52 protein-coding genes and 1 pseudogene are annotated in these 46,417 nt (G+C 42.7%); 33 read left to right on the top strand and 20 right to left on the bottom strand.

Annotation, left to right across the window (positions count from 1 at the left end; all coding sequences use genetic code 11):
* Positions 1–657 precede the first annotated feature (657 nt).
* The 11 genes from LC608_RS30370 (at position 658) to LC608_RS30325 (ending at position 6,016) form a co-directional block, all read left to right on the top strand.
* A complete protein-coding gene (locus tag LC608_RS30370) occupies positions 658–843 on the top strand; it encodes a hypothetical protein (RefSeq protein ID WP_229557119.1) in 186 nt (61 codons plus the stop codon).
* A gap of 21 nt (positions 844–864) precedes the next feature.
* Positions 865–1,155, top strand: a complete 291-nt coding sequence (locus tag LC608_RS30365; protein ID WP_229557118.1) for a hypothetical protein — start codon at positions 865–867, stop codon at positions 1,153–1,155.
* Between the two features lie 55 nt (positions 1,156–1,210).
* Positions 1,211–1,705 carry a hypothetical protein gene (locus LC608_RS30360; RefSeq protein WP_229557117.1) on the top strand — a complete coding sequence of 165 codons (495 nt, stop codon included), beginning with the start codon at positions 1,211–1,213 and terminating at the stop codon, positions 1,703–1,705.
* 11 nt (positions 1,706–1,716) lie between these two features.
* Positions 1,717–2,439: a hypothetical protein gene (locus tag LC608_RS30355; RefSeq protein ID WP_229557116.1), complete on the top strand. Its 723-nt coding sequence runs from the start codon at positions 1,717–1,719 to the stop codon at positions 2,437–2,439.
* Between the two features lie 70 nt (positions 2,440–2,509).
* Positions 2,510–4,039, top strand: a complete 1,530-nt coding sequence (locus LC608_RS30350; RefSeq protein ID WP_229557115.1) for a hypothetical protein — start codon at positions 2,510–2,512, stop codon at positions 4,037–4,039.
* Complete coding sequence (locus LC608_RS37020; protein ID WP_267871265.1) at positions 4,036–4,170, top strand: hypothetical protein; 135 nt, start codon at positions 4,036–4,038, stop codon at positions 4,168–4,170. Before LC608_RS30350 ends, LC608_RS37020 begins: the two co-directional genes overlap by 4 nt.
* Before the next feature lie 78 nt (positions 4,171–4,248).
* Positions 4,249–4,425: a hypothetical protein gene (locus tag LC608_RS30345; RefSeq protein ID WP_229557114.1), complete on the top strand. Its 177-nt coding sequence runs from the start codon at positions 4,249–4,251 to the stop codon at positions 4,423–4,425.
* A gap of 143 nt (positions 4,426–4,568) precedes the next feature.
* Positions 4,569–4,958 carry a hypothetical protein gene (locus LC608_RS30340; RefSeq protein WP_229557113.1) on the top strand — a complete coding sequence of 130 codons (390 nt, stop codon included), beginning with the start codon at positions 4,569–4,571 and terminating at the stop codon, positions 4,956–4,958.
* A 55-nt stretch (positions 4,959–5,013) separates the two neighbouring features.
* Positions 5,014–5,214: a hypothetical protein gene (locus LC608_RS30335; RefSeq protein WP_229557112.1), complete on the top strand. Its 201-nt coding sequence runs from the start codon at positions 5,014–5,016 to the stop codon at positions 5,212–5,214.
* A 157-nt stretch (positions 5,215–5,371) separates the two neighbouring features.
* The gene (locus tag LC608_RS30330; RefSeq protein ID WP_229557111.1) at positions 5,372–5,518 is read left to right on the top strand and encodes a hypothetical protein; all 147 of its coding nucleotides are present in this window, start codon (positions 5,372–5,374) and stop codon (positions 5,516–5,518) included.
* A 189-nt stretch (positions 5,519–5,707) separates the two neighbouring features.
* The gene (locus LC608_RS30325; RefSeq protein WP_229557110.1) at positions 5,708–6,016 is read left to right on the top strand and encodes a hypothetical protein; all 309 of its coding nucleotides are present in this window, start codon (positions 5,708–5,710) and stop codon (positions 6,014–6,016) included.
* Between the two features lie 13 nt (positions 6,017–6,029).
* On the opposite strand, the gene LC608_RS30320 is transcribed toward LC608_RS30325, so the two are convergent.
* Positions 6,030–6,713 (bottom strand): hypothetical protein, encoded by a 684-nt coding sequence (locus LC608_RS30320; protein ID WP_229557109.1) that lies wholly within the window; start codon positions 6,711–6,713, stop codon positions 6,030–6,032.
* A 250-nt stretch (positions 6,714–6,963) separates the two neighbouring features.
* On the opposite strand from LC608_RS30320, the gene LC608_RS30315 reads away from it, so the two are divergent.
* Positions 6,964–7,113, top strand: a complete 150-nt coding sequence (locus LC608_RS30315; RefSeq protein ID WP_229557108.1) for a hypothetical protein — start codon at positions 6,964–6,966, stop codon at positions 7,111–7,113.
* 106 nt (positions 7,114–7,219) lie between these two features.
* Here the strand turns inward: LC608_RS30315 and LC608_RS30310 are convergent, their stop codons facing one another.
* Entirely contained in the window at positions 7,220–7,519 is a 300-nt protein-coding gene (locus LC608_RS30310; protein ID WP_229557107.1) for an HNH endonuclease, read from the bottom strand.
* A gap of 176 nt (positions 7,520–7,695) precedes the next feature.
* Here LC608_RS30310 and LC608_RS30305 point away from each other — a divergent pair, with 176 nt between their 5' ends.
* On the top strand, positions 7,696–8,103 hold the full coding sequence (locus tag LC608_RS30305) for a hypothetical protein (protein ID WP_308189949.1): 408 nt from the start codon (positions 7,696–7,698) through the stop codon (positions 8,101–8,103).
* Positions 8,104–8,181: 78 nt separating this feature from the next.
* On the opposite strand, the gene LC608_RS30300 is transcribed toward LC608_RS30305, so the two are convergent.
* From LC608_RS30300 to LC608_RS30285, 4 genes are all read right to left on the bottom strand, one after another.
* Positions 8,182–8,625 (bottom strand): hypothetical protein, encoded by a 444-nt coding sequence (locus LC608_RS30300; RefSeq protein ID WP_229557106.1) that lies wholly within the window; start codon positions 8,623–8,625, stop codon positions 8,182–8,184.
* 262 nt (positions 8,626–8,887) lie between these two features.
* Positions 8,888–9,202 (bottom strand): hypothetical protein, encoded by a 315-nt coding sequence (locus LC608_RS30295; RefSeq protein WP_228038648.1) that lies wholly within the window; start codon positions 9,200–9,202, stop codon positions 8,888–8,890.
* A gap of 209 nt (positions 9,203–9,411) precedes the next feature.
* The gene (locus LC608_RS30290; RefSeq protein WP_229557105.1) at positions 9,412–9,816 is read right to left on the bottom strand and encodes a hypothetical protein; all 405 of its coding nucleotides are present in this window, start codon (positions 9,814–9,816) and stop codon (positions 9,412–9,414) included.
* A gap of 291 nt (positions 9,817–10,107) precedes the next feature.
* Positions 10,108–10,365, bottom strand: a complete 258-nt coding sequence (locus tag LC608_RS30285) for a hypothetical protein (protein ID WP_229557104.1) — start codon at positions 10,363–10,365, stop codon at positions 10,108–10,110.
* A gap of 763 nt (positions 10,366–11,128) precedes the next feature.
* On the opposite strand from LC608_RS30285, the gene LC608_RS30280 reads away from it, so the two are divergent.
* Positions 11,129–12,121, top strand: a complete 993-nt coding sequence (locus LC608_RS30280; protein WP_229557103.1) for a tyrosine-type recombinase/integrase — start codon at positions 11,129–11,131, stop codon at positions 12,119–12,121.
* A 48-nt stretch (positions 12,122–12,169) separates the two neighbouring features.
* Here the strand turns inward: LC608_RS30280 and LC608_RS30275 are convergent, their stop codons facing one another.
* A complete protein-coding gene (locus LC608_RS30275) occupies positions 12,170–12,874 on the bottom strand; it encodes a hypothetical protein (protein ID WP_229557102.1) in 705 nt (234 codons plus the stop codon).
* 195 nt (positions 12,875–13,069) lie between these two features.
* On the opposite strand from LC608_RS30275, the gene LC608_RS30270 reads away from it, so the two are divergent.
* The gene (locus LC608_RS30270; protein WP_229557101.1) at positions 13,070–13,414 is read left to right on the top strand and encodes a hypothetical protein; all 345 of its coding nucleotides are present in this window, start codon (positions 13,070–13,072) and stop codon (positions 13,412–13,414) included.
* Between the two features lie 196 nt (positions 13,415–13,610).
* Here the strand turns inward: LC608_RS30270 and LC608_RS30265 are convergent, their stop codons facing one another.
* From LC608_RS30265 to LC608_RS30245, 5 genes are all read right to left on the bottom strand, one after another.
* The gene (locus tag LC608_RS30265; RefSeq protein WP_229557100.1) at positions 13,611–13,922 is read right to left on the bottom strand and encodes an addiction module antidote protein; all 312 of its coding nucleotides are present in this window, start codon (positions 13,920–13,922) and stop codon (positions 13,611–13,613) included.
* Positions 13,897–14,259 (bottom strand): type II toxin-antitoxin system RelE/ParE family toxin, encoded by a 363-nt coding sequence (locus tag LC608_RS30260; RefSeq protein WP_229557099.1) that lies wholly within the window; start codon positions 14,257–14,259, stop codon positions 13,897–13,899. The genes LC608_RS30265 and LC608_RS30260 overlap by 26 nt, the downstream gene beginning before the upstream one ends.
* A 91-nt stretch (positions 14,260–14,350) precedes the next feature.
* Positions 14,351–15,391, bottom strand: coding sequence for a hypothetical protein (locus LC608_RS30255; protein WP_229557098.1), 1,041 nt, complete (start codon positions 15,389–15,391; stop codon positions 14,351–14,353).
* 19 nt (positions 15,392–15,410) lie between these two features.
* The gene (locus tag LC608_RS30250; RefSeq protein WP_229557097.1) at positions 15,411–17,120 is read right to left on the bottom strand and encodes a DEAD/DEAH box helicase; all 1,710 of its coding nucleotides are present in this window, start codon (positions 17,118–17,120) and stop codon (positions 15,411–15,413) included.
* Between the two features lie 62 nt (positions 17,121–17,182).
* Positions 17,183–17,398, bottom strand: a complete 216-nt coding sequence (locus LC608_RS30245) for a hypothetical protein (RefSeq protein ID WP_229557096.1) — start codon at positions 17,396–17,398, stop codon at positions 17,183–17,185.
* A 12-nt stretch (positions 17,399–17,410) separates the two neighbouring features.
* Between LC608_RS30245 and LC608_RS30240 the strand changes: the two genes are divergently transcribed.
* Entirely contained in the window at positions 17,411–17,659 is a 249-nt protein-coding gene (locus tag LC608_RS30240) for a ParA family protein (RefSeq protein ID WP_229557095.1), read from the top strand.
* A 21-nt stretch (positions 17,660–17,680) separates the two neighbouring features.
* Here LC608_RS30240 and LC608_RS30235 read toward each other — a convergent pair whose 3' ends face one another.
* The 3 genes from LC608_RS30235 to LC608_RS30225 form a co-directional block, all read right to left on the bottom strand.
* Positions 17,681–20,551 (bottom strand): ATP-binding protein, encoded by a 2,871-nt coding sequence (locus LC608_RS30235; protein ID WP_229557094.1) that lies wholly within the window; start codon positions 20,549–20,551, stop codon positions 17,681–17,683.
* 88 nt (positions 20,552–20,639) lie between these two features.
* Entirely contained in the window at positions 20,640–21,749 is a 1,110-nt protein-coding gene (locus LC608_RS30230; RefSeq protein ID WP_229557093.1) for a ParB/RepB/Spo0J family partition protein, read from the bottom strand.
* Positions 21,746–22,501 carry a ParA family protein gene (locus tag LC608_RS30225; RefSeq protein ID WP_196523997.1) on the bottom strand — a complete coding sequence of 252 codons (756 nt, stop codon included), beginning with the start codon at positions 22,499–22,501 and terminating at the stop codon, positions 21,746–21,748. Before LC608_RS30225 ends, LC608_RS30230 begins: the two co-directional genes overlap by 4 nt.
* A 213-nt stretch (positions 22,502–22,714) precedes the next feature.
* On the opposite strand from LC608_RS30225, the gene LC608_RS30220 reads away from it, so the two are divergent.
* Entirely contained in the window at positions 22,715–24,565 is a 1,851-nt protein-coding gene (locus tag LC608_RS30220) for an ABC transporter substrate-binding protein (protein ID WP_229557092.1), read from the top strand.
* Between the two features lie 161 nt (positions 24,566–24,726).
* Here LC608_RS30220 and LC608_RS30215 read toward each other — a convergent pair whose 3' ends face one another.
* Both LC608_RS30215 and LC608_RS30210 read right to left on the bottom strand, forming a co-directional pair.
* A complete protein-coding gene (locus LC608_RS30215) occupies positions 24,727–26,259 on the bottom strand; it encodes a relaxase/mobilization nuclease domain-containing protein (RefSeq protein WP_229557091.1) in 1,533 nt (510 codons plus the stop codon).
* Positions 26,240–26,680: a plasmid mobilization relaxosome protein MobC gene (locus LC608_RS30210; protein WP_229557090.1), complete on the bottom strand. Its 441-nt coding sequence runs from the start codon at positions 26,678–26,680 to the stop codon at positions 26,240–26,242. The genes LC608_RS30215 and LC608_RS30210 overlap by 20 nt, the downstream gene beginning before the upstream one ends.
* Positions 26,681–26,784: 104 nt before the next feature.
* Here LC608_RS30210 and LC608_RS37015 point away from each other — a divergent pair, with 104 nt between their 5' ends.
* The 4 genes from LC608_RS37015 to LC608_RS30190 all read left to right on the top strand — a co-directional run bounded on the left by LC608_RS37015 (position 26,785) and on the right by LC608_RS30190 (position 28,997).
* A complete protein-coding gene (locus LC608_RS37015; protein WP_267871264.1) occupies positions 26,785–26,913 on the top strand; it encodes a hypothetical protein in 129 nt (42 codons plus the stop codon).
* 395 nt (positions 26,914–27,308) lie between these two features.
* Positions 27,309–27,743: a hypothetical protein gene (locus tag LC608_RS30205; RefSeq protein WP_229557089.1), complete on the top strand. Its 435-nt coding sequence runs from the start codon at positions 27,309–27,311 to the stop codon at positions 27,741–27,743.
* Between the two features lie 63 nt (positions 27,744–27,806).
* Positions 27,807–28,235: a hypothetical protein gene (locus LC608_RS30200; RefSeq protein ID WP_229557088.1), complete on the top strand. Its 429-nt coding sequence runs from the start codon at positions 27,807–27,809 to the stop codon at positions 28,233–28,235.
* A gap of 519 nt (positions 28,236–28,754) precedes the next feature.
* Positions 28,755–28,997 carry a hypothetical protein gene (locus tag LC608_RS30190; RefSeq protein WP_229557087.1) on the top strand — a complete coding sequence of 81 codons (243 nt, stop codon included), beginning with the start codon at positions 28,755–28,757 and terminating at the stop codon, positions 28,995–28,997.
* Here the strand turns inward: LC608_RS30190 and LC608_RS30185 are convergent.
* The 3 genes from LC608_RS30185 to LC608_RS30175 form a co-directional block, all read right to left on the bottom strand.
* Positions 28,937–32,485, bottom strand: a complete 3,549-nt coding sequence (locus LC608_RS30185) for a PriCT-2 domain-containing protein (RefSeq protein ID WP_229557086.1) — start codon at positions 32,483–32,485, stop codon at positions 28,937–28,939. The genes LC608_RS30190 and LC608_RS30185 overlap by 61 nt on opposite strands.
* Before the next feature lie 271 nt (positions 32,486–32,756).
* On the bottom strand, positions 32,757–33,482 hold the full coding sequence (locus LC608_RS30180; RefSeq protein ID WP_229557085.1) for a hypothetical protein: 726 nt from the start codon (positions 33,480–33,482) through the stop codon (positions 32,757–32,759).
* Between the two features lie 39 nt (positions 33,483–33,521).
* Positions 33,522–33,689 carry a hypothetical protein gene (locus LC608_RS30175; protein ID WP_163929116.1) on the bottom strand — a complete coding sequence of 56 codons (168 nt, stop codon included), beginning with the start codon at positions 33,687–33,689 and terminating at the stop codon, positions 33,522–33,524.
* A 374-nt stretch (positions 33,690–34,063) separates the two neighbouring features.
* On the opposite strand from LC608_RS30175, the gene LC608_RS30170 reads away from it, so the two are divergent.
* From LC608_RS30170 to LC608_RS30115, 12 genes and pseudogenes are all read left to right on the top strand, one after another.
* A complete protein-coding gene (locus LC608_RS30170; protein WP_229557084.1) occupies positions 34,064–34,579 on the top strand; it encodes a hypothetical protein in 516 nt (171 codons plus the stop codon).
* Positions 34,566–34,838: a hypothetical protein gene (locus LC608_RS30165; protein ID WP_229557083.1), complete on the top strand. Its 273-nt coding sequence runs from the start codon at positions 34,566–34,568 to the stop codon at positions 34,836–34,838. The genes LC608_RS30170 and LC608_RS30165 overlap by 14 nt, the downstream gene beginning before the upstream one ends.
* Before the next feature lie 327 nt (positions 34,839–35,165).
* Positions 35,166–35,678 (top strand): hypothetical protein, encoded by a 513-nt coding sequence (locus tag LC608_RS30160; protein ID WP_229557082.1) that lies wholly within the window; start codon positions 35,166–35,168, stop codon positions 35,676–35,678.
* A gap of 12 nt (positions 35,679–35,690) precedes the next feature.
* Complete coding sequence (locus LC608_RS30155) at positions 35,691–36,359, top strand: hypothetical protein (protein ID WP_229557081.1); 669 nt, start codon at positions 35,691–35,693, stop codon at positions 36,357–36,359.
* Positions 36,360–36,607: 248 nt separating this feature from the next.
* Positions 36,608–37,261, top strand: coding sequence for a hypothetical protein (locus LC608_RS30150; RefSeq protein WP_229557080.1), 654 nt, complete (start codon positions 36,608–36,610; stop codon positions 37,259–37,261).
* Positions 37,262–37,324: 63 nt separating this feature from the next.
* Entirely contained in the window at positions 37,325–37,894 is a 570-nt protein-coding gene (locus tag LC608_RS30145) for a hypothetical protein (protein WP_229557079.1), read from the top strand.
* The gene (locus LC608_RS30140) at positions 37,891–39,351 is read left to right on the top strand and encodes a hypothetical protein (RefSeq protein ID WP_229557078.1); all 1,461 of its coding nucleotides are present in this window, start codon (positions 37,891–37,893) and stop codon (positions 39,349–39,351) included. The genes LC608_RS30145 and LC608_RS30140 overlap by 4 nt, the downstream gene beginning before the upstream one ends.
* Before the next feature lie 351 nt (positions 39,352–39,702).
* On the top strand, positions 39,703–40,374 hold the full coding sequence (locus LC608_RS30135; RefSeq protein ID WP_229557077.1) for a response regulator transcription factor: 672 nt from the start codon (positions 39,703–39,705) through the stop codon (positions 40,372–40,374).
* Between the two features lie 150 nt (positions 40,375–40,524).
* Positions 40,525–42,678: a pentapeptide repeat-containing protein gene (locus tag LC608_RS30130; protein ID WP_229557076.1), complete on the top strand. Its 2,154-nt coding sequence runs from the start codon at positions 40,525–40,527 to the stop codon at positions 42,676–42,678.
* A 9-nt stretch (positions 42,679–42,687) separates the two neighbouring features.
* Positions 42,688–45,075 carry a WD40 repeat domain-containing protein gene (locus LC608_RS30125; protein ID WP_229557075.1) on the top strand — a complete coding sequence of 796 codons (2,388 nt, stop codon included), beginning with the start codon at positions 42,688–42,690 and terminating at the stop codon, positions 45,073–45,075.
* A gap of 113 nt (positions 45,076–45,188) precedes the next feature.
* Positions 45,189–45,272: pseudogene (locus tag LC608_RS30120) on the top strand (DUF2887 domain-containing protein); the annotation flags it as partial.
* A 308-nt stretch (positions 45,273–45,580) separates the two neighbouring features.
* Positions 45,581–46,150, top strand: coding sequence for a site-specific integrase (locus LC608_RS30115; RefSeq protein ID WP_229557074.1), 570 nt, complete (start codon positions 45,581–45,583; stop codon positions 46,148–46,150).
* The last annotated feature ends 267 nt before the right edge of the window (positions 46,151–46,417 follow it).

Raw genomic sequence — 46,417 nt, 5'->3', positions numbered from 1 at the left:
ATTAAATTTTTCGAGAGTGCCTTCAGGTACAAGCAACCTTTTTAGTTGTTTTTGTTCTCGTAGATTACACGCGAACAAATTATGATTTATTCCGTTATCTATTTTCCCTTAACCGAGCAGTATTGGGGTGGACTTGTACGATAGCCTCAAAGAGAAAAAGTAAGTCGAATTATCTCATTTGTTATCGTAAAACATACGCGAACAAATTTTTCTTTGTTTTACCCTTCATTTTCCTTAACCGAGCAGTATTGAGAAAGGAACTAGCTCTCATCATCAGTAGTTCGGGCAAGAGTATTGTATAGAAAATAGGAGGAATTATGTCACAGTCCGGGTTTGAGGCGCTTAAAGAAATGATTTCTAGAAACCTCGATAAATGACAGCCTTACAGCGTAACCAACTGTACCAATTCCGTGGTCAACAACTCCGCTACAGCCATCGGTCTAATTCTCTTGTCAATGCACCTTTCATTTTCAATGACTCGAAAGGCAGGCGAAGAGAATTAAGCCAAAACCAAGTGCAGAGGGAGGTTTTTGAACTTGTTGAGTTTTGTGAGAACTGACTCTGGTGCGATTGCACCGACGACCAATCATTGCAATCGCCCCACTAAGCAGATGTATCTCGATACGCAAAACGATTTGTACTTAAGGATTCTAACAAATGGCAGCACTTCACTACACAAATCCTAACGATTGGGGACGCTCACGGATAACTGACAATGCTCTCCGATTACAGCGATTGCAAGCAGAAATTGATGCGGATAAAGAAGCGAACGCACAATCTCTTAAGCAAAGCGATGTCCCCGTATCACCGAATGAATCTATTGCTCATAATAAGCACAACTAAGCACAACTCAGAATTTTAATCATGACTAAACCAATAGGATATTTTTGCTCAGGCACAATGCCCGGAGATACAGGTTTGCTTGCAGATATGCAGGAATCTTGGGGCAGCACATTTGAAGCTCTCAACAATGCCCAACGTCTTTGGATGATTCAGAAAGTTAGCTGGTCGTTGTTTCAGGATGATCCAGATTCACATCTAGACTCCCCTCGTGATGCTGAAACGGAAGAAGTAGTACAAAGACTTGATGAGTTATCGCGTGGTCAATTATTGGGCTTGCTAGATGCTCTCGTCGCCCAGGTAAAAGGTAATTAATTATTCGCTATGGGGTGGTTTGTCTGCCCCAAAAAAATACTTGAGGAATAAGGCATTGAACACTAATCGAATTTGGCGAAAACACGGCAGCAAGATTGTTTTTGGATCACTCATCGTTGGGAGCTTAATGCTCAGTTCTAAGGACATTAGTGCCAATATGCAATCCCTATCTATTGCGCGAACAACCATTGCATTTAATGGTCAACAGCAAATGCTATTAGAGCAGCAATTGAGTTATGAACAGGCAGCGTCAAAAGTAGCGGAAGCGAGATATAAATCTGGCTGCACTATCGTAGTAGCCGCAAAAGCAGCACGGAATTTAGCAACCTTGGTTGAAGGTGAAACTGTACTAGATCGCACTACTAAAAAGTCACTCCCAATCAACACAGTTGTATGCGACGGCAATGGCAATACTGGCGTTTTAATTGCTGATAAAGATGGTGTTCCGGTCGTGGGGAAGATGGCATTTACAGGCAATCGGGAGCTAGCCATTAATCAAATCAAAAAGATTCGCGGCGCAAAGGTTTATTATTACACACCTGAAAAATAAGGACAAATAACATGGCTTTAGGTTCAAAAAGTTCAAACCCAGGCGCTTCTGCATGGCAGTCTGGTGGCAGTCACAATAAGAGTAAAAAAATCCCCCAGCAGTGGCTAAGAATCCTTTATTGGGGGCTGGTGCTAACTGCGGTTTACTTTGCTTATCTGAACATCCAACCTTATGAAATGGCAGTGCGCTTTTTGAGTGGTCAAGCAATAAACCAAGCATTCTTTTATCTAATTTCGGTGATTCCCATCGTCAATGGAATTGCTAATTTTTTAGGGCAGGGCATCACCTGGATACTGGGTACAATGCTTTGGGGAGTGATTCAAATTATCGAAGTTCTACCGCTTATCCTCTATAACCATGAGGGATTTATGCAGCAGGTAATTAGTAATGTAGATAGCCGCAGCAGGTATGAAATCAAGCAGACTGATGACCCCACTTTGGCAATGCTCAAACGCACTTATAATGCTTTGCCTATTTCGGTTGTAAGTAATTTGGAGCGCCTTAAAATTGTGACTTACACTGTCGATTTTTTGATCTGTATAACTGTATATAGTCCAGTACATAGCGGCAAGTTCTCAGACTTTTTTTGGTATTTAGGAACCGGACAGTGGAACAAGTTTGACTACGCTAATTTAAGTTTGGCGTTGATTACACTATTTGCCATCGAAGTTATTGTCAGTTTGATTATTTGGGTAGGCAAGCTCTCCTACGCAATCAAAGAAACCAACCATTAGTTTAGTAAAGATAACGCAGTCCGCGTAATTCGGTACTGCGTTTACCTATTCCAAATAAATACTTCTATATATGACACGATTCAATCCTGAGAAAAATAATAAAACTCCCGAAGAATGGAGCGAGGTTGCACTTCGCGCTACTCAAGAAAATCATTTACAGTGGAATGTCATCGGCGGCATTGTTTTGGGTGTATTAGCGTCCAGCGCTGCTAGCCCGATAACGGGAGGATTGGTAGTCGCTTATTTTCTTTGGGATAGTTGGAGAAAGGCTGGGCAGATTCAAAGAAATCAAGCTGCGATCGCTGAGTTGGGTTGCGTGGCTCAAGTGCTAGACGGCGATAATTTTGCAGATTATACCCGTCAAGTGGGTAAAGAAGTAGTAATTAATGAATTGAACTTTGCTAATGAACGCGGACTAGCTTTGAGTGATGCGGCGGCAGACTTTTACGAGGATAATCAGCCAAGTATAACTTCTAATTCCACGCCGTTGCTGACTGCTGCTAAAACACTTTTAGAGAAACCTTTTTGTCAGATCCCAGTACAGACACAGGTTGATAACTATAACCCCGCAGCCGCCACAGAGATTGATATTGTTGGACAGATGAGTGCTAACATCGAAAATCTTTTTATAGTGGGTTTGGGAAGGAGCGGGAAAGGAATACTTTTATCCAATGTTATTCGTCAAGTCAAACGCCACGACCCAAGTAAAAAAATCTTTCTGATCAATGGTAAAGATGACTGGAAGGAGTACGGCTATTTTGATGGCATTGTTGATGTAGAAAAGCGTCTGCATTGTGAAACTGCAAAGCCGCAAACCGTAGCTGCATGGTTCGAGGCTGCGATCGCAGAATATGATCAATATGCTCTTGTGAACGATGGAGCGCTTCTGATAATTGATGAAGGAACGATCATCGGTGCGAGGCTAAAAGTAGCCAAGTGTACTCTGCTCTCCGACAAGCTTATTGGTATCGCATCATGTGGTAGCAGTGCTGGGAAGAACATCTGGTTTATTGCTCAAACGCCCTTTGTTGGTGCTAACGGCAGTGACCTTTCAGGCATTAGCCAGTTAACACCGATTGCATTGGTTCATGAAAGCAATTTAGCCGTTCTTGACACTTGGAAAACTGCACGACTTTTCAAAAAGTTTGATACCGATAAAATAGCAGAGCTAATCAATAACTCAGAGTGCAGTCGGGCTATCTACTATGGTAAGACGACTCAGTGGTACTCAATGCCTGTACTTGAAAATCATTCTGCTTTTAACCGAGATCAGCGCGAATTCTTGCCAGGGTTTGAACCCAGTGACGACAGTATATGCAACAACCAGGGAGCTATAAGTCGGTTAAATGAAACTCTAGATATCGGCGAACAGCCAACGACTATTCAAAATCATTTGGGATTGTCAGACCTTGCCAAACGCTTATTATCTTTTTTTGATAACGCGAAAAACAAGGAGCCTAAGACACTTGCCGATATCAAAAAGAAAGATGAACTCAGAGAGCAGGGTGACATTAAATTAATTACTGCTTTGAATGAATTAGTCAATGCTGGACAACTCATTTTTGATGGCGAAGATAGCTGGTCTAAGTTTGACTGGTGAATCACCACACCACAGTAAAAAGTACCCAAAAAGCGGTGTGGCGAACTGTGGCACTGTGGCGTGGCGGTGTGGCAATAATCTGTGGGATGCTTTGCCCAGCAAGCGCCACAGCCGCACCACAGCACAAATGAAGTGATTTATCTGTGGCGGAGGTGTGGGGATGGCTACAGGCATATTAATCATCTTTTGTTTAGGAGCATTAGAAGTCAATGAATACCTTTTTTCGCTTTATTTTTCATTTATTACCTGATTCGTTTATTGAGCAAGTTAACGAAACGAGCCTGAATGAATTGGATAATCGTGGGCTAATTGTTTGGGAGCAGGATGTTGAAAGTGGTGCTGTTATTTGGAGCGAGGATTTAGATAACAATGAATTACTCAACTAAGCTTTCTCCTTCGATGAGAGAGCAGACAGCATTAATATTTTCCCGTTAACGGGAATAATTGATCAACCATCTTGGGTAATCCTGGGATAAATCATGCTAAAAATTGTAATTATCGAAAGAGAATAAGCTTATGGGTGTTCACCATGATTGATTTACTGTCTAAGGATTTAAAGCACTCCGAGAAATATTTTGGCTGTAGTATTGATGTTTGGCGTGATGATAGGCGCGGCTGCTACTTGGCTGAATTATATGCCCCGGTTCGCAACAGAATGTTGATGCAACAAAGGCAAGCATTCTCAGATATTCAATCGGCTGTAGCTTATATGAAGGAACAGATCGATAAATACTATTCGCAAGGTTGGTATAAAGGCTGCATTATTGACGTGTGGTTTGATCTACGCCTTGGCTGCTACTTGGCTGAATTATATGTACCCATGCATGAAGAAATGGTGCTACAAGAAAGCCTACCATTCCCAGATATTCAATCGGCTCTAGCCTCTATGAGGGAGCAGATCGATAAGTTATCCTTTTAATGTCCGTGTGCAAAGTTTGGAGGAATGCCCATGCTCCACAAAGTTTTCATGCCTAATGGAAAACAGGAACGCCAGTCACGACGCTTGGATGATGATGCATCCGGCAATGGATGCTGATTGTCAATTTTCAGTGGGTGATTTGGAAGAAGGAGAAGAAGGGATTTTTGTTCTTAATGAAGATATTAACCCAATGGAATTAGCAACCGACAAGCAGATTCAACAGGCTCTATTGCAACCAAGTAGTTCAGATTTGTAATCTGATACGTTGAGTTACCAACCAAATAAAAAGACTAAAACTTGTTAGTTGTATGAAATTCTCAGATTTACAGCGCGGTGATTTATTTTGTTTTCCGAACGGCGAAGACACCTACAAAAAAGTAGGGGATACACTTGCAATGCCCATGTGTTCTCGTATGAATCACGTAGCAGATGTGCGTGTGGGAACTGAAGTCATCGGCATAGAACCAAGCGCTTACTCGCGTGATAGAGAGGAAAATATGCCTGATTTTGAAGGGCTAACCTGGGAGCTTCAATGCCAACTAGCAGAAATGGGCGAGTAAATTACCTGTAATGATCTGTTTGACAAGCTTTTTTAGTTTTGCGAACTGTGGTCAAAAATTATGCAAGCGGTATTACCTGAAACGGAACTGATTTTAATTCAAATTGCAGAAAAACACTATCCGCACACACACTTTAGGATAATCCCCAAATTTAATTTTAAAGTAGACAATTGGATAGAAATGGATTTTGTGGCATACCTTAGCGAATCTGCGTCCGGTGATAGGCCACATAACAATCCATTTCATAAATATTATCGAAGAGATAGATTTGATTTTAATCTAGCTTTTGCATTGAAAGATACTCGTTTATTTTTATCCGGTGATTGGCATGAAGTCACCCTTACGCTGCATTATAGTTTAGCTGGCGGCTGTTCGTGGTGGGATGAAGGGGTTCGGATCGCTCGTCCTCGTCCTCATGGCGATAAGTTAGAAGCGATCGCGCAAGAGATGTATCCTTTATTGAGACAAGGTGATAAATTTGCGCGTTTGCAAGAGTAGGAGGTAAATAACGTTATTCAGGTTTGGGCGCATTTACATCAGGGTATAGAGTGCGATATTGTGACCACTGCTGTCGGTAAAACTCTATCCCAGGCTGAGTAATAACCAGTTTGGTTAAGTGCTTACCATCTTTCCAGTAGCCAACTTCTTTCACTAAGCCGTTGTCTGTTCCGTAATAATCTCGCAATCTCAACCAAGTCCATTGCCAACTAAACCCGGCATAATCCCCAAAGGTTAATCCACTCTCTAGCCCTAATTCACCAGCTTGATAGGCTGTAGCTAGTGCCTCCCATTGCCTTGGTTTAAGTTGTCCCTTGGGTGGCTTTTTAGGTGCTGATTCACCCAACCCAGCACGAGCTACAGCACGTCCAGTGGTTGTGAGCTTGATGGAAATTAGTTCGCCGTCATAATAATTACATTCAATTAACTTGTGTCGTTCCAAAAGAGAAAGAGTTGAACCCAGTCCCTGGTCAACTACACCAGCAAGAGATAGCAACTTGTGCAATAAAGTTTCATAGCTTGTGGGTTCAAAATAATATTGCAGATTACGCCATACGGATGCTTTCTCTCTGATTGAACCTAATCGCCAACCTTCTTTTTGTGCTGCCTCCACCGACTGGTCAGTACGGTAAATGGCAGTGAGTGTGGCTTGCTGCCGTTCATTGAGTTTTTCCCACAGATGAAGGTGTTTACTCATCACTCATATCCCAGAGCATTCTTAAAGATCATCGCCTTACCATCTGCCGACCCATTTTCAGTCCAATATCAAGTTATCCTTTTAATGTCCGTGTGCAAAAATAGTGATTTTCAACCAAATAAAAAGAGTAAGACTTTTAGAATCCATGAAATTCTCAGATTTACATCGCGGCGATTTCTAAAGTTTTCCGAACGGCGAATATACCTACAAAAAAGTAGGGGATACACAAGCGTATCCTATGTGCAGCCGAATGAACCACTTAGCAGAAGTTAGCACAGAAACCTCAGTCATCGGCGTAAAGCCAAGCGCTTACTCCCGTGATAGAGAGGAAAATATGCCCGACTTTGAAGGGCTAACCTGGGAACTCCAATACCAGATGGCAGAAATGGGAATTCAATAAAACTATTCAATTTACTTTAACTTGCTCCCGCCCAGGAATGAGAGATAAAGGTAGTTCATTCTGCTGGTGGCGCTTTTGCAGTACCTTAGTTCAATAAGAAGCTGGCTCAAAATAAAGACAATTGTCCTGGCGATACATTTCCCCTGCGTCGCGTATGAAAACTCAGGTGGCAAGCTGTGCATAAGGCATATAAGTTTTCTCGACGATTATCTTCTGGCAGAAAATTTTTATGATGAACTGTTAATGTTAGCGCCATTCTAAGAGAACGGGAAAGTTCGGACGTATTATCACCGGGACGAATGCACTGTAAGCCACACTTAGAGCAACGCCACCCTACAGATTCTTTGACATCAAGAGCGATATCTGACCAATTTTCTGGATAACGTGACTGAGATTTTTGGGGCATTTCCTGATTCTAAAAATGCGTTGCAATTTAATTATCAGTTCAAGAATATGATTAATCTACTATAAATGAAGTTCAACATAGTTAGGGGTGGGCTATGTGGTTTTGGGAAAAGGAATCGGTTGAGTACGAGGTATTTAAAAAATACGAACCAGCGCTGATAACTATCGGTGTAAATTTTGCTCCCTGCCGAAGTCCAAGATGCTCTTGAAGGTTGTTCTTTAGACTTAGAGGATGCCTTGCGGAGTGCAATTGAATATGCTCTGTGGTTGAGCGAACACGATAAAGAGATTTTCCCCAATGCTTTATTAATTCGTGCGCTACAGGATAATTGGAAGCCGAAAGCATGGCGTGATGAATATTTAGAAAGGGAGATGTTCTCTTCACCTGGGCAACGTTGGTGGAATGCGGCAGAAAAAATGTGGGGACGCGATATGCGGAATCAATTGGTTGTTGATGTATTTTTTGACGGAGGTGGAGAATTTATCAAATTCAGCAACGGTAAAGAGATAAGAGTAAAAACTGCATGGGTATGGGGATGGGAACGATTGCTTGAATATGCCAGCCCAATATCTGTTTATCGATAATTGTAGCGACCTGCAATACTAATCGCTCAAACCTGCTTTTCCTCTGTTTGAGCCAGGATTAAATGCAACTAGAAATTTTTAAACAATCTTAAAATCTTTCCATCCCCAGGCAAGCCCATGCCTACTAATCAAGAATTCTTTTCCGATTTTCTCTCGTATTCTGTTGCATTCAGCTAAAAGCTGTCGATAATCATCAGGGTAAATATCTGCATAACTTCTAGCGCGGGTCAGCAATTGACGCTGATTTTTTCGCCATTCCCAAGGTTGATACCACCATGAAGGGTAGAAGTCTGCCTGTGGAGTAATCACCGCATAATCACGCCCCTTTTGGATGTCCTCTAGATCCCATGCTGGAAGATATGCAAGTAAATCAGTCTCTGCCCACCATTCTTCGATAATTGCTGTACCATCATCATCGCGCGTACCGATTCGCTTTCTGGCTTTGATGCGAATTTTTGCATTCCTTGCAATCACGGCGTAATCTTCCAGTCTTGTTGCTAGTGGATTGAACTCGATCAACATAATTTAATTCTCTGCTACCTCAGCACCTATAAAACTCAAATTGTGGTTGTAAAGTTATTGAAATCAACGATACTAGGTTAATCAAGAATATCAAAGGTCAAGAAAATTCCCTTATTTTTTGTCTCTACTAAAAGTAATGTATCAATGAAGTTCCCTGATAAAGGCATCAATCGCCTTAAGAGCCACTGACTACCGCCCCCTTTTTACGTAACCGCGAAACCACTTATATTAAATAATACTTTCAACTCCCTCCGGTTCATCACTATTCACTCGGTGGCGAGGTAGTCATCACTTGTATAACCGTATCATCATGACCGAAGCGTGCTTCTGACCAAGTAGAATAACGCTGCATTCTTCCATGATGAGGCCCGCCCAAAACCATTGTTTCAAAAAGTAAGGGGGGGTCTCCAAAAGTTAGATCAAACCCAGAAAAAGTAGTTGAAATTTTGGAAGAGCCAACTGTAGTCTCGGCAACTAGATGTTTTGCTGAATCTTGTGCTGAGTGTAAATAATCTTGCCATTCTGACAATGAATTAACAGCAACAGGTGTATGTCCTACGAGTTTGTAATAACGCATGATTGACAACGATTAAATAATCTTTTGGTTTTGATATGACAGCTTAGGCGCAAGCCTTGAAAAAAGATACCAGCCGCCACACAGCAGCTCTTTCTCTGGTTCAACCTAATAGCCAAGCTTCTTTTAGTATTGTAGGTCGCTGGCGAAGCTGTCACCAAGCGCAAACTAAACAATTTAGTTTAAATATCAAGCATCACCATCCAAAGCCCTTAAATAGATACAGTTAAGATTTTAAACAACCAGTCTTCTAGAGGTACGCCGAATTCTTCTGGAATAAGTTTTTGTATCTTGGTGTATTCAACCTGATTCCAATTTTTTGGATTAAATATACTGTGCGGAACTTCTACATCAACTAATTGTGGATTTTCCATAACACGACACCACATTCTGGCTCGATAATCAATTGTTAGGTTCCCACTCGGCAACTCAATCCAATAATGCGGTGACACTTGACCATGCCCAATCCATTGGAATGAACCGCACCAAATTATATGTTCAATACCCTTATTAAATAAAAGAGTAGAGAGAACTTTACTATGCCCATCACACTCCGTTGGAGAATTATCCCAAACATGTAATTCCGCACGTAGCTGGTCAATAAAATCATTATTCATGACAAGCATATTTCTTCTCCAATAGTGCTTTCACTTTGCGAACCGTATTGATTGCCACATCAGCTTGTGTTGCTCTTTGACGCAACGATAATCTCTTCTTTAATCTTCTTAACAGGTCTTTTGTTGGTGCTGGGTGCGTTCGCGTTTCATTTGTTTAAATATTTGATTTTTTTGGGCAATATTTTCTTTGGTTCCTCCTCACCTGGAGGTGCGATAAAAGGATATACAGCATAATGATTATCAGGGCAAGTCATGCAAGTTTTTACCCCGTATCTAGTTTGGGGGATAATTTTATGATTCAGCTTGTTTGCGACGCTCAGGGTCTTTTATCCAATCAAAATTTTTCTTCATTACAAAATTTCCTTTTTTGTCACATTGCCAGTGCGAAAGATTATAGGATACTTGGGAAAGCTCAGTACATACGATTTTTTCGCCATCAGGCATAATTAGCCAGTAAATATCGGCCCCGCCCGCTTCAATATCCACTTGCCGAAGGGATGCCCCAATCAAAGAAGCTTTTTTTTCTAATTCAAAAAATTCTTCATCCATTATTCAATTTTTCCTTTTCGTTACAGATTAGCTCTAATGCATCTGATTTCATCCTACTAACCTTGAGAATTATCTAGACTGAGAAACGGTTTATAGGTAACTTGACAAGTTCCGTAAAAATATCTTATCAAACAGATTTAATTACCAGTTATTCAATAATATTATGAATTTTTATTTATCCTTATTGAGCATACCCGTTAATAACTCCGACATCTCCCACAGGTCTTTATTCCGATTGTCATCAGAAATCATCAACGTGCGCGGGTCAGCATTTAGGCTCAATTTCTGCACCTTTCGGATATTCCCATCAGTGACATCAAGCGCCGCCTTCGGGAGCCTTTAGCCTTACCCTGTGCGGTGACATTTTCCTTATCCGGGAAGGAATGATATCAATCGTGATATCAATGCTCCACAAAGAGCGATGGCGTAACCGCCCATCTACGGTGGCATCGCTTCACCCCCTAGACGGGACTCTCCTGATTTCGCTTAGGGCAAAACAACAATATCCAGATTCATACAGCATTATTACTTAGTCAAATCGTCAGCCCTTACACTTTCATCTAATTTAATTTCTCTTCATCGCCTTCAATAACTGTCAATCAGCTGACAATAACTCCCCAACCCCACCCACAGCTGCTTTGACAAATAGTGCGACAATAGCAATTTTCACACCACTTAGAGTAATAAACACACCTTTTACAACTAAGATGTAGATCGAACATTAAACCGATGCTGCTCTCCCTTAAGGTCTGCTGACAAACCCATGACCCCCATTCACCCGGAAAATCTTAGTGTTCTGGAAAACTCACTCTCCTTGGCGATCGGAGAAGACTTTTCTCTAGAAAATGACCCCGACGTTATCCAGCAATTGATTGGTGATAAGCGATCGCTCAACACCAAGCGCGAGTACCAAAAAGACCTGAAAGATTTTTTTCTGTTCGTTGTTAAGAAAGAACCCAGCCGGGACTTAGTTCTAGAGTTTCTTCACCTGGAACAACGTCACGCCGTAGCTGTGGTTCTCAAGTACAAAGCTCACCTGATTAAGAAAAAACTGGCTGAAGCTACGGTGAATCGTCGCCTTAGTGCTATCAAGTCAATGGTTGAGATGGGGCGACGGCTGGGGGTCTGCAATTTCTCCCTGGATGATGTCAAAGGTGAAAAGGTCGAAACCTACCGTGACACAATGGGCATTCCAGCCGAGGACTATGCTTTAGTTATAGCGTTGGTTGACCGCAGTACCCTTAAGGGCAAGCGCGATTATGCCATTATGCGGTTACTCTGGGATAATGCCTTGCGTCGTCAGGAGATAGTCAATCTAAATGTGCGTGACTTTAACGCCAAAGAGAAAACGCTTGAAATCCTGGGTAAAGGCAAGGGTAGCCAGAAGGAAGTTATTGACCTATCGGACAAAACCGCCGATGCAATCTCCGGTTGGATAAAAGCAAGTAAGAAGAAACGTAGTAATGAACCGCTTTTCACCGTCTTGGCTTACCACAAGAATGGAGCGAGATTAACTGGGGAGGCAATCAGGCGATTGGTAGATGGGCTATGCTTGCAAGCCGGAATTACTAAGAAGATGTCACCGCATCGTGTCCGCCACAGTGCGATTACTACAGTATTGGATCTCAATAATGGCAACTACCGCGCTACCCAGCGTTTCAGCAGACACGCCCAAGTGCAGACGGTTTTGAAGTACGACGATAACCGTCAGCGTTTGCAAAAGCAGATGAGTGACTCAATATCAGAACTTATCTAGAAAAGACCTAAAGATGAGGTTGAAAGTATGGTGTTAACTTCAGATTAATTACCTTTTCTTGCCCTTAGATTTCTTGCCTAAATTCTGTGAATCAAATCCTTTTGTGTTGGTCTTCGGTTTTTCTTTAGAGGATTTGGAGCTAGACACAGGAAACTGTGCTTCTCTTTCTGAGCCGGTGAACAGACTGCCTAATTGCTGAAGAAAAGAGTTGTTTGGTTCTTCTCTTAGGATTTGCTGGTTATAAGCTTTTTGAAAGGCTGCTATCCCTTCTTCGCTCGTCATGTCAAACCCGGCTTGCATCCCACTCGTAATAAAACTTTTTGCCATACCCCCTTTCGCTGGATCAAACATCCAGTCTGTGAACTTGCCTTCGATTTTGGCAAGATAGGTTGCGATTGCCCCGGCACTACGAAAGTTATACTCCCGCTTCAAGAAGTTCCAAAAGGCGACCAGTTCTGAAATGGCATCCTCTGCTTCCTCTCTGTGCATCAGCGTGAGCTTGCGCGGAAGAATATGTTCCATAACGATTTGTGCGTCTGCCTTAGTCATCTTGGGCAGGGTGAATCCTTCGTAGATGTAGGACATTTCTGTGAAAGTGGCAATCCATCCACCGAACTCAGGGTGTTCTTGGGCATAAGCTTCTCCTTCAGGAGACTTGGCGAACTGCTCGACTACACCATCTATGTAGTCGGCAAGAAGGGGTTCAGCTTCGTCGTAGTCGAGATTATTGAGTTGATTGATGTCAAATGGCATGGTTTTGCTCCTTGAGGTTGAGCAGACATACGCTCAATTTAGCAACAAAGGGACAAGGCTGATACATACTGTTCGCGTGGATTTATCTCTTAAACGGAATGCTAGGATACCGTTGTGCTACATAGATCTTTTAATACACTTAGTACCTGTTCTCATGGGAGCATCTCGTTCAATGTTCTTTAAACTAAGTCCTATATGAATCATGAAGAAGACAATTCCCCTTGGGGGCAAAAGGGAGCTACTCTGAGCGATAAAACAGCCCAAAAAGAATTTAACCTTGATCTAGCAGAAATTCTTGAGGCTATCAAATCAGGAAAATTGCAATATCGGCACAATACTTTATATGGAAATCCCTGCTTTAAACTCTTAAGGAATGAGGTAGAAAATTTTGTGATTGAAAAATATGGGTCGGATTATCTAAAAACTCAAAAGTGCAAAGCTGAATTATCTAAAATCAATACAGAAATCCGAAGTTTGAACCGAAAAATATCTGAATTAGAAAAAAGAAAAGAAGAACTTTTAGCAACCATTAATTCTTGACTGTGGTTGATTTAACTGAGGTTTTGCTTTCTTAACTTTACAAAAGTTTACAACGAATCGCACTTGCAAATATGCCGGCTGAACCCCACTTTGGGGCATACAAGTTTGGATACCACGAGTAAATATCTGCACGTTAGCCCTGATAGAAGTTCTGGGGAGGTTTTAGTTAAGCGATGGTCTGAGCCGTTTTAAATTTTCAGCTTTGAATTGGTTGCACACTCAGGCGATAGCCGAGATGATGCAGAATAAGGCTGATGGTTCGCAGTTCTGGGTTGCCTTCTGGCGACAAGACTCGGTAAAGATTCTGGCGGTTCAAACCCGTTTTTTCCGCAAGGCGCGTCATCCCCTCCCGTGCTTCCACCACGTTCCGCAGCGCTTCCAGAAAAAACGCAATATCGCCATCCTGCTCGTACTCTTCAAGGGCAACGTCCAGGTACGCTGAAGCCATTTCTGGGTTCAGCATCTGCTCGAACACAACCTCGTCATGGTTTCTCAGTTTCTTGCTCATCCTGTTCCTCCTGATAAGCCTGCCAATATCCTTTAGCCTTTTGTATGTCCCTGTCCTGGCTGTCCTTGTCGCCACCACATAGAAGAATTACTAGATCGTTCGCGGATTCTCCAAAGTAAACGCGGTAGCCACTGCCAAAGAAAAACCTCAGTTCAAACACGCCATCTCCAACTGGCTTGCAATCCCCGTAATTGCCTTGCTTGAGTCGCTCTATCCGTCGGATTATCCTGGAACGGATCACATAGTCCTTCAAGCTTAAGAGCCATTCGGTGTACGGCTCCTTGCCGTCTTCTGTAGCATAGACTAGCAGTGTTTTTTGACGAACGATATCAGCCATAGATTATAAACTGTAGCTTAAAAGCGACAAAGTTTCAACCCCTAGTTGATTCTTGCTCCCGGTCAACACCTTGTAGCGTCAATCTCACCAATTACTTTCTCCAAACTGTCGGTGAGATAATTTTGGCGGACTTGTCATCTAGATAGAAATTGTAAACAGGTTCTCCTGATAATTCACAGCGAAGCGGCTCAAGAATTTTAGTGAACGGATTCCAAACTGCTGTTACAGTCCGTTTTACTTTCTTTCGTTGCAACTCACACTGAATATGTACCGTAGGTAGATGGATAATCATTGCACTGTGCAACGAAGCTTCTACACTCATTGCATAACGCTCTTGGATGTCCAACAATTTTCTCTCTAACTCTCTATTAGTGGCTTCAATTCGTGCTAGTTCTTTATCTAGTTCATCACCAATCAATTTTTTTAACTCAATCTTGTTGCGGATCGAGTCGCTAATCGTGTTGTAATAACAAGTGAGCCTTTCTTCATCCCTAGCTCTTGCTCTTGTTAATTTAGCCTGCCAATTATCTAGAGATTTTCCAATCAATATTGCACTTTGATGTTCGATTAACCTCAACAACTCTTCAATTGGGATCGCCAACGGTGTCTCTTGATGCTCCACAGTCATTAGGTCAGACTCCCAAAACAAAGCATCACCAATTTCTACTGGTGTTACTCCTGTTATTTCATTGATAATGAACGAAACTAAACCAATCCTTTTTTCGGAAGCATTCGCTGTGTAAGCGACATTACACAAGATGTAACGAGTAATTTCTGGTTTAGCATCTAAAAAACGAATTAAGCCATTTTGAGGGACGAGTCTCTCCAATAAAATTTTCTCAAAGCCTGTGTTTTTCAGATGTCCATCGAATTTAACACTCAACGCACTAATAAGTCCTTTAACAGCTAATAGTTCAGATAGCTTATTTAATACTTCTGAATGATAGGTGACAAAAACACTTTGGGGTACATCAGCAATAGTAGTAAAAGTAACTTCTTCTGGGAGCGAAAGCAGCGATGCTATATTTTCACTCAACAACACATTTAAAATGTGTTCACCAGCAGGTTCTGCTATTCCGTCATGCAGAGAAACAATTTTTTCTAAGGTAGCAATAATTGGGTCTGATAACATATTTATTCAAATCAATCTCTCAAGCTTCAAAATCTTCGCCAAAAATCTGTTCATCCAGTTCCTGGATTTGCTGATACTGGTCTTTGGCTTTCAACAAATTATCTGCCAATTGCTCGAAGGCTGTATCTAATTCGGGCTTGACTTGATGCTTGAGCCAGATATCCATAACAATTTCACTAAAGTCAAATTCATCATCTACGTTCCCTAAAATTGTTTCAATCTCTCCGACCACTAGTTCAAACATATTAATTTTGTCATGCAAGATCCGCAGAATATACTCTTCGATACTGCCCTTGAGACAAAAGTTAAAAATAAAAACATCCTGGGTTTGTCCGATGCGGTGAATACGACCAATGCGCTGTTCTATTTTCATTGGGTTCCAGGGGAGATCATAATTAACGATCGCGTTCGCAAACTGGATGTTACGTCCCTCTCCGCCTGTTTCCGATGCCAGCAGTACAGAAACAGTATCCCGAAATGCGGCTATAGCCTCATCTTTCTGTTTAAGGGACATCCCCCCAGTAAATTCTGCAAAGGGGATATTTGCTGCTTGCAGAATTTGAGCCAAATAAGTGCTAGTTGCTTTATGGGTTGTGAAGACTAAGGTTTTCTGGCGAGATTTTGAGAGCATCTCTACCAATACTTTTGCTTTCTCGACCTGCTTCACCTGGGCTGCTCGTCTTGCTAAAGACTTCAGTTCTTCATCAGGTAGGCGTTTGGTCAGTTGCTTGAGGGAGTCAGCCAAAGCACCAGGGGATGAACCAGCACGCATTAGCAAATTGGTACGGGAAAGCCTATCGAGCTTGTCCTCTGAGTTACGTAGATACTCGCTCAAGTCCTGGTAAAGTTTCTCCTCGCCTGCTGCCGGGGTAACAGTAATTGTGGTGGCGAAGCGTTTGGGCAGTTTGACATCTACTAGGGCGCGGGTATTTCGCACCATGACTTCCCGCATCAGAGAGCGTAACTTTTCTGGATTTTTCGGGACTCGTCCATTCCTGGAATCGACATATTCTTTTTTAAAAGCGGCTTCTGTTTGTAGCAGTCCCGGTTTGAGGAGGGTCAGCAGATTAAACAGTTCAACAAGAGAGTTCTGCACTGGCGTAGCGGTGAGCATGAGGATAAACCGCTTGTTGAGGGCATTAACCAGTTTCCAGTTTAGAGTAGTGCGATTTTTCAGGTGGTGGGCTTCATCGACAACAACCAAGTCCCAAGTGCGACTGGTGACGTGAGGATAATGTTTAGCAGACTTAGCCGTGTTTAATGAAGCGATAATTCGCGGATTATTCGTCCAAAATTCGTCTATCGGTTGTTGCGGGTCACGGTTATCTGTGGTGATAGTAGCAATATTAAATTTGTCACTTAACTCTGATTGCCACTGGGAAACTAGGGATGCGGGAGTTAACACCAGCATGGACTGTACCATACCCCTTGCTAAGTACTCGGCTATGATTAGTCCCGCCTCAATGGTTTTGCCCAATCCGACTTCATCGGCTAGTAATGCGCGTCCACCCAGTTGTCTAAGTACTTTTCGGGCTGTTTCAATCTGATACCAGTATTTGTCAATAGCAGTTAGTGTGGGCAGGCAAATTAGCTGATCATAGTCTGCCATTACCGAAAGGTTGAACAGGTCTAAACGCGCCTCGTAAAAGTTGATGGGGTCGTATTTACCAGCTTTCAGGGCTGACTTGGCAGTGTCAGAATTGAATTTGAATGTATAGTTTGTCTCCATGATGCACCCGTAAATAGCTACTTTTTACCACACCGCGCACGTACATTTGACCAGTTCAGCACTTAGTCGCCATAGAGTTCCGAGTCTAAGTTGGCAGCCAAGGAGCCATGAGATACTGCACCGATAAAGTTTGCCAGGGGGTCGCTACTGCCAGTGGGTGAGTAAGAGGAGGGTGATTTCTGGGTAAGTGCAAGCTGTTGAACATACCGCAACACGTCTTCTTGGTGCTGGGATGGCAGTTGTTCAATCGCTTCAAAAATGGCTTGTTTGGTTGTCATAGGAATGACTTAATGTTGCTTGATTCTATAAAGTCTACTGCTGAAATTACCGTCTTAGCTAGAACTTCTCTTCTTCTGATACACTTCAATAAACTGGAAACTAAAACCGAGTCGGTTGACCAAACCTCAACGTATCTTCTAGGAATAATGCCAGTGTCAACTTCTGACCATCTTTGCCGCATTATCGCCCTGTTTAACCAAGCGGGTGGTGTCGCCAAATCGACACTGACACAAGTGATGGTGTTAGTAGGACGTTGCTGATGCCATACATTCAAGGCTTACTCAAGTGCGAATTTCACCATGTTGCCGAATATGTTCAACTAACCGCTTGGTTTCACCGCCAGCTAATTCTAGTTCCCTGAGATTACCCACCAAAATAAACAATTCCTTTGCTCTACTAACGGCAGTATTCAGCAAATTGGGTTTGCGGTTGAGGAACCAAAAACTATGCTCTTGGTGGCACTGGTAAGGAGAAAAGATAATGGCTGCTTTCTCTCCTCCCTGGAAGGTGTGAACTGTGCCAATATCATCCCAAGAAAAGTTTCGCCAACGGTTAGAGAGTCGATACTTGAGCGCGTTAGCTTGCTGCGAAAACGGCGACATCACCCCAATTGTTTTTGAGTTGTCATCCGAGTTAGTAGAGTACCCATGTTTTAGCAAGGACGCAATTATAGTTTCTACAGCATCAATTTCTTCTGGATTGGTATTATGGGTGTGGCTTCCCTCGACGTGGTAAGCCAGCAGATGCTTGACTGTTGGAGTCTGCTGATCACCTGAAAGGATTTGCAGACCACCGGGATAGTTGGGGCTGCAAAACTGAATAATGGGTGGGGTGCAACGGTAATGATTAGAGAGAATAATGCCATTGCCTAAGTCGCCTTCTGCGCCACTAGAGCCAGCAGCGCGGTGATAAGCGGTAGCTGTGTATTTAGCAGTGGGGGCATAGCGATAGTAATCTTCATTCCCCATGCCCCTATCCAGAAAGGCAGTTTTCAGATATTGCTTGATGCTATCGTCGCTCATATTAATGATTGGTTCAATTTGTTGCGGGTCGCCAGCCACTACTGCCCGTTGCGATCGCACTAGCAAGGGAAATAGTTGATGTATAAGAGTTGTACCTGCCTCATCCACCAGTGCCAGCTTAACGCTATTGGGTTGAAGAATTGGCAGCATATTACGTATTGATTGCAGGCTGGAGCTAATCACGGGGAAAATCAAGCTCAAGTCACGGAAGATAGCATCACTATCACTTTCCAGTTTGAGCAATGCCCCTCCGTCGCCCGTCAAGACGCTGCCATAAGTTGACAATGCTCTCATAACGCTATCTTTGCGTCGGAGAACTTCTTGCAATAGAAACGCCCAGGCACGTTGAAACAGTTCTACCTGTAATTGGTGGTGGTCGCGGTAAAAAAGATTGTAGAAATCCCCTTGTGGGTAACTATCGATTTGTTTTTGTATTTGTTGATAATCTGCTTGTTTTAACTCTAGTTCCTTATTTAAAGCTGTTAGTTGGGTTTGAATTTCAGTTACTCCCCGGTTAAGATTCTGCCATTGCTGTGAAAAATCTAGTTTTTGGTTAACAGAAGCCTGGGCTGTGATTAAACTAGGGCGGTCAAGGGGGGTCTGAAAGGGATGCCCTGTCGCCAAGGTGTTTAAAACAGCAGCGTTTATCCTATTTGCTAGACGCTTAAAAATTCGCTGATCCGTAGTAGCATTAAGCCAATCCAAGGCCCGTTTTGTGATGGAGTCGGACTCTTTTGCTAGTTCTCGTTCTGCCTGGGATAACGCTTCTCGTATTTGCTGGTAGGCATCAAGGGGAAAATTTGCATAATCAGACAAACTTGATAGCTGTTCAGTTAGGGCTTGTAACTCGGAAGACTTGGCAGCAATATCGTCATTGAGGGATTGGATTTCTACATCCAGTTGCGATCGCCGTTCAACATCGATAACTTTTTGAGCAGTATTCAAGCGGTCTTGCTCTATGAGTTGCTGAATTTGATTCTCTGCTTGCAGTAATTCGAGTTTGGCTTGTTGCCAAGCAGATTGATTAAATTCAGTCTGACGCAGCCAATCTTGGGTTGATTGTAGTTTGGGTAGAGTTTCCTTACGGATAATAGTTTGGTTGCCGCCGGGGAGATAAAACTGTTGAGCAGAAGAATTTATAGTCAGTCGTTGTTGGAATTTTTTAATAGTGCTGTTATTAGCGCCGACAAAAAGTATTAAATTATTTGCATCATCTTCACCGCGAACAAGCCGTAACGCCCGATTCACTACTTGCTGTGCTATGAGGTGCAGAAACACTTCTGTTTTTCCAGTACCGGGTGGCCCACAAACAGCAGTTAGTAAGTTCTCTTGGGCGTGTTTCAGGACAGACGCTTGAAATTCATCAGGTGCATGTGAAGGGAAAGCCCCCCAGAACATCACCTCATCTCTGGGTGATTGTAGCTGACCATAGAGGTACTGCATGGCTGGGTGAGTTTCAGTTAGCCAGTCAGCCTTAGAGTCAGGTTGTTGAAGTTCTTTTAGTATTTCTTGCAGGTCTTGCTTTAGGAGGGCGTTATAGGGCGTAAAGTCGCAGCGTAGCAAATAAGGTTGTTGAGAGGTTTTGTACTTTCCTTCGGGTAAATCTACCAGTTCAAGAAAGTCTCGAAGCGTTGGGAATCTTCCTTTAAAAGTGTCTTCTAAAAATTTTCCAATTCCTGAAGCAACAATCAGTGATTCGGTTTGCTCCTCCTCTAGTCCGTACAGCCGCATTAAGTTAACAACCACTGGCTGAAACTCGTACTCGGTCAAGTCCCAGCCAGTTTTGCGGTAATTACCTTTGAATATGGGTGAAATATCAATTGTAAACAGAGGCAGGTATTTCAGCCTTTGCTCTTTCCCCTTGCCGTTGATTATATAAATTTGTGGGAAAGCAACAGCCATCTGAACATCATTTTTGTTCCCTCTTTTAGCTACTTGTTGCTGTTGCTGGAATTGCGTAAATACTTCGCTATCTAAGAGTAGCTTGTTGCCAACAAGCTGCACTCCCTTATCTACTACTTTTGAATAGATATCTGAAGAACGCTCGACCTCAGCTTGAGTCAGTTCTTCTAACCTGATGTAGCCTAGCCAGGATTGTACTATCTGGATAAGTTTTTCTGACTCTAGCATGGGGACTTAAACTTAAAAAGGAACACAAGCTAAGTATAAAAAATATTTGAGCCTTTTGCCTTCTACGTCCTGGTTTTGGTATGTAGGGTTACTCAACATTTGTCAGCGTCTCCAGTTGTGCAAGTAGTTTTTCTATTTGCTTGCGCTTCTTGGGGTCTGACCAAATACGCGATTTTCTTAGTTTGGTAGTCGCAGTAGTAAAACGTTCTTTGTAATTGTTAGACTCGGTGTTTGGGGTAGAGGCTGGGCTTTTCTTCTCACTAACGCGCTGTCTAATTTCGCTTAAAGACCAGTTTTGAGCAATAGCTTGTTCTAAAAAGTCAACGCGCTCATCTAATTTCTGAATTTGGGCGATGGCTTTGGCTTTGGTGTACTCAAGTGAGCCTTCCCTTAGCGCATCAAGGATATCTTCTGGGAGCTTTAACAAGGGCAGGCGATTCTTGATGAAAGATTCCCAGGTCATTAACCCTAAGCCAAGAAACATCTCTTCAACGATTTTGAGGTCTGGGTTTAATGGCTGCGACTGATTGAGGTCGGAATCATCCGTTTCGGTTTCGCCCATAACGTTATGGGTAGATAATTCAATATCACCTTCATCGTCGCTGATAGCGTTATTGGTAGAATCATTTTCAACTTCGCCCATAACGTTATGGGTAGGTTCCTCACTATCAACAACGGGAGCGCCCATAACGTTATGGGTAACTGTAGATGCTTTGTTCTGTAGGCGTTGTAGACGATACAGTAATGGCGGTATCTCCTCAACACTTCGACCTAGTTTGAGAGACAGCAGTTGCAGGATACCTTCAGTTTCTTCAACTGGGTTGAGGTCTTCCCGAAGTAAGTTTTCTATAAGTGCAAATTGAAAAGCTGCGTTGTCGTCTAACTCTCTAATGACGACGGGGACAACTTTCAGCCCAATACTTAAGGCAGCACGATAGCGGCGTTCTCCTGCGACTAATTCGTGTTTTTCTCCATCAAGGGGGCGGACTAAAACGGGTTGGAGAATGCCATGCTGTTTGATGGATTCAGTTAACTGCTTTAATGCTTCCGAGTCAAAGTAACGACGTGGTTGATTAGGTGGCAGAGAAATCTGGTCTAATGGGATGCTCACTTGAGAATCGGCATTAATAACGCCTGTGGTGTCCCAAGGTACATCAATTTTGCTTTTAAGAGGTTGGCTTGCTTTAGTGCGTCTCATTTTAAGGATTCTAAACTAACGGCTATTTTTTTCAAGATGGCGACAGATGGGTGCTTTGGATCGTAAACTGCAAGGGGCATTCGTTCTTCTGAAGCATCAACAAAAGCAGTAGAGCGAGGAATTGGAGCAAAAACTGTTCCGGCGCTGGCTAGTTGTTCGGTGATGGCTGCTAGGGTACGAGTGTCCTGGGAGTTACGGGCATCGTATTTTGTCGGCACAAATCCGGCTATTTGCAATTTACGGTTTGGTTTATTACGTACTGTAGCAACCGTTTTTAAGAGTTCGCCTGTTCCCTCAAAGGCTTTGAAATGGGTTTCTAGGGGAACGAGAACATGGGTAGCAGCTACAAGGGAGATGTAAGACAGTAGCCCTAAGCTGGGAGGGCAATCTATTAAGATAAAATCGTAATCTGATTCAATTGGTTCGATAGCTTCTTTTAGACGGAAATCGCGCATGGAAGCACTAACCAATTGCATTTCTGCCGTGCTGAGAGAGATGTTGGCAGGGGCTAAATCCATGCCGTGAATCCCCTCATGAATTGGCAGGGGTTGTTCATCCACAATGGCATTGTTGACGGTTTGCTCTATGTCTCTTGGAACCAAGCCCATAAAAATGGTTAAGCTGGCTTGAGGGTCTATGTCGATGAGCAGGACGCGATGACCCAATTGCGCTATTTGGTAGCCCAAGTTTTGGGTAAGGGTGGTTTTGGCAACACCTCCCGCCTGATTAAAAACTGCGATGATTCGGCTCATAAGTGAGTTTGTTTACCTGTACCATTACAACCTAAAATAACGGTAAGAAGCCAATTGGCATTGTTTGTTTTTGTTTTGGGGAAATCTCACCATGCGAGCGCTCGTGGTAAGAAAGTATTAAGATTTAGGATTAGCTTCAGAGATTACACTTAAAATACACTTAATTAAGTAAAAATAATAAATAAGATTTAAGTAAATACAGTTACAGAATCTATGAGTCCAGATACTCCTCCAGATCCAATTCGGTCACTAGTTGAGCAATTACAGAAAATTCTTGATTGGGCTGTTGAGCTTTTTCTTTCTGGTAATTGGTCTACGCTAATACTATTATTTACGGTTGCTTTTATTTCATTAGCAATGCCAGGAACAGGGTTAGCTTACTCATCTCTATCTAATATTCTTCCAGAGCAGTACCCTATTTATTTTTGGAGCATAGTAGTTTTTAGCGTTAGTCTAAGTTTTTTGTTTAGGCTTGTCAATCTAAACAATGCAATATCGCGTCGGTGGCTAGTTTTCCCAGCATGGATGGTTGCTACCATTGTTCTTATTTTTGCAGTACGCATCATATTTTTATATGTAGAAAACACCCGTCCATATGAGACAGGTGATAAATTCAGTTGGGGAGAAGAATTTCTGATCTCAGACGAGTTCAGAGACTTTAATTGTCAAATTGATAATGATGCACTAGTCAGCTATAGAAAACATGACTATAAGGCTGCCGAGGAATCTTATAAAGTGTTTACAGAAAAATGTAAAAGTGATCCAGAATCGCTAATTTACCTGAACAATTCGCGGGCTTTGCAAACAAAGAATCCTATAAAAATCGGTCTTAGTGTTCCAATATCTTCAAAGAATGTATATACGTCTAAAGAAATACTAAGAGGTGTTGCTTTAGTTCAAAATGAATGGAATGCAGAAAATGAAAATAGAAAATTGTTAGTCGGTATTACTGATGATGGCTATGAAGGAGAAGATAGTAATTGTGGTAAAACTCATGATGGTGGAAAATGCAAAACAGCCGCACAAGCTGCTATAAAGTTGATAGAACAAGAAGTTTTAGGTGTTATTGGCCCTCTTGGTAGTGACGTTATTGAGGCAGCATCTAAAATTTATGAAAACGGAAAAATTGTTGCTATTTCTCCAACAAGTACCGCAGTTAGGACAAATATAAATGAGAAATGTTCAGATGATATTATTTGTCTCAATTCATATATTTTTCGTACAGCTTCTAATGATTCAATTGCAATCAAAAAGTTGATTAAGGTTATTCCCCCGGAAATTGAGAAAGTCAGCATTGTTTATGAAAGCAAAAGTAAATATAGTCGCTTATACAAAAAAAACTTTACAGAAGAATTTGAAAGAGAACAGGCTAAAGACGCTATTGTAAATCCACAGCCTGATCTTGAAAATCCTTGCAATTTTTCAAGAAGCAGAGGTTTTAAGGCAAAAGATTGCTTAGACTTTAGTAAACAAAAAAACGCTAATGCATTCTTGCTAATACCTGGTACAACAAATGTAGAAAATGCAGATAGTGTAAATAAAATCCTTGAACTCAATTACCGCTCTCAGCATCGCCTTAAATTGTTGGGTGCAGACAGTATGTACAATCAACCATTCATCACTAATAATAATAAGGAAAATGCACAAGGTCTGTTAGTTGCCGTTCCCTGGCAAAGAGACGAAAATTCATGTGAGAAAACATCTAAGCGCCTTGAATGTAAAGCTTTAGAAATTTTTGGTAACTCAAAACAAATTTCAAAAAAACTTCCCTTGCAAATAAGCTGGCGTACTGCAACAACGTATGATGCAACACAAGTACTGATCAAGGGTTTACAACAAGCATCTGAGAAAAAATGCACTTTAAAAGTTTTGGGTTTTAATATTTTCGATTACGGCGGTGCTGACTGCTTACGTAAAGAACTAAAACATATACTACAAAATATTGAAGTAGAAGGTGTATTGGAAGATGAGAAAGTGAAGTTTGATGAACAAGGCGACCGAGTTTATAATGGAAAAATTGGAGTTGTAGTTGAATTTAAAAAAGATAGATTTATATTGAGGTAAGTAGGCTCTGATTTAAGAACTCGCTGCGAATCATGCGACGAAGTGGAGTCTTCGGGGCGGGCTAATTGGACTGTTCGGCCCAACGATTGATCACGGAAGCCCGTCCCGAAGACCGCATGAGTCGAGCCTCGCGGCAACGAGTTCGGTCTGCACGGCGCGGATCACAAGCTAAAACCACGCTCCTGCTGTAAGAGCTTTTGTTGCTCCTCTCTCAAATGAGCTTCTAGTTCCTGACTCCAATCAGGATTATGGGTTTTGAGCCTTTTACCCTGTGGCAACAATTCTAATACTGCACTAGCTGCGTTATTCCCCTGCTCATCATTATTGAATGCTACGACCACCCTATTGAAACTCTTGAGAAATTCCATAGGTAGGTTATTCGGGTCATCAGCTACTATCAACATAGTTCTAGTTGGTGGTAGTCCCTTGCAACTTGAGATCAGGTAGGTGGCTGCTGACATCGCATCAATTGGTGTAGAACACAAAAAGACGTTTTCTACCTTGTCCGTTGGTTGCCCTCCCAATCTCAAATAAAACCAACCATTTTCTGTAGAGGTGTTTTGGTCGTACTCCACAGTGCGATGATTTTGTCTAGGCTTTGACCAAATTAATGCGCCAGTTTTTTCACCATCTAAATCACGCTTGATAAACAAAATATTTCGTTGCTCATCCATGTAAAGCAACTGATTATTATGTAATCCTTGCGAAATATAATCTGGTATGTAGCGTTTCTCGTTCAAATACTTGTGCAACACTTGCCAAAGAACTTTATCCTCTGGTGGTGGGGTAAACTCAGGCTGCTGTTGTTTGCGTTCAATTTCTTGAAAGAGTTTTTCTAACTGCTCAACTGGGAGTGGTTTAACAGGTTTGAGCAGCAATTCATGAATAGGTTCATCATCACGTTCTGTTTGGTAGTCAACGCCAAGATGTTTTTGCAGTCCAGGGAAAGTGTAAGCTGCACCTAACTGTGTACCACTAAAAGCCTGCCCATCTTTCTCATAAGAAATGCCTTTAGACTTACCATTCCTAGTGAATCCTGTTCTCACACTGACACTAGCTTGTTGCAGCCGCATGATCAGCGTTGGCATTTGGGGATTATCAACACTAGCCCTATCAATTGTCTGCTGAAGTTCCTCTTTAATAGTGCGTCCTGGTGGCTGCTCAAGTTTACCTAGTTCATATTCTTCTTGTTCTCGCCTTATACGCCTGATTTGCCCAGTGCTGGGTGTGCGCTGTAATTTCTCTCTACTACCTTGGACTTGCACCAAATTATAGTCAATTTCAATCTGTCGCAGGACTTTCTCAGAGCGTACATAATCCCAGGAATCATGCACTACTAGCCCCGTGTCCATCCTGATTCTGCTGGCTGCAATGTGGATGTGGTCGTCGTCAGTGTTATGGTGGCGAAAGATGGCGAATTGATTGGCATCAAAGCCCATTTCCTTCATGTAGCGGTCGCCGATTTCGCTCCACTTCTCATCATCTAATTTATCACCCTTAGCTGCTGACAATGAGACATGGTAAACAACTCGGTCTGCATCAGAATTTAGTTGTCTTGACAGCTTAAACTCTCGCGCCAATTCACGGGCATTTCTCCCGCTCATGTTGCCGCCGATTAGTTTGGCTTCATCGCGGGATTCCAAATAATCCAACAGCTTGCGAAAACCTCTGCCCTTAGTCTGCTTCCCAATCATCCTCTTCCTCTTCCGAATCTTCATCATCAACATCATCCGAGGCAATGTCTCGTCTGCACTGATGCAGCAGTTCTAAAAGTTCTCTTAGTAGTTGTGGATCAGCAGGTAAAGTTCGCCCAATCTTTAGGGCTGTGTTGGTTGCCTTTACAAGCTGGTTGAGGTTGTTGCCGATTTGTCCTAATTCCCAATATGTTTGCAAGCTAATCTTACTCAACCGTTTAGGCAATGGACGCATCAACGCATTGCGTCTCATCAGTTCACTTGCTGACATCCCCGCATCTTCTGATTTTATCCGCAGCAAGTCCAGTTCGATGTCGCTCAAACGAACTGGAAAAATATGCTTTCTGACTAGAGCTTTTGACTGCTTGCGATTTGCCATAAATCGAGAAGATTGAGGGACATTGCGAGGGGGGTTTTTCAAGGGGGGCTTCCCCACTTGAACCAGTCTGCCGTTCGAGCGCAGCGAGACAAAGCGTAAGCTTTGAGGCATGGCTGGCTTCTAGCCCAAATACGGGGGTGGGGGAGGTGTCAAGTGCTACGTGTGTACGGAGGACACAGGAGGGGGCTGAAGGCGAGAGTACTTTCGGCGTAGCCGTGCTGCTGACCATCCTACAACTTACAGGGGAGGATAGCAACGGCATAGCCGGAATTTGAATCAAATCAAGCAGGAGATAAATTCTGGTTCGGCGTAGCCACCATAGAGGAGATAAAAACGGCGTAGCTGCTATATGAAAATTCTCTTCTTTAGCGAAGCTGCCACACAATATAATAGTCCGGCGTAGCCAGAATACGAAAAAATAATTCAGCGTAGCTGTTTTAAGTAAAATTCTCTGATTCAGCGTAGCTGTAATAGTCAGATTTTTTAGCATTAGCTTGAATAAGACTACCAGCGAAGCTGCCACACTAAAAAATCTAAGGCGTAGCCGTAGTATAAAAAGGTAATTCGGCGTAGCCACAATAGCCGATTTTTTTAGCATTTTGAAAATAAATTGGTGCAAATTATTTCAAATAGTCGATAATTATCAGTTAATCAGTATTCATGAGTAACCATGAGTGAGCATCAGAATTCAGAAGTAATTACGAAGGGCAAGATTGATAAAGCCATCAATCTGCTGAAGGAGCAAAAGCCAAAAGAACGAGAGGATATATCGGATAGAGAGGCTATCAGGAAAATGAGACGGTACATTGAGAAGCTGACCTCTAACAAGTACGGCTACAGTTATGATGAAGTGTCAGAGATGCTGAAAGGTCTGGGCATCAATTTGAGTGGCAGCAGAATCAAATATTTATTGGGCGAGTTGAAGAAAAGCAGCCGTCGCCGTCATCAAGCATCTGATAACGGCGATAGTAGTACGTCAGAGAATAGGACTACTGAAAATCAGTCAGCAGTTGTTGAAAGCAGCGAAGCTGAAGAAGCACCCGTGAAGAATACAAGGGGTAAGAGTAAAAAACAACTACTTGCAGCTGAGGCAGCAACAACATAGAAACAATGGCATCCTAGTTTTAGTCTTTAATCAGGTCAAGTTAGCCACATAATAGGAATCAATATGGGAGAAGCTCAAAGGCGTAAAAAGTTAGACCCCAATTGGGGTAAATCTGAAGGATTTAAAAAGTCAGATCCCAATTGGGGTAAATCCGAAGGATTTAATCATCCCAACAAACCTAAAATCACCTACTTGACTGAATCACATCCCGATTATCAAACCGCCTCTGACATTAAAAATGCTCACTACGCTGGCAAAACTCGTGTTTACCTTGTTCGCTTAGATTATGCCGATGGTGAATATTTTGTCGGCGCAGTCAACACATTCTTAGTCGGTACTCAAATTACAGTCAACGCCATCTGGACTCCCTACCCCAACAGCCAACGCACAGGTCTAGAAATTCTAGACAGTATCCGTCGAGATATTGGTTTAAAAGCTAGAGACGAAATGTTTCAGGCCGATGCTGTTCTGATCGACTTTGAATCTGAATAAATTTTTTAGCAGTTGGGTACTGGTGATGATTCTGATTCAGCAATCAACATCGGGAAGTATGTACGGGCTAACCACTTTTCATCGTCGTCTAAGTCAGCCAAATTTTTATTACTACCGCTATTAAGACTATCTAATAGCAGGAGTAATATTTTTTCTTTCCGTAGCCCAGCCCTAGAAGCATTACAATTCTCAAAGCTTTAGTTTAATTAGACTGATGACGTTCACCTATTCTCTATACCCAGATAATTGGTCAGAAATTGCCACGGACGTTAAGCAACAAGCCCAGTGGCGTTGTCAAAAGTGCGGGTTACACTGCATACCGTAAGAGTGAAAAAACATCACATCTAACACGCTCAAAACGCAGGGTGTACACGCTACAGGTTCATCATTGGGACAGAAACCCAGCTTAGAACCACAGAGGCAACCTTATAGCTCTTTGTAGTGCTTGTCACCTTTTATACCATAGAGGAGGTAAATCAAATGTTTCATCGGGGCAGCAATATTAGTGGTAAATAAGTCATGGATGATGATACTCAAAAACTAATCGCAATTCAGCAAGAACTCTCAGGAATCAGCTCACGCCTGAGAAAGATTTTTCCGTCAACTCATCCCCAATTTGACAGTGTGTTTGAAGACGTGGGTGCAGCTGGATATTACATCCGCGAAGCTGGTTATCGTCTGGAATCAGTTCTTATGACTGTTCAAGGTGATAGCGCAGGTTCTGCGAGTGATGCAGAGAGTGGAGAAACTGAAATTGAGTAAATTTCGGTGGGCAGACAACTCAGTACAATCATCAGCAAGTCAGCCCTAACTTGGGGCGTGCAGAAATTCAAAACTCGCCGCATCGCCCTAGTACTAAAAACTTCGGCAACTTCCGCCACCCCCTCTAACAGGTGATCTGGTAATGACTCCGATTCAGCAATCAACATCGGGAAGTATGTACGGGCTAGCCACTTTTCATCATCGTCTAAGTCAGCCAAATTTTTATTACTACCGCTATTAAGACTATCTAATAGCAAGAGTAATAATTTTTTAAAGTGCTGCCAGCCCCCCCATCTCTGGGTAAATCGGCTCACCCAAGCTTGGGAGATTTCAGCAATGTTGGCGATCGCCGGTTGGGTAATTTTCTGTTTTGACTGCCAAAGTTGGGTTAGGGCATTGACTATAGCGTGGCCTGTCTGCTCACTGGCGTTACCAGCTTCTGGGCAGAGTTGGAAAGCATCAACGCTCTCTAATTTAACTCCTGGTAATTCATTTAAAAGGAAACTCAAATCATAGTCAGCGCAGAAGTAGAATGTTAGCTCCACATTGGAGCGACGATGAGCGCGTAATCGTCCAATCTCTTGGATGATTTCTGCACGGATCAGGTCTGTGAGATACTTTTGGAAAGCGCTGTTTTTATCTTCCAGGTTGACTGGTTCACCAGTCATCACCTGATATTGTGCTGCTAAAACACCGATGTTTTGGTAAGGAATGCCGAAACTTGCGATCGCATCACACTCACTAAACCTGTTAACACCACGCCCATCGACAAAGTGACCGTATTCTGTGCGGCCCTCAGCTTGGGTTGCAATCTGTTTCCAATCAATAATGCCAAGGTTGGGGCAGAGTTTTTTCAAGGTTTCTTTGAGGGCATTAACACGAGCGCTAAGTGTCAGAGAGCGATTTTTAGGCAATTTACCCAGCCCCGTAACGTTGACCACTTTTAAATTGCCGTAGTCTGGGCGTTGTTGCTCAATGACTAACACAGGATCATTGATGCCCAGTTTCAATTTCAAATCCTGGGATTTGAAAGTGGCATCAAGGTAAATATTAAATTTGGCAGAGTGGGCCAATTCAGTATGCTTGGGATTTCGGCGGTAAATGCTGAGTACACCCCATTGAGATTGGAAACTACCATCACCCTTCCAAGCTTCGAGAAAGTCAGGCAACCAGTAATTAGGCAAGTCAAGAAACTCCCTGCCTGCCGTTCGTGCGCTGTCTTTAACTACCTTTTTGGCAGCATAACGAGCCGCAGAGCTTTTTTTGAGTTGTTTATCTTGGGTAATATCAATTGAGTCCAAGTCTTCTAAGAAAGTTAAATCAGGTTCTGAGGCTTGACCAATTGCTTCGATATCTAAGCCTGTGGGGAAAGGGGGCAGCAGCGCTCGGATGCTGGCATCATCAAACCCGTAGCGGTCAGTGGATTTAAGTTGTTGAGTAAACAGTTGGTGTAAAACTTTTAGTGCAGGTTGCAGCTGTGATAGAAGATTTGGTTCTAACAGTAACAACTTGCCGACGGTAGTTTCAAAATCGCCAAGGTTCACATCAACCGAGCGCACAGGCTTTATAAGTGTGCCAGCTTCTTCCCATAACCGCCCAACAGTGAAAGTTTGGTCAGCAGCGTTAGTTAACGTAACTGGTGTAGAGTCTGGGTGCGCTCTGAGTTCGGAATAATTTTGAATAACTGTGCGCTTTTGAAAGCGGAAGCCAAAACCGTCACCACTGGAGAAACGGCACTGATTTTTAAGGGAACAACCGCCACAGATGGGGCTGATGCCGCTCTCTTCAAAATCAAGGCTGCTAAAATTCTTGTTGCGGAAGGCATTAAATAAGTAAGTTCTGTGACAATTGCCGTCAGTGTCGGCAGTCTCACCCGCTTTAGTCCACAGTTTAAAGTCTTCACCAAGGGGAGTTTTGCGCGTAGGATCTAGTTTAAAGCCGTTGTGACGCACTGGCAGATCAACGAAATTCGTCTCAATGGGCAGTGTGGACGGGTTTCTGTGGTTGGCATCCTGGTAAATTAGTTTATCAACGCCAAATAGGGCCGCCGTCAGTTGCCCCGCGTTGTAAGACTTGCCGAGTCCTGGATGGGAATTATCTAAGATTTGTGTCCAGCCCTTGGATACGGCCTCTACCCATGCGGTGATATGTTCTTCTGGCTGGCAGGAGATAGAGATATTGCCTGTAACTTCAGTTATGTACGGGATATTGCCGGGCTTGTAAATAATTACATTGGGCGAAGGCGTGTCAATTTCGGGTAAGGGCTTTGGTGTTGGTGGGGCAAAAAATCCTTTAAATATCGAAGAAAATGGAGCGATCGCTTGCTTCAATAAATTTTGGAAGCTGCTCAAGTCCTCTCTAACTCGCCCAAGCTCCCACTGTTCACGGCTAATTACTCCTTGGTCGCCGAGGTTATATTCATACTGCCGTTTAGGGAACCGAAAGCCATACTGTTTGGCAATGTGAAACAGTGTACCGATTGAGATTCCCCCACGCCTAAAACTGCGAATCTTAGCGTGGATGTTCCAAGTTGAACCCTTGATGCTGGGCGACCACTGCTCGGCTATAATTTCCGCATCCGTTGCCCCATAATGGTTAACCAGTGCCATCAACACCTGACGGCATTCGTCATAGTTGCCGCTTCCTGGGGTGCGCGGTGGAATGAATGAAAGCGCGTTCTGGATTAGCTGGTCAATGTCCCAGCCTTCATTGAGGGAAATCTCACGCCACTCTTTACGCCGTGACTCAATTTCTTGAATTCTTAGCTGATACTCAATACGCTCAATTTGCGCGATCGCTATCGCTTCACTTATCCATTCTGCTGGTAAAGTGGCTTCAGGGTTGACCAGGGGAAATTCGGCCTCTGTGCTGCCGTAGAAAACACGACTTGCATCTTTACAAGCTGGGTCATGGGGCAACTGCTGCATGAGGAAGCGTGTACAAGCTTCTACAGTATCAGCGCCTTGGACATATTCGGGCAGAAGGAAAACCAACCGGAATTTATGCCACTCTGGTTTATGACTGGCAGTAGTGTAAATTAAAGCACAGTGTTTTTTAATGAAGGGATGGGCTAGGGCTTCTTCTATGGTTAACTGGTGCTTGTAAACTTTGATATGATTTCCATTCTCGTCCTTAATTGGCTTGTCATAAGCATCACGGGCGACATCGGAATTATCAATATCGAGTAGTAGCCACTGAGAACCGATGATATTGGCCTTACTGCGCCATTTGCCGTTTAACAGTCCGGCACAGATGGCATGGCCTGCTTTAATATGTTCCTGGACATCGGCTAGAGTGCCGAATACATCAATGAAGTTGCCGGCCAGCTTCTTAAAGTCCCAGTCTTTGTTTTTTCCAGTTGCGTTAAACGCAAACTTGATTATGCGACTCTCAATCAACTCAAGTTTTGTCTTTACAGCAGAAAAAGTTTCTGATTCAGCTGCTTCTTGTGCTGATACTAAGTGATTAAATTGTTGTAATGGTGACATGATAACTATTCCTCCAGTTTGTGTGTTGGAGGAATTGGAGCTATCCCGAAAGTAATCTTATATACAAACGTTCAGAAATATAAGAACAAAATTACATAAAATTCCTGAAACGTTGTTTACATCTGGTGAGCCAGTGTTACATTGGCTTTACACCGAATCATGTACGATAAAATTACTGTTAGGGATATTAATTAGGCTTGCGACCCGATAACCCCAATTCCGTTTGAAAACCCTGCTGTCCTACCGGGACGCGGGGTTTTCGTTGTTTTGCCTATGAGTACTTGGCTAAAGTCGCCTTGACAAACTCGATTACTTCCTCCTGTTGAATAACAAATGCAGTACCTTTTCTTCTAAGAGCCAGAATTTTCATACTTCCAACTTCAGAATAAAGATGTGGATTGTGATCAATAGCCGCCTTGGTGGGAGGCCATAAGACCAAAACTTTTGCTGAGGGCGTTTTTGTAGCTTCACGGGAAGACATTGCAAACAAGTCTCTGTTCTTGCTTAACCACTTCTCGTAATCTGCTAACTCAAGCAGTGGGCAAGGGTTCCACACTTTTAGTCCATGTTTGTCTTTCCTCTTGATCTGCAAAACCTCTCTGGCTTCGTTGTAGACAATCTCCTTATCTCCTATTGAGCGAATGGAGATAAACAGGTGAATTTTTCGCTCAAATCTCACAAACAAGTCAATCGGGTTCTTATCCTCTGGCTTAAGCACCGGAAAGATTTGTATCCCCTTGCTTTTAAACTCATTCAAAAGTACATCTGTTAATTTTTCCAACCGCGCCAGTTTTTGAGTTGCTACCAATGGCTTGTAAGCCAATCCAAAAAGAACCCAGCCAAATGGATGAACTATGCCTCCTGTAGCCAGCGCAGCACCACCAGCCGCTAGAGCTTGAGTGGACGCATAGTCTTTCGCCTCCCTAAGCATCTCTAATGCCGATTCGTTGTGCGGCGGGAGTTGAAAATCGCTTGGTGGGTCTTTCAGGGTCAACATTATACGTGATCGCCTTTTGTTTGCTCTGAGTCGATAATTTTATTTGTTCTCTTTTTTTCGTTCTTTATATTGAGCTATCCAATCCGCAAGTGCGATGCTAGCAAGATTGGAAACTGATCGTTGTTGCTCATCGGCAATTGCTTGTAGGTCGTCTAATAATTCCTGTGATGCCATATAAATTGTTAATCGTGGTTTTTTTGTAGCCATTACGCATAGAAAGTATGCTTTATGGAGCTATTAAATACCACTTCTAAGCTATTTGCAATTATTGTAAGAGAAGTGTTGACACTTTGCTTAACTTCACTTACTATATTAGTGTCAAGGTTATCGATACGTCAATAACTTAAGGCAGACGCAAGTAATACCCAAGCGCAAAACGCTAAGGCGACTTCCTTTTGAGGGTTACAAGGGTTGCAAGCGCTGTTTTGAGAGCATTCAACTATTCACAGCAATATCTGCATTGCGTCCGTTCATTTTCAACGGTCACGGTAATTGTGCGTGTCTGCATTAGGACAGAGAATTCATGCATATCAATTTACGCAACGCAAGAAGCAATCAACGAACTACCTTTTGAGAAAGTAATGCTTAATCAAAATCAATTACGAAGGTTAGAAGCAATAGATCGCTGGCTCAGAGAAATCCGAGATTCTAAGGAATTTGGACAACTAGAATACTCCCCAGACGTGATGCTAGGCGACGCAATCCAAGCAGTAGGCGAACTATTGGACGAACACGAACCCTATGATTACAAGCCCACAAATTTTACTGATCAAGAGTGGCATTCATATCTAGAACAAAAGCCAGTAATGCACATTCGCCGTGTGAAAACTTGGCGTAAAAAGATTAACTCATTCATACTTAATGGAGCGTCATCAGTAGCAATTGTGAGCTTGGTAACTACTAGTTTTATGGTAGTTGGTTCTATCTTTTGTCACGGGTTTGACCGGATTGAAGAAAGTAGAGGCGAGGAATATCAACCCACATGGATTTACAACGCCAAGATTTTTGAAGGAAGTGCCATCGCCTCTATAGCGGTTTTCCTGGGTGCAAGCTTGACAGGCGCGTGTGTTGCGGGAGACAAGAATGATGATCGATAAACAGCTTGTAGGATGCGTAACCCTCCTAAGCAAATCCAAAACCTACAGTATCGATGGCGCTCTCTATCGCTATCTCTATAGCAATGACAGTATCAGACACACACAATATTATTTCCGTCCTTTACCGCGTCAGTCTAAGAGCGCTGACTTAAAGCTCAATCGTGACAAAGTGCTAAGGCGTTGTTATGAAATTCCGAGCTTATATAAACAGCACACAGCAGAGATAACTAACAACTCAATACAGTTGAGTTTGTTCTGACCCTTGGTAACATCTATTACCGCGCGTCGCGGACAAAGGCTTTGGTACAAGCGCGTCAACTAGTCCAAAAGGGGCGTATTCGTGGGGGTAAACGAGAAAGTGTCAGTATGTCATCAAAGCTGACAAACCTTGTTATTGCATGGTTATAGCCGATAAAACCAAGGCTAAAACATTTGTCTAAAGTCCAAGATCCAAGGTTATTGATAGTGCCTAGCTAATTTGGCGTATCAGGATAACTGTTTCTAGCTAATTTAGCCTATCAAATAACTGGAATTTACGGATAGTCGGTCAATTTTATACACACTCAAGTAATAAAACAGAGTTAATGTGGCAACAAAAAAATATGTAGCTAAGTATCGCTTGCTCAAAGAAACTTACGAGGGCATCACGGGAAAAGGCATTTCAGATATCACTTGGTATCGCACAGTCGCATCCTTGAAGCAATATTTCTCGCTCTCCATTGAATCCGAAAAAGCCATAAGCATTGTTGAAACCTATGCAGGCATGAAGCGTAAGTGTTCAGCCTTTTCTTTTAGAACCTCTGATTTTAGCGAACGCTGGCAAGCCTTTAAACACTTCTATGATGCCGAAGAAGTTCAATACACAGGTCAGCAATTCCTAGTCGCGCTGGCAGACTATCTAAAAATCAATCTTGACGATGTACCACGCAGCACTCGTTATTACTGGTTTAGCCAAGCAAATCTAAGTTATAACGCCCTTCACTCATATCAGAGCAAGGATTTAGCCCTTGTTGCGTTTGTTGCTGCTAAATGGGCAATCAACAGACGACCGCAACCGATGAAATCCGCAACGATCTCAGTTTTAGCACTAGCCCTTTAAGGAGTAATCATCATGTCTGACAAATTTACTAACAATGTCCGCGCTCGTTTGTACAAACAGGGTTATCAAGGATTCACTAAAGATGATTACACAACAGCTGCGCTTGCTGTCGAGTGCGATGACCTTGACAATCCCACCAAAGAGCAATTGAGTCAAGCCGTTGACTATCTCAAAGTCAAATCGACAAGCCAATTATCTGTAGTTGATGAACCCGTTGAAGAAACGTTTCTAGTAGGGTCAGAAGATGCACAACCTGACGCTGAACTTGATAACAGTCAGCTTACAATCGCTGCCCAAGAGATTAACAGCATCACTGTAACTAGCTCAGATAAGCGTCAAATTGTAACAGCCCAATCATCGGCGCTGGGGTTTGAGTTAACTGAACAAGAAACATTAAGTATTGCTGAAAACGTTGACGACACTTTTACCGACTACAGCCAATTCATCAGTACTGTAACGGCTGCAATCAAGAGCTACGTTGATCAGAAATTTGATGTCATTGAGCAATCATTTGAGACTAACGCCCAAGACTTGCGAGAACACGTTAGCAACAGAGCTTCTAGATTAAACCAAAAGGTTAACAACTTCTCAGGAGACATCAAAGCGGATATGGGAGTCATCCGCCAAAACATTAAAAGCACCCAATTCTCAATCCTCGCAAGGCTCAACGCCGCTCAATAGCGATAACTTGACGCTGCTTGAGTGCTTGGTGATTCGCTCTTGTAGAATGAGCTACTTCTCAAGAATTGCTGTTAGTTTAACTGCACTCGCTGCCGTGATTTTACCCCTGCACAATTGGGTATATATGCCAATACTAGAGCAATCAAGCTATCAGCAATATCTCAAACGAAAGTCAAATATTGAGCAATATGTAAGGCGAATGGAGTACCACTGCAACAAAATATTTACCCCATCAAAGGAATATCGCTGTGAAAAGTTCAATCAAGCTAAAGAATCTGGTAACTTACAAATCACGCCACCTAGAGCGCCAATTAAAAACTAAATTCAATGCATCTACCAACTTAGTAGTCAGAGCGCTAACAGGTGATAAGTCAGCCCTGAAGTTGATAGGACAAATGGGCAATGACGGGGCGAAGATTAGCGAATTTGCCCCACAGGTTAGAGAGCAAATGCTAGCCGCTATCAAAGGGACTGAGGACTTAAACGTAGTCCTGAGTGACATCTACAAACAAGCTGGTGTTAGCGGCGAGAAGATTGAAAGAGCAGTGCAGTCAGCGATTTTAGCTGATACTCATCTAGCTAACATCCTAGAAGAGATGAAGCTTGATTTCACTTCATCCAAGGAGAAAGAAGCGCTGCGCCATCAACAAGCAACAGACCATCTATTACTGAAGGCTTGGGTGGATAAACACATGATGCAAGTTGACGGGGAATATAAGATGTTGCAGGCGGAGTTGCAGACAGACATTAGACAACAAACAATTGACCTGCAACATGATAGAGAACTGGGCAAGTATTACTTAGAAATGGGTGATAACGCTCGTGATGATTTCAAGCCAAAAAAGCAATATGTAGGGCGCTCTATTGTACAAAAAATCAAGGATGCTCTGCTAGGTTTCTAATAAATAAACCCGTCAGTAACTTTAGCCGAGCGCTGACGGGTTCGAGAAATACCTAATACAGATATGACATACGACATTGAAGACAGTATTGAGTCAGTAGTAAGCGAAATCGCCCCAGATACGCCGTTACCAAAAGACTTAATAGAACATTTAGAGTCACGCAAGCAGCACCGCAAAGATATTATCAATACAACTGAAAAATTGACGAGATTTTTTGTTGGCTGGTCGCTAAATTCTACGGGATTCTTTATAGCTAAATATCTCTTAATAACTGGCGGTGGCGTTAATCTCTGGTTGGCAATTTCGCTCTCGTTTTCTATGTGCAGCGTTGGCTCTCTCGCTGGGCTAACGGGCTTGAGAGTTAATTACAACAGTGACGGACTAGAGGTAGATAATATGCAAAATGTTTTAAAAACTGCTGGGGGCTTGGTGTTTGCAGGTATCACAACTTGGCTAGCAGTCAAAGACTATCAATATTTTGAGAATTTGACTAAAGAAACAGTGTCCCAGATTAGCCAAGACATCCAAACCATTGAAAAACAGAATCCGCAATCAGACCCTTGGTTAAGTATTGCAGTCGCGTTGGCTTTATTCATTGGCTCTATTGCAATTATTTTTAAGGGGCGCTCATGAAACAGGGTGTTTTCGAGTTAGCGCTGGCTGGTGTGTGTGGTGTAGCTGCAATCATCGGGCTGGCAACATCGCAAACACGTCAGCCCTACGATTTGACACAAATTCAATTTTGTCCAAGATCAGCAAACGGCGTACACAGCCAAATAGCTTTGGATAAGCGTTTTTGCCAGATGCCGCGTTTTGTCCTCACTGAAGAATGGCAGCGCTACGGATTGTATAGCAGCATCATTCCCTACAAGGGTGATGCTATTCAATGGGTGCGTGATTTGCCTACAGACAACCCTAATCAGTTGCTAGGATATGGGATTGCAGTTATTGGGCTATGGGGTGTCGTGGGTTGTTTGCTCGTGCGTTCGCAACGCCTCAAGCGCACGGATTATGAACTGGGCGAACTCGAAAAGACTTACGACTATGCAACTTGGCAGCAAAACAAGCACAAACGTGAAATTAAGCAGCATTCGACCCAGCTTTACACTGAACGCTTGAAAGATGGATTAACTGACCTAGACGTTCATTCTCGTAAACAATTGGGGCTAACCGATGAGGAAAACGAACGCGCCAAGGCTCGAATTCAGCTAGAGGACTTTATGAAAGCCCGTGCTGTTAATCATTCTGTGATGGATAAAACCATTGCTGAGAATCTGCGGGATAAAGCCAAGGCTGAACTTGAACGCGGCAAGATTGAGGGTAAAACCAAAGGAGCGATCGCAGAAAATGACAATCAGCAGTCAGTTGACCAGCAACGAGCAACTGAGCTTATAGAAGCGCTCAAAGTCCATGAAGATGGATGGTTATGGAAGATTATCGACAACTTAACCCCACTGTGGTTAATCGGTCGCCAGGGGTCAGGTAAAACTTACACGAGCGCGGCTATAGCTCTTGTTAGAAAGCATTGCTTAGGGATTCCCATTTACTACTTAATTGACCGCCACGCGACTGGAGACAACTCTAAAGCATGGCAATATCTTGCTACTCAAAATATTGCAGAGTCCGAGTTAGAGATAGGTACTGCGCTTGATAGTCTGTGTGAGCATTGGCTATTAAGAATTAAAGGGAAAAATGACTTAGAGCAGCCTGCAAAGATAGCGCCCGAACAAGTGCTTATTGATGAGTACACCAACTTGAAATCATTGATTGGTGAACCCGCAGAAAAGTTTTACAAACTGCATCTGACAGACACTAGGAAAGCAAAAGTTTATGTAACTGGTATTACCCACAATGACACAAATTCAAGCTATCCAGAAAAAACACAAGCAATGAGGGAGGCGGGTACAATACTCATTCAGAAATTCTCAGCTAACGGGAAAACACCGCTTTCTAGGGTCAAGATTATTCGTGGCTTGATTGATGACAGTGGGGAGGAATTAAGGGATGCAGAGCGCACGCTGCCAAGCTGGTTTAACCCAGAGGACATTTATAACCATTTCAACGGCAAACCGATTTACTTTGATGCTTAAGGGCAATTTTAAAGTGAACGGTGAGAGATTTACTGTTGAGCAAATAAAGGGCTGGATGTATGAAATTGTGGGGGCAGGAAAGGCTTATTGGATAGCCGAGGGTGTTATCAAGCTTAATCAAATTTGACTGCAAAGGGTGTCTGGTGTCTACCCCCAAAAACGCCCTTTTTTCGCGGACACTCCTCACCAGACACCACAGACACCAAAGCTCAAAACCCTTGTATAGCAAAGATATCAGCAGACACTACCCCAGACACCGCCCAGACACCAAGTGTCTATCGCGTGTCCGCTAGACACAAATAATAAATAACCGAATAAACAGCCATTTATTATTAGAGGATTAATAAAATCATGCTGAAAATAGTAATTGTTGAACCAGAAATATTCACTCTCTTAGGCATCAAAGGTGCTATTTCACAATCTCCTGATATAGAAGTAACTGGTGATGCTACCAGTGGAAAGCTAGGGTTTCAGTTAATTGAACAGACCAATCCTGATGTTGTGTTAGTTGATTTACTATTGCCCGACATGAGTGGTTTAGAACTTACTCGCTCAATTAAAAGGAAAACTAATAGTAAAGTAGTGATATTTACTAATCAGACTCATTCCGACTTTGTTAACTCGGCTTTTCGTCATGGGGCTGATTCTTATATGCTCAAAAGTGCTGATATAGAATTGATTGAACTAGCCATCAAGAGAGCTTACTTTAATGAATGTCTACTTGACCCTAAGCTGGCTAAAAAACTGTTAGAAAGCCTTTATCAGAACAGATATATCGACCCTAGTTTTGCTGACAAAAACTTGTTTGAACCTCCCACTGAGCGACAAATACAAGTCCTGCGATTACTGGCTCAGGGTTTGATTTTTGAACAGATTGCCAAAGAAATGTTTCTCTCTGTTAGTACAGTCAAAAATTATGCCAGTGATTTGTATAGTAAATGGCACGTCAAGAACCGTTATGAGGCGATAAAAAGAGGGGCGATGCTTGGTTATATCGACTATAACTTGATTGTGAATGAATGATGTATTGGTGAGGAGAGCGAAAGAATTAAGTCGGGGATTGAAGCATAAAAACTGGCGTTACAAAAGTAAATGTGCTTTAAAGCGTTGTAATTACGGAATTACTCGTGGTATATCTGTAGCCAAAAAGAAATTTGTATACAGCACCCAGCCATGCCCCAGGACTATTCCGGTCAAAATCTCAGAGGGCGCTCCTTCAGAGGTCAGAACCTTGCAGGTGCAAATTTTAGTTATGCAGATATCCGTAGCTCAGATTTTACAGGAGCGAATCTGAGGAACGCAAACTTTAGTCATGCTACTGCTGGGTTGCAAAAACGTTGGGCTGTTTTTTTAGTAGGTGTTTCCTGGCTGCTATCTGGAGTTTCAGGATTTTTCTCAGCCTTTGCTGGAGCCATGATAGTTTATATATTTGATACTCCAAGTCGACAAAATCAGGTTGATGGCTGGACTGCCTTAATAGTAATAATTGTTTTATTTATAGTTATCCTTCGCCAAGGATTAAACTCAACCGTCGCCTTAGCCTTAGCCTTAGCCTTCGCCTTCGCCGTCGCCTTCGCCGTCGCGGTCGCCGGAGCGGTCGCCGGAGCCGGAGTCTTAGCCTTAGCCGTTGCCTTAGCCGTCGCCTTCGCCGTCGCCTTCGCCGTCGCCTTCGCCGGAGCCTTAGCCGGAGCTTTAGCCGGAGCTTTAGCCGGAGCTTTAGCCTTAGCCGGAGCTTTAGCCTTAGCCTTAGCCGGAGCTTTAGCCTTAGCCGGAGCCTTAGCCGGAGCCTTAGCCGGAGCCTTAGCCTTAGCCGCAGCCTTCGCCTTCGCCTTAGCCGGAGCCTTAGCCGGAGTTTTACTTAGTGCTTACATTGCCTGGAGAGCAATGAAAGGAGATGAAAAATACGCCATTATTCGGAACATTGCTGTTGCTTTTGCAGCCTTTGGCGGTACAAGCTTTCGCTCTTCTGATTTAACTGATGTCAATTTCAATGGAGCCACACTTAAAAGTACAGATTTTAGAAAATCTATTTTGACTCGCACTTGTTTCAGCAAAACTAAAAAACTGGATCGTGTTCGCCCTGGAACAACTTACCTGCAAAAAGCACAACTGCGTCAAGTTCTGGTAACAAGCCAGGGACTAGACTTGAATTTTGACCGTGAGGATTTGCGGGGAGTAAATTTTCAAGGAGCCAATTTAGTAGATACCAGTTTTAGTGGTGCGGATCTGAGTGAAGCGAATTTAAAAGATGCAGATTTATCCAGAGCGAAGTTAGTACAGGCACAACTGAACGGAACTGATTTAACAGGCGCTACTCTCACCGGGACATACATTCAAGACTGGAACATTAGCAGCGACACTAAATTTGATGGGGTGAGATGTGAATACGTTTATATGCGACTCCCCACAAAAGAGAACCCTGACCCGCTCCGTAAACCAGATAACAATAAAGAAGTGTTTGCAGATGGGGAGTTCGGTGATTTCATTAAACCAATTTTTGATACACTCGACCTGTATCATAACCAAGACGTTGATCCAAGGGCGATCGCAATTTCCTTTAAACAGTTAGCAGAGAATCACCCTGAAGCTGAACTTGAAATTGTGGCAATGGAGAAAAGGGGAGAAGACAAGTTTTTACTTCGTGCCAAAACCGCATCTAGAACTAACAAGTCTGAATTGAGTGCAGAATATTTTGACACTTATAACGATATAAAAGGCTTGCCAGAGCGAGAAATTAAATTACTTTTAGCAGAAAAAGATAATCAAATCCGCAGATTAGAGAATATGGTAATGACAGCACTGGAGCGTCCTAGTTTTTATTCAAATATTCAAGTAGAAGAGGTAGGTACTATGACAAACAACCCCGGTGGCTTTTCAGTTGGTGGTTCAGTTGGCGGCAACGTCAATAATGTCCAAGGGGACGGCAACCGCGCAGTTCAAGGGGACAATAATCAGGCTGTCCTTGGTGATGGTAATCAAGTAACTCAACAAAATCAAGTAGGTGCAGATACCGCAGAATCGCTCACTAAGGAGGATGTTGTTAAGTTATTGGCTCAACTAGAAACTTTAATTAAAGGGGCAGAACTCCCAGCCGACACTAAAGAAGAAGTAATTGAAGACTTGAGTGCAGCTAAGAAAGCAACGGATAAAGAAGAACCAAATAAGCAACGAGCATTAGAGCGTTTAACAAGTGTGGCAGAAACACTTGATAAAACAAGTAAGGGCGTGGAAGCTGGTCAGAAAATCTGGACAACAGCCAAGCCGATTATTGTGAAAGTTGCAACTTGGTTAGGTGTGGCTGCTGGTTCTCACCTGCTGGGATTGTAGAACTGATTTATGAGTCAGCAGCCACCAGATAATTCTGATTCACAACAGCCTGATGCAGATCCAAAGCAGCAGGCTGATAGTTCCATACCTCAAAATGTAGTTCAAGGTAATCAAAACCGAGCCGTTCAAGGTAATGAAAATCAAGGGGTTTTGGGTGACAGCAATACAGTAGTTCAAGGTAATAACAGTACCCAAAATATCCACATCACAAATTACTATTACCGTGAAGATATTCGAGTAGCTGCTGTCCAACCTGCGTCAGATGCTTTGAGTGATGAAAAACTCCCATGCCCTTATCGCGGTTTATTTCACTTTAGCCCGGATGATGCTGAATACTTTTTTGGCAGAGAAGTTTTTATAGAAGAACTGTTTAGGGCAACTCAAACCCGAAATTTTATCCCTGTACTGGGTGCATCAGGAAGCGGTAAATCATCTGTCGTGTTCGCAGGATTAGTACCCAAGCTGCAACAAGAAGGTCACTGGTTATTTACTCATTTTCGCCCTGGAGCTAACCCTTTCTACGGTTTGGCTGAAGCATTAGTTCCACTCTACACGCCTGATTTGGATGATACGGATCGTATTGCCCAAACACGCAAGTTGTCCAATTATTTCTGCAATGGTGATGTTCTTCTTGTTGATGTTATTGCCAAAATTCAACAAAACCATCCTAACAATTGTGTATTACTGATTGCAGATCAGTTTGAAGAGTTATTTACCTTATGCAAGGATGAAAAAATCCGCCGTAGTTTTTTGGACTGTCTGCTAACTATTATTCAATCTCCTACCAGCAAATCGCTATCGGCAGTATTTGTTGCAACTATGCGTGTGGATTTTTTAAGTTACGCGCTCTCATATCCAGAATTTGCAGATCAGTTGAAACCTGACATCAAAATCAGGTCGATGAATCGCTCGGAACTATCAGAGGTAATTGCCTGTCCTGCCCAAAAGCTAGGAGTAACATTTGAACCAGGACTAATAGAACGCATCTTAGATGATGTTGAGTCCGAACCAGGGAACTTACCTTTATTGGAGTTTGCTTTAACTTTGTTATGGGAAAAACGCACACTTAAGCAATTGACTCATACAGCTTATGAGGCAATTGGTGAAGTGCAAGGTGCTTTAGCGAATTATGCTGATGAACAATATGGTCATTTTAATGCTGTTGAGCAAGAACAGGTGCGTCGTATTTTTATCCAATTGGTACGTCCTGGTGAGGGAACGCAGGATACGCGACGAGTCGCAACAAAAGCGGAATTCAGTGAGGAAGACTGGACTTTAGTGAAACAGTTAGCTGATATGCGATTAGTGGTAACGAATCAAAATGCTGCTAACCAGAAAACAGTAGAGGTTGTTCATGAAGCCTTAATCCGTAATTGGGTTAAATTCCGAAATTGGATAGAAAAATACCGAGATTTTCGTGCTTGGCAGGAGAGGCTACGGGTAGCAATAGCTCAATGGGAACAGACGCAACAAGATGAAGGAACATTGTTACGAGGTGCTGCGTTAGCGTATGCAGAAGAAAAGCTTAAACAAAATCAAGAGAATCTTGCCCAAGGTGAGCAAGATTTCATTCATTTGAGCATTGAACTACATAATCGCCTGCTTAGGCAACAAAAAGAACGCAAAACACGCCAGATGATAGTGGCTTCAATTACAAGTATTATATTGGCTGGATTCGCCATCTTAGCTGGTATTAATTGGAAGGTAGCAGAAGGGGAGAAAGTAAATGCTCAGCTTAATGCTCAAAGTTTATCTTCGGATATCCTTTTGTCTAAACGCAAAAATTTTGAGGCATTAATAGAAGCCTTGAAAGCAGCACAAAAAATGCGCTCAACAATTTGGGTAAGAACCGATACACAAACTAAAGTTACAGCAACTCTATTAAAGGCAATCTCTCAAGTAAGAGAGAAAAATTCTTTTTCAGTACAAAACGCAAGTATAACAAGCATCAGTTTTAGCCCTGATGGAAAAACTATAGCTTCATCTGGTGAAGATCTGACTATTAAACTTTGGAATCCAGATGGAAAAGAAATTAAAACTATCAAAGCTCATGAAGGAACTAGCTTTGATCCAATGAGTATAGATTTTAGCTCAGACAGTAAGATAATCATTTCAGGAAGTGGCGACAAAACAATAAAACTTTGGAATACTACTAATGGTTACGAAATCAGCAGTCTTATAGGACATAGGGACTTAATATATTCAGTAAGTTTTAGTCCAGATGGCAAAACAATTGCTTCAGCCAGCTCTGATGGGATAGTTATCTTATGGAGTTTGGATTTAAATAAACTATTAGTTCACAGTTGCAATTGGCTACGAGATTATTTTAATAACCCCAATAATGGTTTAAGTGAGAATGCTCCTGAACGCCACCTTTGTGATCGCATTAGCGTTTGAAAGTAGATCTAATTGCTGGTGAAGTTTGGTTTACTTGTAGAGCTAAACCAATAATGTTAACAAAAGAATAATTAATTTATTGATACTATCGTAGGCTAATTTCTCTTGCCATTAAACTAATAGATATTATCACCACAATTGCCGTTTACAAGTTTTCTTCGTTGAGTAGAGAGGAAGTGGAAGCGATGCTGGGACTGCTGGCAAACGTTGATATCACGAGCTTGATAGCAATGATTTATCAAGCTGCGTATAGAAGCAAGTGTAGACAAGTCAGACCAGCCGCAACATAAGCCTTTGTTACTGGCGATGATTATACCTGCCTTTAGTAACTGCGTTGCAATTATAAGCAAGTTTAATCACTCAACGAAAGAATGCGGGTTGTAGCGTTCGTGGTTTCGTGCTGATTGATAAGTCTGGGTTAATCGGGTGTCATCACTCACGGAATAATCAGCTTTTTGGTCACTTACATGGTCTTTTTGCTCAAAGACCATGTAAGCTAGACCCTATGAAAATCAACCGATTCGGCAGGGCAGAAATCCTTACCCCTGATCAAATTAATGTCCTATTTAACGAGGGCTTTGTCAACCCACGCGATCGGGCTTTGTTTGGCGTGTGCCTTTATGCTGCCTGCCGAATCAACGAAGCTTGTACTTTGGCGGTGAAAGATGTGTTTGGCAGCCACGGTGTCAGAGGCGTGTTAGTGCTACGTAGCGTCAACACCAAAGGCAAGCGGGACACTAGGGAAATCCAAGTGCATCCCAAGCTCAGGCAGTATTTAGAAGAGTACAACCCCAACCGCCGCAAGGAGTTCTTGTTTCCCGGTCGGCATGGACTCTTACATATCCACAAGGTCAGCGCCGATAAAATCCTCAGAGATACCTGTGTGCGGCTGGGTATTGAGGGCGTTAGTACCCACAGCTTTCGGAGAACTGCGTTAACCAGGATGAGCGATGCGGGGATACCGTTGCGCCACATACAGGAGATATCGGGGCATCGGACTTTGGCAGCTTTGGAGCGATATTTGGGTGTAACTGAGAAGCAGAAGCAAAACGCGATCTCTGCTTTGGATTTTTGAACTATGTAGGGAAAAAGAGTTTCGACCGAGGGTAAGTAGCACCATGTATATCCCTACTTTGTAAGTTCTCTCTGTTTTAATACACTTAGTACCTGTTGGAATGGGAGCATCTCGTTCAATGTTCTTTAAACTAAGTCTTATATGAATCATGAAGAAGACAATTCCCCTTGGGGGCAAAAGGGAGCTACTCTGAGCGATAAAACAGCCCAAAAAGAATTTAACCTTGATCTAGCAGAAATTCTTGAGGCTATCAAATCAGGAAAATTG

The sequence above is a fragment of the Nostoc sp. XA010 genome, from assembly GCF_020829625.1.
GTDB lineage: Bacteria > Cyanobacteriota > Cyanobacteriia > Cyanobacteriales > Nostocaceae > Nostoc.
This window is presented reverse-complemented; position numbering and strand designations above follow the sequence as displayed.

What these genes read in the sequence shown, in the direction of transcription:
- LC608_RS30145 (WP_229557079.1), top strand. Translation starts at nt 37,325, where the DNA reads ATGACATACGACATTGAAGACAGTATTGAGTCAGTAGTAAGCGAAATC.
- LC608_RS30185 (WP_229557086.1), bottom strand. Translation starts at nt 32,485, where the DNA reads ATGTCACCATTACAACAATTTAATCACTTAGTATCAGCACAAGAAGCA.
- LC608_RS30265 (WP_229557100.1), bottom strand. Translation starts at nt 13,922, where the DNA reads ATGAGCAAGAAACTGAGAAACCATGACGAGGTTGTGTTCGAGCAGATG.
- LC608_RS30115 (WP_229557074.1), top strand. Translation starts at nt 45,581, where the DNA reads ATGAAAATCAACCGATTCGGCAGGGCAGAAATCCTTACCCCTGATCAA.
- LC608_RS30310 (WP_229557107.1), bottom strand. Translation starts at nt 7,519, where the DNA reads ATGCCCCAAAAATCTCAGTCACGTTATCCAGAAAATTGGTCAGATATC.
- LC608_RS30230 (WP_229557093.1), bottom strand. Translation starts at nt 21,749, where the DNA reads ATGAGACGCACTAAAGCAAGCCAACCTCTTAAAAGCAAAATTGATGTA.
- LC608_RS30170 (WP_229557084.1), top strand. Translation starts at nt 34,064, where the DNA reads ATGCTTAATCAAAATCAATTACGAAGGTTAGAAGCAATAGATCGCTGG.
- LC608_RS30280 (WP_229557103.1), top strand. Translation starts at nt 11,129, where the DNA reads ATGACCCCCATTCACCCGGAAAATCTTAGTGTTCTGGAAAACTCACTC.
- LC608_RS30335 (WP_229557112.1), top strand. Translation starts at nt 5,014, where the DNA reads ATGGAAAACAGGAACGCCAGTCACGACGCTTGGATGATGATGCATCCG.
- LC608_RS30250 (WP_229557097.1), bottom strand. Translation starts at nt 17,120, where the DNA reads ATGGAGACAAACTATACATTCAAATTCAATTCTGACACTGCCAAGTCA.
- LC608_RS30205 (WP_229557089.1), top strand. Translation starts at nt 27,309, where the DNA reads ATGAGTGAGCATCAGAATTCAGAAGTAATTACGAAGGGCAAGATTGAT.
- LC608_RS30125 (WP_229557075.1), top strand. Translation starts at nt 42,688, where the DNA reads ATGAGTCAGCAGCCACCAGATAATTCTGATTCACAACAGCCTGATGCA.
- LC608_RS30240 (WP_229557095.1), top strand. Translation starts at nt 17,411, where the DNA reads ATGTTGCTTGATTCTATAAAGTCTACTGCTGAAATTACCGTCTTAGCT.
- LC608_RS30340 (WP_229557113.1), top strand. Translation starts at nt 4,569, where the DNA reads ATGATTGATTTACTGTCTAAGGATTTAAAGCACTCCGAGAAATATTTT.
- LC608_RS30200 (WP_229557088.1), top strand. Translation starts at nt 27,807, where the DNA reads ATGGGAGAAGCTCAAAGGCGTAAAAAGTTAGACCCCAATTGGGGTAAA.
- LC608_RS30295 (WP_228038648.1), bottom strand. Translation starts at nt 9,202, where the DNA reads ATGCGTTATTACAAACTCGTAGGACATACACCTGTTGCTGTTAATTCA.
- LC608_RS30300 (WP_229557106.1), bottom strand. Translation starts at nt 8,625, where the DNA reads ATGTTGATCGAGTTCAATCCACTAGCAACAAGACTGGAAGATTACGCC.
- LC608_RS30260 (WP_229557099.1), bottom strand. Translation starts at nt 14,259, where the DNA reads ATGGCTGATATCGTTCGTCAAAAAACACTGCTAGTCTATGCTACAGAA.
- LC608_RS30320 (WP_229557109.1), bottom strand. Translation starts at nt 6,713, where the DNA reads ATGAGTAAACACCTTCATCTGTGGGAAAAACTCAATGAACGGCAGCAA.
- LC608_RS30135 (WP_229557077.1), top strand. Translation starts at nt 39,703, where the DNA reads ATGCTGAAAATAGTAATTGTTGAACCAGAAATATTCACTCTCTTAGGC.
- LC608_RS30290 (WP_229557105.1), bottom strand. Translation starts at nt 9,816, where the DNA reads ATGAATAATGATTTTATTGACCAGCTACGTGCGGAATTACATGTTTGG.
- LC608_RS30215 (WP_229557091.1), bottom strand. Translation starts at nt 26,259, where the DNA reads ATGATTGGGAAGCAGACTAAGGGCAGAGGTTTTCGCAAGCTGTTGGAT.
- LC608_RS30220 (WP_229557092.1), top strand. Translation starts at nt 22,715, where the DNA reads ATGAGTCCAGATACTCCTCCAGATCCAATTCGGTCACTAGTTGAGCAA.
- LC608_RS30270 (WP_229557101.1), top strand. Translation starts at nt 13,070, where the DNA reads ATGAATCATGAAGAAGACAATTCCCCTTGGGGGCAAAAGGGAGCTACT.
- LC608_RS30175 (WP_163929116.1), bottom strand. Translation starts at nt 33,689, where the DNA reads ATGGCTACAAAAAAACCACGATTAACAATTTATATGGCATCACAGGAA.
- LC608_RS30330 (WP_229557111.1), top strand. Translation starts at nt 5,372, where the DNA reads ATGAATCACGTAGCAGATGTGCGTGTGGGAACTGAAGTCATCGGCATA.
- LC608_RS30190 (WP_229557087.1), top strand. Translation starts at nt 28,755, where the DNA reads ATGGATGATGATACTCAAAAACTAATCGCAATTCAGCAAGAACTCTCA.
- LC608_RS30285 (WP_229557104.1), bottom strand. Translation starts at nt 10,365, where the DNA reads ATGGATGAAGAATTTTTTGAATTAGAAAAAAAAGCTTCTTTGATTGGG.
- LC608_RS30235 (WP_229557094.1), bottom strand. Translation starts at nt 20,551, where the DNA reads ATGCTAGAGTCAGAAAAACTTATCCAGATAGTACAATCCTGGCTAGGC.
- LC608_RS30365 (WP_229557118.1), top strand. Translation starts at nt 865, where the DNA reads ATGACTAAACCAATAGGATATTTTTGCTCAGGCACAATGCCCGGAGAT.
- LC608_RS30130 (WP_229557076.1), top strand. Translation starts at nt 40,525, where the DNA reads ATGCCCCAGGACTATTCCGGTCAAAATCTCAGAGGGCGCTCCTTCAGA.
- LC608_RS30225 (WP_196523997.1), bottom strand. Translation starts at nt 22,501, where the DNA reads ATGAGCCGAATCATCGCAGTTTTTAATCAGGCGGGAGGTGTTGCCAAA.
- LC608_RS30275 (WP_229557102.1), bottom strand. Translation starts at nt 12,874, where the DNA reads ATGCCATTTGACATCAATCAACTCAATAATCTCGACTACGACGAAGCT.
- LC608_RS30350 (WP_229557115.1), top strand. Translation starts at nt 2,510, where the DNA reads ATGACACGATTCAATCCTGAGAAAAATAATAAAACTCCCGAAGAATGG.
- LC608_RS30255 (WP_229557098.1), bottom strand. Translation starts at nt 15,391, where the DNA reads ATGTTATCAGACCCAATTATTGCTACCTTAGAAAAAATTGTTTCTCTG.
- LC608_RS30370 (WP_229557119.1), top strand. Translation starts at nt 658, where the DNA reads ATGGCAGCACTTCACTACACAAATCCTAACGATTGGGGACGCTCACGG.
- LC608_RS30355 (WP_229557116.1), top strand. Translation starts at nt 1,717, where the DNA reads ATGGCTTTAGGTTCAAAAAGTTCAAACCCAGGCGCTTCTGCATGGCAG.
- LC608_RS30245 (WP_229557096.1), bottom strand. Translation starts at nt 17,398, where the DNA reads ATGACAACCAAACAAGCCATTTTTGAAGCGATTGAACAACTGCCATCC.
- LC608_RS30165 (WP_229557083.1), top strand. Translation starts at nt 34,566, where the DNA reads ATGATGATCGATAAACAGCTTGTAGGATGCGTAACCCTCCTAAGCAAA.
- LC608_RS30180 (WP_229557085.1), bottom strand. Translation starts at nt 33,482, where the DNA reads ATGTTGACCCTGAAAGACCCACCAAGCGATTTTCAACTCCCGCCGCAC.
- LC608_RS30315 (WP_229557108.1), top strand. Translation starts at nt 6,964, where the DNA reads ATGAACCACTTAGCAGAAGTTAGCACAGAAACCTCAGTCATCGGCGTA.
- LC608_RS30140 (WP_229557078.1), top strand. Translation starts at nt 37,891, where the DNA reads ATGAAACAGGGTGTTTTCGAGTTAGCGCTGGCTGGTGTGTGTGGTGTA.
- LC608_RS30155 (WP_229557081.1), top strand. Translation starts at nt 35,691, where the DNA reads ATGTCTGACAAATTTACTAACAATGTCCGCGCTCGTTTGTACAAACAG.
- LC608_RS30345 (WP_229557114.1), top strand. Translation starts at nt 4,249, where the DNA reads ATGAATACCTTTTTTCGCTTTATTTTTCATTTATTACCTGATTCGTTT.